At 73.2% G+C, this 56,479-nt stretch carries 53 protein-coding genes (1 of these 53 cut by a window edge); 26 read left to right on the forward strand and 27 right to left on the reverse strand.

Going from position 1 to position 56,479, the window contains the following annotated elements; translation table 11 throughout:
- Nucleotides 1-896, forward strand: an 896-nt coding sequence (locus tag FHU36_RS42170) for a macrolide family glycosyltransferase (RefSeq protein WP_281394639.1), incomplete at its 5' end; no start/stop codon positions are given.
- 33 nt (nucleotides 897-929) lie between these two features.
- Here FHU36_RS42170 and FHU36_RS42175 read toward each other — a convergent pair.
- On the reverse strand, nucleotides 930-1,508 hold the full coding sequence (locus FHU36_RS42175) for a TetR/AcrR family transcriptional regulator (protein ID WP_185089774.1): 579 nt from the start codon (nucleotides 1,506-1,508) through the stop codon (nucleotides 930-932).
- A 67-nt stretch (nucleotides 1,509-1,575) separates the two neighbouring features.
- On the opposite strand from FHU36_RS42175, the gene FHU36_RS42180 reads away from it, so the two are divergent.
- From FHU36_RS42180 to FHU36_RS42205, 6 genes are all read left to right on the forward strand, one after another.
- Nucleotides 1,576-4,692, forward strand: a complete 3,117-nt coding sequence (locus tag FHU36_RS42180) for a bifunctional cytochrome P450/NADPH--P450 reductase (protein WP_312892220.1) — start codon at nucleotides 1,576-1,578, stop codon at nucleotides 4,690-4,692.
- 129 nt (nucleotides 4,693-4,821) lie between these two features.
- Nucleotides 4,822-5,430, forward strand: a complete 609-nt coding sequence (locus FHU36_RS42185) for an ACT domain-containing protein (protein ID WP_185089776.1) — start codon at nucleotides 4,822-4,824, stop codon at nucleotides 5,428-5,430.
- 185 nt (nucleotides 5,431-5,615) lie between these two features.
- On the forward strand, nucleotides 5,616-6,134 hold the full coding sequence (locus tag FHU36_RS42190) for a MaoC family dehydratase (RefSeq protein WP_185089777.1): 519 nt from the start codon (nucleotides 5,616-5,618) through the stop codon (nucleotides 6,132-6,134).
- Between the two features lie 15 nt (nucleotides 6,135-6,149).
- Complete coding sequence (locus FHU36_RS42195; protein WP_185089778.1) at nucleotides 6,150-7,313, forward strand: acyl-CoA dehydrogenase family protein; 1,164 nt, start codon at nucleotides 6,150-6,152, stop codon at nucleotides 7,311-7,313.
- Nucleotides 7,314-7,388: 75 nt separating this feature from the next.
- Nucleotides 7,389-8,597, forward strand: a complete 1,209-nt coding sequence (locus tag FHU36_RS42200; protein WP_312892222.1) for an acyltransferase family protein — start codon at nucleotides 7,389-7,391, stop codon at nucleotides 8,595-8,597.
- Nucleotides 8,598-8,764: 167 nt separating this feature from the next.
- Nucleotides 8,765-9,982, forward strand: coding sequence for a hypothetical protein (locus tag FHU36_RS42205; protein ID WP_185089780.1), 1,218 nt, complete (start codon nucleotides 8,765-8,767; stop codon nucleotides 9,980-9,982).
- A gap of 67 nt (nucleotides 9,983-10,049) precedes the next feature.
- On the opposite strand, the gene FHU36_RS42210 is transcribed toward FHU36_RS42205, so the two are convergent.
- The 4 genes from FHU36_RS42210 to FHU36_RS42225 form a co-directional block, all read right to left on the reverse strand.
- Nucleotides 10,050-11,468 carry an MmgE/PrpD family protein gene (locus FHU36_RS42210; protein WP_312892223.1) on the reverse strand — a complete coding sequence of 473 codons (1,419 nt, stop codon included), beginning with the start codon at nucleotides 11,466-11,468 and terminating at the stop codon, nucleotides 10,050-10,052.
- Nucleotides 11,469-11,524: 56 nt separating this feature from the next.
- The gene (locus FHU36_RS42215; RefSeq protein ID WP_185089781.1) at nucleotides 11,525-12,319 is read right to left on the reverse strand and encodes a cyclase family protein; all 795 of its coding nucleotides are present in this window, start codon (nucleotides 12,317-12,319) and stop codon (nucleotides 11,525-11,527) included.
- A gap of 169 nt (nucleotides 12,320-12,488) precedes the next feature.
- Nucleotides 12,489-13,742, reverse strand: a complete 1,254-nt coding sequence (locus FHU36_RS42220; protein ID WP_185089782.1) for a serine hydrolase domain-containing protein — start codon at nucleotides 13,740-13,742, stop codon at nucleotides 12,489-12,491.
- 90 nt (nucleotides 13,743-13,832) lie between these two features.
- Entirely contained in the window at nucleotides 13,833-15,110 is a 1,278-nt protein-coding gene (locus FHU36_RS42225) for an ABC transporter ATP-binding protein (RefSeq protein ID WP_185089783.1), read from the reverse strand.
- 228 nt (nucleotides 15,111-15,338) lie between these two features.
- Here FHU36_RS42225 and FHU36_RS42230 point away from each other — a divergent pair, with 228 nt between their 5' ends.
- The 6 genes from FHU36_RS42230 to FHU36_RS42255 all read left to right on the forward strand — a co-directional run bounded on the left by FHU36_RS42230 (nucleotide 15,339) and on the right by FHU36_RS42255 (nucleotide 20,778).
- Entirely contained in the window at nucleotides 15,339-16,808 is a 1,470-nt protein-coding gene (locus FHU36_RS42230) for a glycoside hydrolase family 13 protein (RefSeq protein WP_185089784.1), read from the forward strand.
- Nucleotides 16,805-17,830: a LacI family DNA-binding transcriptional regulator gene (locus tag FHU36_RS42235; RefSeq protein ID WP_185089785.1), complete on the forward strand. Its 1,026-nt coding sequence runs from the start codon at nucleotides 16,805-16,807 to the stop codon at nucleotides 17,828-17,830. The genes FHU36_RS42230 and FHU36_RS42235 overlap by 4 nt, the downstream gene beginning before the upstream one ends.
- The gene (locus tag FHU36_RS46125) at nucleotides 17,827-18,708 is read left to right on the forward strand and encodes an adenosine kinase (protein WP_185089786.1); all 882 of its coding nucleotides are present in this window, start codon (nucleotides 17,827-17,829) and stop codon (nucleotides 18,706-18,708) included. The genes FHU36_RS42235 and FHU36_RS46125 overlap by 4 nt, the downstream gene beginning before the upstream one ends.
- A gap of 198 nt (nucleotides 18,709-18,906) precedes the next feature.
- Nucleotides 18,907-19,356 (forward strand): RlpA-like double-psi beta-barrel domain-containing protein, encoded by a 450-nt coding sequence (locus FHU36_RS42245; protein WP_185089787.1) that lies wholly within the window; start codon nucleotides 18,907-18,909, stop codon nucleotides 19,354-19,356.
- A 9-nt stretch (nucleotides 19,357-19,365) separates the two neighbouring features.
- Nucleotides 19,366-19,965, forward strand: coding sequence for a cell wall protein (locus tag FHU36_RS42250; protein ID WP_185089788.1), 600 nt, complete (start codon nucleotides 19,366-19,368; stop codon nucleotides 19,963-19,965).
- 9 nt (nucleotides 19,966-19,974) lie between these two features.
- The gene (locus FHU36_RS42255) at nucleotides 19,975-20,778 is read left to right on the forward strand and encodes a MauE/DoxX family redox-associated membrane protein (protein WP_185089789.1); all 804 of its coding nucleotides are present in this window, start codon (nucleotides 19,975-19,977) and stop codon (nucleotides 20,776-20,778) included.
- 91 nt (nucleotides 20,779-20,869) lie between these two features.
- Here FHU36_RS42255 and FHU36_RS42260 read toward each other — a convergent pair whose 3' ends face one another.
- The 8 genes from FHU36_RS42260 to zwf form a co-directional block, all read right to left on the reverse strand.
- Nucleotides 20,870-21,136 (reverse strand): DUF6510 family protein, encoded by a 267-nt coding sequence (locus FHU36_RS42260; protein ID WP_185089790.1) that lies wholly within the window; start codon nucleotides 21,134-21,136, stop codon nucleotides 20,870-20,872.
- A 1-nt stretch (nucleotide 21,137) separates the two neighbouring features.
- A complete protein-coding gene (locus FHU36_RS42265; protein ID WP_221497441.1) occupies nucleotides 21,138-21,866 on the reverse strand; it encodes a ferredoxin reductase in 729 nt (242 codons plus the stop codon).
- On the reverse strand, nucleotides 21,866-22,465 hold the full coding sequence (locus FHU36_RS42270) for a sulfite oxidase-like oxidoreductase (RefSeq protein ID WP_185089792.1): 600 nt from the start codon (nucleotides 22,463-22,465) through the stop codon (nucleotides 21,866-21,868). The genes FHU36_RS42265 and FHU36_RS42270 overlap by 1 nt, the downstream gene beginning before the upstream one ends.
- 99 nt (nucleotides 22,466-22,564) lie before the next feature.
- Entirely contained in the window at nucleotides 22,565-24,412 is a 1,848-nt protein-coding gene (locus FHU36_RS42275; RefSeq protein ID WP_185089793.1) for a serine/threonine-protein kinase, read from the reverse strand.
- Between the two features lie 208 nt (nucleotides 24,413-24,620).
- On the reverse strand, nucleotides 24,621-25,232 hold the full coding sequence (gene eda, locus FHU36_RS42280) for a bifunctional 4-hydroxy-2-oxoglutarate aldolase/2-dehydro-3-deoxy-phosphogluconate aldolase (RefSeq protein ID WP_185089794.1): 612 nt from the start codon (nucleotides 25,230-25,232) through the stop codon (nucleotides 24,621-24,623).
- Nucleotides 25,233-25,300: 68 nt separating this feature from the next.
- A complete protein-coding gene (locus FHU36_RS42285) occupies nucleotides 25,301-26,509 on the reverse strand; it encodes a glucokinase (RefSeq protein WP_312892224.1) in 1,209 nt (402 codons plus the stop codon).
- Nucleotides 26,506-28,464: a phosphogluconate dehydratase gene (edd, locus tag FHU36_RS42290; RefSeq protein ID WP_185089795.1), complete on the reverse strand. Its 1,959-nt coding sequence runs from the start codon at nucleotides 28,462-28,464 to the stop codon at nucleotides 26,506-26,508. Before edd ends, FHU36_RS42285 begins: the two co-directional genes overlap by 4 nt.
- Before the next feature lie 47 nt (nucleotides 28,465-28,511).
- Nucleotides 28,512-30,023, reverse strand: coding sequence for a glucose-6-phosphate dehydrogenase (gene zwf, locus FHU36_RS42295; RefSeq protein ID WP_281394640.1), 1,512 nt, complete (start codon nucleotides 30,021-30,023; stop codon nucleotides 28,512-28,514).
- Between the two features lie 138 nt (nucleotides 30,024-30,161).
- Here zwf and FHU36_RS42300 point away from each other — a divergent pair, with 138 nt between their 5' ends.
- Nucleotides 30,162-31,352 carry an ROK family transcriptional regulator gene (locus FHU36_RS42300; protein WP_185089797.1) on the forward strand — a complete coding sequence of 397 codons (1,191 nt, stop codon included), beginning with the start codon at nucleotides 30,162-30,164 and terminating at the stop codon, nucleotides 31,350-31,352.
- Between the two features lie 40 nt (nucleotides 31,353-31,392).
- Nucleotides 31,393-32,976, forward strand: coding sequence for an OmpA family protein (locus tag FHU36_RS42305; protein ID WP_185089798.1), 1,584 nt, complete (start codon nucleotides 31,393-31,395; stop codon nucleotides 32,974-32,976).
- 36 nt (nucleotides 32,977-33,012) lie between these two features.
- Here FHU36_RS42305 and FHU36_RS42310 read toward each other — a convergent pair whose 3' ends face one another.
- The gene (locus FHU36_RS42310) at nucleotides 33,013-33,543 is read right to left on the reverse strand and encodes a hypothetical protein (protein WP_185089799.1); all 531 of its coding nucleotides are present in this window, start codon (nucleotides 33,541-33,543) and stop codon (nucleotides 33,013-33,015) included.
- Nucleotides 33,544-33,672: 129 nt separating this feature from the next.
- On the reverse strand, nucleotides 33,673-34,386 hold the full coding sequence (locus FHU36_RS42315) for a DUF2470 domain-containing protein (RefSeq protein ID WP_185089800.1): 714 nt from the start codon (nucleotides 34,384-34,386) through the stop codon (nucleotides 33,673-33,675).
- Nucleotides 34,387-34,463: 77 nt separating this feature from the next.
- Between FHU36_RS42315 and rpsD the strand changes: the two genes are divergently transcribed.
- Nucleotides 34,464-35,078 carry a 30S ribosomal protein S4 gene (rpsD, locus tag FHU36_RS42320; RefSeq protein WP_185089977.1) on the forward strand — a complete coding sequence of 205 codons (615 nt, stop codon included), beginning with the start codon at nucleotides 34,464-34,466 and terminating at the stop codon, nucleotides 35,076-35,078.
- Between the two features lie 27 nt (nucleotides 35,079-35,105).
- On the opposite strand, the gene FHU36_RS45315 is transcribed toward rpsD, so the two are convergent.
- Complete coding sequence (locus FHU36_RS45315; protein WP_312892225.1) at nucleotides 35,106-36,122, reverse strand: ion transporter; 1,017 nt, start codon at nucleotides 36,120-36,122, stop codon at nucleotides 35,106-35,108.
- A 67-nt stretch (nucleotides 36,123-36,189) separates the two neighbouring features.
- Nucleotides 36,190-36,666 carry a nitroreductase family deazaflavin-dependent oxidoreductase gene (locus FHU36_RS42330; protein WP_221497442.1) on the reverse strand — a complete coding sequence of 159 codons (477 nt, stop codon included), beginning with the start codon at nucleotides 36,664-36,666 and terminating at the stop codon, nucleotides 36,190-36,192.
- Between the two features lie 98 nt (nucleotides 36,667-36,764).
- Between FHU36_RS42330 and FHU36_RS42335 the strand changes: the two genes are divergently transcribed.
- The gene (locus tag FHU36_RS42335; RefSeq protein WP_185089801.1) at nucleotides 36,765-37,079 is read left to right on the forward strand and encodes a DUF4190 domain-containing protein; all 315 of its coding nucleotides are present in this window, start codon (nucleotides 36,765-36,767) and stop codon (nucleotides 37,077-37,079) included.
- A 22-nt stretch (nucleotides 37,080-37,101) separates the two neighbouring features.
- On the opposite strand, the gene FHU36_RS42340 is transcribed toward FHU36_RS42335, so the two are convergent.
- On the reverse strand, nucleotides 37,102-37,761 hold the full coding sequence (locus tag FHU36_RS42340; RefSeq protein WP_185089802.1) for a TetR/AcrR family transcriptional regulator: 660 nt from the start codon (nucleotides 37,759-37,761) through the stop codon (nucleotides 37,102-37,104).
- A gap of 68 nt (nucleotides 37,762-37,829) precedes the next feature.
- Between FHU36_RS42340 and FHU36_RS42345 the strand changes: the two genes are divergently transcribed.
- A complete protein-coding gene (locus FHU36_RS42345; RefSeq protein ID WP_185089803.1) occupies nucleotides 37,830-38,570 on the forward strand; it encodes an ABC transporter ATP-binding protein in 741 nt (246 codons plus the stop codon).
- On the forward strand, nucleotides 38,567-39,310 hold the full coding sequence (locus FHU36_RS42350; RefSeq protein ID WP_312892226.1) for an ABC transporter permease: 744 nt from the start codon (nucleotides 38,567-38,569) through the stop codon (nucleotides 39,308-39,310). Before FHU36_RS42345 ends, FHU36_RS42350 begins: the two co-directional genes overlap by 4 nt.
- 49 nt (nucleotides 39,311-39,359) lie before the next feature.
- Here the strand turns inward: FHU36_RS42350 and FHU36_RS42355 are convergent, their stop codons facing one another.
- Entirely contained in the window at nucleotides 39,360-40,703 is a 1,344-nt protein-coding gene (locus tag FHU36_RS42355; RefSeq protein WP_221497461.1) for a S8 family peptidase, read from the reverse strand.
- A 192-nt stretch (nucleotides 40,704-40,895) separates the two neighbouring features.
- On the opposite strand from FHU36_RS42355, the gene FHU36_RS42360 reads away from it, so the two are divergent.
- Complete coding sequence (locus FHU36_RS42360) at nucleotides 40,896-42,956, forward strand: spermine/spermidine synthase domain-containing protein (protein WP_185089805.1); 2,061 nt, start codon at nucleotides 40,896-40,898, stop codon at nucleotides 42,954-42,956.
- 107 nt (nucleotides 42,957-43,063) lie between these two features.
- Here FHU36_RS42360 and FHU36_RS46685 read toward each other — a convergent pair whose 3' ends face one another.
- The gene (locus FHU36_RS46685; RefSeq protein WP_185089806.1) at nucleotides 43,064-44,809 is read right to left on the reverse strand and encodes an LCP family glycopolymer transferase; all 1,746 of its coding nucleotides are present in this window, start codon (nucleotides 44,807-44,809) and stop codon (nucleotides 43,064-43,066) included.
- Nucleotides 44,810-44,941: 132 nt separating this feature from the next.
- Nucleotides 44,942-46,390 (reverse strand): neutral zinc metallopeptidase, encoded by a 1,449-nt coding sequence (locus FHU36_RS46690; RefSeq protein WP_312892227.1) that lies wholly within the window; start codon nucleotides 46,388-46,390, stop codon nucleotides 44,942-44,944.
- Nucleotides 46,391-46,591: 201 nt separating this feature from the next.
- On the opposite strand from FHU36_RS46690, the gene FHU36_RS42375 reads away from it, so the two are divergent.
- Nucleotides 46,592-47,461 carry a LysR family transcriptional regulator gene (locus FHU36_RS42375; protein ID WP_185089807.1) on the forward strand — a complete coding sequence of 290 codons (870 nt, stop codon included), beginning with the start codon at nucleotides 46,592-46,594 and terminating at the stop codon, nucleotides 47,459-47,461.
- A 42-nt stretch (nucleotides 47,462-47,503) separates the two neighbouring features.
- Here FHU36_RS42375 and FHU36_RS42380 read toward each other — a convergent pair whose 3' ends face one another.
- Nucleotides 47,504-48,850 carry a sensor histidine kinase gene (locus FHU36_RS42380; protein ID WP_312892228.1) on the reverse strand — a complete coding sequence of 449 codons (1,347 nt, stop codon included), beginning with the start codon at nucleotides 48,848-48,850 and terminating at the stop codon, nucleotides 47,504-47,506.
- A 57-nt stretch (nucleotides 48,851-48,907) separates the two neighbouring features.
- Nucleotides 48,908-49,582 carry a response regulator transcription factor gene (locus FHU36_RS42385; RefSeq protein WP_185089808.1) on the reverse strand — a complete coding sequence of 225 codons (675 nt, stop codon included), beginning with the start codon at nucleotides 49,580-49,582 and terminating at the stop codon, nucleotides 48,908-48,910.
- Nucleotides 49,583-49,710: 128 nt separating this feature from the next.
- On the opposite strand from FHU36_RS42385, the gene FHU36_RS42390 reads away from it, so the two are divergent.
- From FHU36_RS42390 to FHU36_RS42405, 4 genes are all read left to right on the forward strand, one after another.
- Nucleotides 49,711-50,919, forward strand: coding sequence for a LolA family protein (locus tag FHU36_RS42390; RefSeq protein ID WP_185089809.1), 1,209 nt, complete (start codon nucleotides 49,711-49,713; stop codon nucleotides 50,917-50,919).
- Nucleotides 50,916-51,998 (forward strand): ABC transporter ATP-binding protein, encoded by a 1,083-nt coding sequence (locus FHU36_RS42395; RefSeq protein ID WP_185089810.1) that lies wholly within the window; start codon nucleotides 50,916-50,918, stop codon nucleotides 51,996-51,998. Before FHU36_RS42390 ends, FHU36_RS42395 begins: the two co-directional genes overlap by 4 nt.
- A complete protein-coding gene (locus FHU36_RS42400; protein WP_185089811.1) occupies nucleotides 51,985-52,932 on the forward strand; it encodes an ABC transporter permease in 948 nt (315 codons plus the stop codon). Before FHU36_RS42395 ends, FHU36_RS42400 begins: the two co-directional genes overlap by 14 nt.
- Before the next feature lie 209 nt (nucleotides 52,933-53,141).
- Nucleotides 53,142-53,336, forward strand: coding sequence for a CsbD family protein (locus FHU36_RS42405; protein ID WP_185089812.1), 195 nt, complete (start codon nucleotides 53,142-53,144; stop codon nucleotides 53,334-53,336).
- Nucleotides 53,337-53,392: 56 nt separating this feature from the next.
- Here FHU36_RS42405 and FHU36_RS45330 read toward each other — a convergent pair whose 3' ends face one another.
- The 3 genes from FHU36_RS45330 to FHU36_RS42420 all read right to left on the reverse strand — a co-directional run bounded on the left by FHU36_RS45330 (nucleotide 53,393) and on the right by FHU36_RS42420 (nucleotide 55,231).
- A complete protein-coding gene (locus FHU36_RS45330) occupies nucleotides 53,393-53,605 on the reverse strand; it encodes an EF-hand domain-containing protein (RefSeq protein ID WP_185089813.1) in 213 nt (70 codons plus the stop codon).
- A 181-nt stretch (nucleotides 53,606-53,786) separates the two neighbouring features.
- On the reverse strand, nucleotides 53,787-54,542 hold the full coding sequence (locus tag FHU36_RS42415) for a YcnI family protein (protein WP_185089814.1): 756 nt from the start codon (nucleotides 54,540-54,542) through the stop codon (nucleotides 53,787-53,789).
- Nucleotides 54,543-54,595: 53 nt separating this feature from the next.
- A complete protein-coding gene (locus FHU36_RS42420) occupies nucleotides 54,596-55,231 on the reverse strand; it encodes an MFS transporter (RefSeq protein WP_185089815.1) in 636 nt (211 codons plus the stop codon).
- Between the two features lie 196 nt (nucleotides 55,232-55,427).
- Between FHU36_RS42420 and FHU36_RS42425 the strand changes: the two genes are divergently transcribed.
- Nucleotides 55,428-55,907, forward strand: a complete 480-nt coding sequence (locus tag FHU36_RS42425) for a hypothetical protein (RefSeq protein ID WP_312892229.1) — start codon at nucleotides 55,428-55,430, stop codon at nucleotides 55,905-55,907.
- Between the two features lie 4 nt (nucleotides 55,908-55,911).
- Here the strand turns inward: FHU36_RS42425 and FHU36_RS42430 are convergent, their stop codons facing one another.
- Nucleotides 55,912-56,479, reverse strand: partial view of an ABC transporter ATP-binding protein gene (locus FHU36_RS42430; protein WP_185089816.1) — the 3' portion only. Its footprint extends 200 nt past the window's final position; only the last 568 of its 768 coding nucleotides appear in the window; the start codon falls outside the window, past its right edge; its stop codon occupies nucleotides 55,912-55,914.

Raw genomic sequence — 56,479 nt, forward strand, 5'->3', positions numbered from 1 at the left:
TCTACGACGACGACCCGGCCGACCTCTACCTGTACGACATCGGCGCCTACGCCGCGCGGGCGCTCGCCGAGGCGCAGGGGCGGCCGATGGTGCAACTGTCACCCACGTACGTGGCGTGGAAGGGGTACGAGGAGGAGGTGGCCGCGCACCTGTGGGCGCTGCCGGGGGCCGACGAGTTCCGGGCGGTGTTCGCCGAGTGGCTGGCCGGCTCCGGGGCGGTCACCACCGACGTCGACGCCTTCCCCGGCCGGCCGGGGAAGGCCGTGGCGGTCGTGCCGAAGGCCATGCAGCCGAACGCCGACCGGGTCGACACCGAGACGGTGACGTTCGTCGGGCCGTGTCTCGGCAGCCGGCTCGACCAGGGCGGCTGGACCCGCCCGGCCGGGGCGGACAAGGTGCTGCTGATCTCGCTCGGGTCCGCCTACACCCGGCAGCCGGAGTTCTACCGCCGCTGCCTGGCGGCCTTCGGCGACCTGCCGGGATGGCACGTGGTGCTGCAGATCGGCCGCCACACCGACCCGGCGGTGCTGGGTCCCGTCCCGGCGAACGTCGAGGTGCACACCTGGGTGCCGCAGCTCGCCATCCTGTTGCAGGCCGACGCCTTCGTCACGCACGCGGGCATGGGCGGCAGCAGCGAGGGCCTGTACGCGGGCGTCCCGATGATCGCGGTCCCGCAGGGCGTCGACCAGTTCGCCAACGCGGACCGGCTGGTCGAGCTGGGCGTCGCCCGGCGTCTCGACACGGCCGACGCCACGGCTGAGGCGCTGCGCGGGGCGCTGCTCGACCTCACGGGCGACGCCGAGGTGGCCCGCCGGTCGGCGACGCTGAGCGCGGAGGTACGGGCGGAGGGTGGATCGGCGCGGGCGGCCGACCTGATCGAGGACCTGCTGGCCTGACGGCCGGCGTGTCCGCCGCTTCTCCCCGGCGCCTCAGCCGGCGGGGGAGAAGCGGGCGGACACGCCGGCGACGATCAGGTCGATGGCCGCCTCGAACATCAGGTCCATCGCCTCCGGCGACCGGTCGCCGCCCACGTGACCGTTCTGCTGGTTGATGATCAGGCCCGTCACGAACCCGTGCAGCACGTCGGCCGTCCGCAGCAGCTCCTCCTCGGGCACCCCGGCCGCCCGCAGGATCGGCAGGAACACGTCCCACAGCCCGCCCTCCCGTGCGGCGACCAGCTCGGGATGGGTGTGCACGTACCGCCACAGTGACGGGTAGGTCGTGGCGAGCCGCCGGTAGGCGTGGCCGAGGGCGCGCAGCCGCTCCGGCCAGGGGGCGCCGTCCATGACGGGGATCTCCAGCCGCTCGCCCATGGTCAGGCATATCTGGTCGATCAGCGCCGTCTTGTTCGCCACGTGGTGGTAGAGGGACATCGGGTTCACGTCGAGGGCCGCGGCGAGCTTGCGCATGGACAGCGCCTCGACGCCGCCCTCGTTCGCCAGTCGTAGCGCTGTGGCGTAGATCTCTTCGAGGGTGAGGGGGGAACCCCTGCGCGCACCGGCAGCCATACGCCGTATGGTATCGGTAGCCATACACCGTATGGCTGCCGATGCCCGCTGACACCACGGAGTGCTCGTGAAGGAGATCCCCGCCCCGCAGGGCCTGCCCCTCCTCGGCAACACGCTGCAGATCCCCGCCCACTCGCCCGCGGCCCATTTCACCGAGCTCGCCGACCGCTACGAGGAGGGCCTGTTCCGGCTGGACATCGTTGGCCGGAAGGTGACGTTCGTCTACGACCCGGACATGGTCGCGGAGGCGTGCGACGAGACGCGGTTCAAGAAGCGGATCCAGCCGCCGCTGACGATCGTGCGCGACTTCGCCGGGGACGGGCTGTTCACCGCCGACATCGACACCCCTGTGTGGGGGCACGCGCACCGCATCCTCATGCCGGCGTTCAGCCAGCGGTCGATGAGGGCGTACTACCCGCAGATGCTGGAGGTGGCCGAGCAACTCGTCGCCTCCTGGGCCGCCCGGCAGGGGCAGGACCTCCCCGTGTCCGACGACATGACGCGGCTGACGCTCGACACGATCTCCCTCACCGGGTTCGGCTACCGGTTCGAGTCCTTCGACAAGCCCGAGCTGCACCCCTTCCTGCAGGCCATGGGCGGTGCGCTCACCGAGGCGATGCTGCGCAACCAGCGGCTCCCCGTGGTCACCAGACTCCGGCGCAGGCAGGAGGAGATCTACCGGCGCGACATCGCCACCATGCGCGAGCTGGTCGACGACGTGATCCGGCGCCGCCGGGCCGAAGGCGGCGGCGCCGGCGACCTGCTCGGCCTGATGCTGGAGGCGTCCGACCCGCTGAGCGGTGAGCGGCTGTCCGACGAGAACATCCGCGACCAGGTGCTCACCTTCCTCATCGCCGGGCACGAGACCACCAGCGGCCTGCTCTCCTTCGCCCTGTACAACCTGCTGCGCAACCCCCACACCCTCGCCCGCGCCTATGACGAGGTGGACCGGATGCTGCCGGGCGACGAGCCGCCCACCTACGAGACGATCATGAAGCTGGACGTGATCGCGCGCGTCCTGGAGGAGACGCTCCGGATCTGGTCGCCCATCCCCGCGTTCGCCGTGACCGCCGAGTCCGACACCACGATCGGCGGCGGCTACCCGCTGCGCGCGGGCGAGCCGCTGGTCGTGCTGCTGCCGTCGCTGCACCGCCACCCCAAGGCGTGGGACCGGCCCGACGAGTTCGACATCGACCGCTGGCTGCCCGAGCGCCGGGCGGACCACCACCCGGCCGCCTACAAGCCCTTCGGCAACGGCGAACGGGCCTGCATCGGCCGCCAGTTCGCGCTCACCGAGGCCCGGCTGGCGCTGGCGATGGTCCTGCGGCGCTTCGCCCTGTCGGACCCCGCGGCGTACCGGATGAAGATCAAGCAGACGCTCACGCTCAAGCCCGAGGGCTTCACGCTGCGGGTACGCGAGCGTGTCCCGCACGAGCGGTTCGCCCCGGCGGCGCAGGCCGAGACGGTGACGCCGGAGCAGGAGCAGGACATCGCCGTGACCGGGGTGGCGCTCACCGTCGCCTACGGTTCCAACCTGGGCACCTGCTCCGACATCGCCGAACGGCTGGCCGAGCGCGCCGGTCGGGCCGGGTTCGCCGCGACGTTGACCACCCTGGACGAGCTCGACCCGCCCCGCGAGGGGGTGCTGGTCGTGATCGCCTCCTCCTACAACGGCAAGGCGCCCGACAACGCCCAGCGCTTCGACGCGCTGGAGAGCCTGCCCGACCTGTCGGGGGTGCGGCTGGCCGTGCTGGGCTGTGGCAACACCCAGTGGCCCACCTACCAGGCGTTCCCGCGCCGCGCCGGTGACAAGCTCGTCGCCGCCGGGGCCGTGCCGCTGGTGGAGCGGGGCGAGGCCGACGCGGACGGCGACTTCGACGGTGACGTCTCCGCCTGGACGGCCGGGCTGTGGGCGGCGCTCGCCGCCGAGTACAGCGCCTCCGCCGAGGACGCCGGGCCCCGCTACGAGCTGGAGGTGCTCACCGAGGCCGAGGTGCGGCCCGCGGTGGTGTCCACGCGGGCGTTCCCGCTGACCGTCGTCGCCAACGAGGAGCTCACCCGTGACCCCACCGGGCTGTGGGACTTCTCGGTGGAGGCGCCGCGGCCCGGCGTCCGCTCGATCGTCGCCGAGCTGCCCGAGGGCGTCACCTACCACGCCGGCGACCACCTGGCCGTCTTCGCCAAGAACGACCCCGAGCTGGTGGAGTGGGCGCTGCGCTGCCTGCGCGTCCCGAGGGAGCAGGTGGTGCGGCTGCGCTCCCGCTCGGCCACGCACCTGCCCGTGGACCGGCCGGTCACCGCCGGACTGCTGCTCACCGAGTTCGCCGAGCTGCAGGAGGTGGCCACCCGATCCGACCTGGAGACGCTGGCCGCCCACACGTCCTGCCCGTGGACGGGCGGCCAGCTCGCGGAGCTGGCCGCCGGCTACGCCGACGAGATCCTCGCCAAGCGGGTCTCGCCTCTGGCGCTGCTCGACCGGTTCCCGGCGATCGAGCTGCCGCTGGCCGCCTTCCTGGAGATGGCCGGGCCGATCAGGCCGCGCTACTACTCGGTGTCGTCTTCGCCGCTGGCCGACCCGCGCCGGGTGCGGATCACCGTCGGCCTGGTCGAGGGACCCGCCTGGTCGGGCAGCGGCGAATATCACGGCATGTGCTCGGCCTACCTGGCCGGGCTGGCCGAGGGCGAGACGTTCTACGGCTACGTCCGCGAGCCCGCGCCGCCGTTCCGGCTGCCGGACGACCCCGCCACGCCGGTCATCCTCGTCGGGCCGGGCACCGGGTTCGCGCCGCTGCGCGGGTTCCTGGAGGAGCGGGCGCTGACCGGCGCCACCGGGCGGGCCGAGGTGTTCGCCGGATGCCGCCATCCCGAACACGACCTGCTCTACCGCGAGGAGTTGGAGGCGTGGGGCGACGCCCCCGGGGTGAGCGTGCACACCGCGTTCTCCGCCGTGCCCGGCCACCCGCACCGCTTCGTGCAGGACGCCGTCACCGCCGCCGGGGACACGGTGTGGGAGCTGCTGGAGCAGGGGGCGCACGTGTACGTGTGCGGCGACGGGCTGCGCATGGCGCCCGCCGTGCGCAAGGCGCTGCTCGCCCTGCACCGGCGGCGTACCGGCCGCGACGGGGACGCCTGGCTGGCCGAGCTGGAGGAGAGCGGCCGCTACCAGCAGGACGTGTTCGCCTGACGGTTCACTCGTGACAATCCCGGCGGATCGCTGCATGCTTGGACATATCTGCAGCATGTGTGACATGTGTATGGAACGTGCCCGAAACCTTGGAGCGGCACTGTGAGAGCCTCTGGAAGGGGGTCGGCAATGCTGCTGCGACTGAGGGTGTCGCTACCGGACCGGCCGGGCTGCCTCGGGCAGGTCGCGAGGGCGCTCGGCGCGCTGGGCGCCGACATCCTGCAGGTCACCGTGCTCGAGCGTGAAGCCGGGCGGGCCGTGGACGACTTCATCGTGTCCTGGCCCGGCGCGGTCACGACGGACGAGGTGCGGGACCGGCTCTCCGCCATGCCCGGGGTGCGGGTGGAGGGGGTCTGGCCGACCCGGGACGTGCCCGGATCGGCGCCGGACTACGACCTGCTCATGCACGTCGCGGCGGAGCCGTCGCGCGGCATCGCGACGCTGGTGGACGCCCTGCCGGGGCTGTGCGGGGCCGAGTGGTCGCTGGCGCTGGCGGAGGGCGTGGTCCGGCACGCCAGCCTGGCCGCGCCGCCGTCGTTCGACCTGCCCGAGCCGCCGTTGCGCGCGGCCACCCTGGTGACGGAGAAGCTGCGGTTGATGCTGCTGCCGGTGACGACGCACGGGCTGCACGTGGTGGTGGCCCGCGCCGACGGGCCTGTCTTCCACCGCGCGGAGCTGGACCGCGCCGCCCGCATCGTCGCCGTCGTCTCCGCGCTGCTGCCCACGTCCTCCCGGTAGCGGACGTTCGGGGCGACACACCGGCCGGGGCGGCGGCGGAAGCCTGGCCCGCGCGTCCGCGGTCAGGGCGTTGACCCGTGCGGGCGCGCCTCCTAGCGTGATCACCAGTGTGATCGGCAGAGCGTGACCGGCAGGGCGGCGCCGGACGGCGTGATCGCCAGGCCGTCGTGAGGAGGGGGTCGCCCGTGACCGTCCACGAACCCGGCATCGGCCGCTACTACGAGGACTTCGTGGTCGGCGACGTCTACCAGCACCCGCTCGGCCGCACGATCAGCGAGGCCGACAACACCTGGTTCACGTTGCTCACCATGAACACCAACCAGAACCACTTCAACGCCCACTTCGCCGCCGCCTCCCCGACCGGCAGGATCATCGTGAATTCGGGCCTGACCGTCGCCGTCGTCCTCGGCCTGTCGGTGATCGACATGAGCCAGACCGCCCTCATGAACCTCGGCTGGGAGGACATCAGGCTCACCCACCCGGTCTTCGTGGGCGACACGCTCTACGCAGAGTCCGTCGTCACGGCCATGCGCGAGTCGGCGTCGCGCCCGTACGCGGGCATCGTCACCTGCCGCACCCGCGGGCTCAACCAGGACGGCGACGAGATCATGTCGTGGCGGCGCACCGTCATGGTCTACAAACGCGACGCCCCGCACGACAAGCACCACTTCCCGCAGGCCAAGTCGGGCCCTCTCTCCCCCTGAGCGAACGGAGACCGCATGGACTTCGAGCTGACCGACGAGCAGCGGGCCTTCCGCGAGACGCTGCGCGCGTTCGTGGACAAGGAGATCGTTCCCGTCGCCACCGAGTGGGAGCACTCCGGCCGCCATCCCACCGAGATCGTCGAGAAGATGAAGCGGATGGGGCTGTTCGGCCTGTCCGTGCCCGAGGAGTACGGCGGGCTGGCGGCCGACATGGTGTCGTTCGCGCTGGTCTTCGAGGAGATCGCGCGCGGCTGGATGGGCGTGGCGGGCACGATCGGCTCCCATTCCATCGCCTGCTCCATGATCACCCGCCACGGCACCGACGAGCAGAAGCGGCTGCACCTGCCCGACCTGGCCACGGGCGCCCGCCGTACCGGGATCGCGCTCACCGAGCCCGGCGCCGGCACCGACCTGCAGGGCATCGCCACCCGCGCGGTCCGCGACGGCGACCACTACGTCGTCACCGGCACCAAGACGTGGATCACCAACGCCCGCCACGCCGACCCGCTCCCCGTCCTGGTCAAGACCTCCATCACCGAACCCGCCCACAAGGGCATGTCGGTGCTGCTCGTCGACCCCTCGTCGGCGGGCTTCGCCGTCAGCCGCGACCTGCCCAAGCTCGGCTACAAGGGCACCGAGACGTGCGAGGTCGTGCTGGACGAGGTGCGGGTCCCGGTCGCGGCGCTGCTCGGCGGGGTCGAAGGACGCGGCATGCAGCAGGTGCTCGGCGGGCTGGAGCTGGGCCGCATCAACATCGCCGCCCGTGCCGTCGGCGTCGCCCAGGCCGCCTACGACGCCGCGCTCGGCTACGCGCGCGAGCGCACCGCCTTCGGGCAGCCCATCGCCGACTTCCAGGCCGTCCAGCTCAAGCTCGCCGACCTGGCCACCGAGATCCAGGCGGCGCGGCTGCTCACCTACTGGGCCGCCTCCCGCGCCGACGGCGGCGCCCGGGTGGACATGGAGGCGGGCATGGCCAAGTACTTCGCCTCGGAGGTGGCGCTGAAGGCGTCGCTGGAGTCGATGCGGATCCACGGCGGTTACGGGTACTCGCAGGAGTACGTGGTCGAGCGGCTCTACCGGGACGCGCCGCTGATGGCGATCGGCGAGGGCACCAACGACGTGCAGCGCCTGGTCATCGCCCGCGCGCTCGTCTCCGGCAAGGGCCGCGTCGGCTGGTGACCGCGGCAGGGCGGCCACCACGCGCCTCTGCGTAGCCGTCGCATCACTTGAGTGGATATGGGTAGGTTGGGGCGGGTGTCACCAGCCGCCGCCGCCCAGCCGCCGCCGAAGCCCACACCCCCCGGCCACCCCACCCTCCCACCCACGGCCGCCGCCGAGAGGCTGGCGTGGCTGGACGCGTTGCGGGGGATCGGGGCCATGGCGGTGGTGGCCGAGCATCTGCTGCCGTGGTTCCTGCCGTCGCTGCGGCCGTTCTGGTTCAGCCTCGGTGTCTACGGGATCATGGTGTTCTTCCTGGTCAGCGGCTACATCATCCCGGCGTCGCTGGAACGGCACGGGGACGTGCGCAGGTTCTGGATCGGCCGGGCCTTCCGGCTCTACCCGCTCTACCTGGGGGTCACCGCCCTGGTGGTGGGGCTGGCGTGGTGGGTCCCGGTGCGGGGCGAGGTGCCGCGCGACGGGTCGGCGGTGGCGGCCCACGCGACGATGCTGCTCGACGTGGTGAGCGTGGGGGGCGTCGCCGACACCATGTGGACGCTGTCGTACGAGATGGTCTTCTACCTCCTGGTGACCGCGTTGTTCGTCGCCGGGGTGCACCGGCGCAGCGGGCTGCTGGCCGTGCTGTTCGCCGCCGGCTCGGTCGTCGTCGGGGTGGCCGTGGCCGGGGCCGTCGTCTCGGGCGGCTGGGTGGCGTACGCCTCGGCCGCGGTGTTCGCCGCCGGGCTGGCCTGCGTCGTCTCGGGCAGGTTCCGGGCGGCCGGGGCGTGCGCGCTGGGCCTGATGGGCGTGACGCTGCTGGTGCTGGGCAGCCGGGTGCCGTGGATGGGCGTCACCGTGCTGGGCGTGATGTTCGCGGGCACCGCCGTCCACCGCTGGGAACGCGGCCGCGGCACGCTCTGGCCGGTGGCCGCCGCCGCCGCGCTGGTCGCCGTCGCGCCCGTCCGGGCGGTCATGTCGGGCTGGTGGTGGGCCGAGCCGGACGTGTGGATCACCACGCTCGTGCTGGCGGCGGTCACCTTCGCCGGCGCCATGGCGCTGCGCGGGCGGCGCCTGCCGCGGCTGCTGACCTGGCTCGGACTGATCAGCTACTCGCTCTACCTGGTGCACCATCCGCTGCTGAAGTACTTCTACGAGGTCACCGGGGACCTGCGCCGCTCACCGCTGCCGCTGCAGCTCGCCATGTCGGTCGCGGCCCTGGCCGTGGTGCTGGGGGTGAGCGCGCTGGCGTACCGGTTCGTCGAACGTCCCATGCAGGCGCTCGGCCGCCGCCTCGCCCGCGCCTGAGCCACCCGGAGACCCGCCCGACAAGCCCGTAGCAGGATCGTCTCGACCGCGACCAGGTGTCTTCCCGTCACCGCCGTCAACTTACTGCCAGCCATATGCAACAACATCTGCAGCGCATATGGCCAGAGGTCTTGAAGACGGGGTCGGGCATGGCTGTAGTCGAGGGCGTGCGAGAGAGAGGCGGACAGGCCGTGCCCGGGATGCTGGTGCTGATCGGGTCGGGCGAGACCAGCCCGACCATGGTGGAGGTCCACCGCGCGGTGGCCGGGCGGCTGCGGCCGGGGGCGCGCGCGGTGCTGCTCGACACCCCGTACGCCTTCCAGGAGAACGCCGCCGACATCTCCGCCCGCGCCCGTCGCTACTTCGAGCGCAGCGTGGGACTGCGGGTCGAGGTGTCCGGCGACGTGGCCGGGGCCGGCTGGGTGTTCGCGGGGCCGGGCAGCCCCACGTACGCGCTTGACCGGTGGGCCGGCGGGCCGGTGGGCCGCGACCTGCGGGCCCGCGTCCGCGGCCGGCAGGGCGTGACCGTGCTGGCCTCGGCGGCGGCGTGCACGGCCGGCCTGGCCACGGTGCCCGTGTACGAGATCTACAAGGTGGGCGCCGAGCCGCACTGGCGCCCCGGGCTCGGCCTGCTGGAGCCGCTCGGCCTGCGCGCCGTCGTCATCCCGCACTTCGACAACGCCGAGGGCGGCACCCACGACACCCGCTTCTGCTACCTGGGGGAGCGGCGGCTGGCCCGCATGGAACGCGACCTGCCGCCGGGTGCCGCCGTCCTCGGCATCGACGAGCACACCGCCGTGCTCGTCGACCTGGACGCCGAGACCGTGGAGGTGGCGGGCCGCGGCGGGCTGACCGTGCGGCTGCCCGGCTCGGCGGCCGTCCTGCCGGCGGGCACCCGCACCGGCCTGGCCGACCTGCGCCGCCTCGCCGAAGGGACCGGCGGCGCCGTCCGCCCGGCCGCCGCGCCGCCCCCTGCCCTGCCCTCTGCCCTGCCTGCCCGGGCCACGCTGGAGGAGACGGTCCGCTCGTGCGAACGCCGCTTCTCGACGGCTCTGGCCGGCCCGGAGCCCGACCCGGCCGCCGCCGCCCGCGCCGTGCTCGACCTCGAAGCCGAGCTCGTCCACTGGGCCGCCGACACCGAGGAGGACACCGGCGGCGTGGACGAGGCCCGCGACCTGATGCGGCTGCTGGTCGCCCGCCTGGGCGAGGTGGCGCCCGCCGCCGGCCTGCGCCGCCTCGTGGTCCCCCTGCTGGCGCTGCGCGAGGATGTGCGCGGCAAGGGAGGCTACGAGACGGCGGACGCGCTCAGGCAGGCCATGGCCGAGGGCGGCGTGCTCGTCGAGGACACCCCCGACGGCCCTCGCTGGAGCATCCCGCCACGCTGAGGCGGCCCCGGCAGGCGTATGCGGTCACGCCGTCCCCGCGCGACCTCGGCGCGACCTCGGCGCGACCTCAACGCGGCCGGGCGACCGTCAGGCGGAGCAGCGCCGCCGGAGAAGGCGACACCGGCAGCTCGCGGGCCGCCGCCAGTAGCGCCTCGACCTGGTCCGCCGGCAGCGCCCGGCCCGCGTTCGCGCGGAACTTGACCGCCAGCTCCTCCCGTGTCAGCGGCCGTTCCGGGCCGCCCCGGGAGGAGTCCACCCGGTGCTCCAGCAGGGCGCCGCCGCGCAGCCGTACCCGCAGCACGGCGGCGAACGCGCGCGGGAAGATCTCCGACGCCCGCTCGTCCGCCACGCACCGCACCCGCGCCGCCAGCGCCAGCCGGTCGGGCGTCAGGGCGGCGAAGTCGTCCGCCGCGAGGCCGAGCCCCCCGCCGCCGAGCAGCGCCGCCGCCACGGTGTAGGGGCCGGAGAACTTCGCGTGGTACGGCGTGCGCGGCCGTACCTTCTCCTCCCGGGGCTCGGCGATCGTGCGCAGCACCGGAGCGGCCACGCCCAGCTCCACCTCCTCCACCTCGTCCACCTCGGCGGGCCGCAGCCCGTCCGCGCGCAGGGCCAGGGCGCAGTCGATGCCGGGGTGGGTGAAGTGGTTCGTCGGGTACGGCTTGTAGACGGTGCGCAGCAGCTCCCACCTGCGGCCCAGCGCGAACAGCATCGCCGACTCGTCGTAGCGGCCGTCCAGCCAGGCCCCGAAGAAGCCGAACCTGCCCTCCAGCACCGTCGGCGGCCCCGTCACCCCCTCCAGCGCCAGCACGGCCGCCGACACCCCGCAGTGGGCGGCCCAGCCGCAGTGCGCCCGTTTGATCGTCCCGCCCGTGCGGTTGGCCTCCAGCAGCCCCGCCCCCATGCTGGCCGCCACCCCGGTGGCGTGCGCGATGCCGTCCTCCGCCAGCCCGAACAGCAGCCCGGCCGCGACGGCCGCGCCCAGCGTGCCGCAGATGGAGGTGGCGTGCTGGCCCCGCTCGAAGAACAGCGAGTTGCGCGCCTCGGGCAGGTAGGAGGCCATGCCCAGCCGGTTGCACACCTCGATGCCCGCCGCGACCGCCGCCACCAGCGCGGCGCCGTCCGCGCCCGTGGCCTCGGCGGCGGCCAGCGCGGCCGGCACCACGGGGGCGCTCGGGTGCAGCACGGACGGCAGGTGGGTGTCGTCGTAGTCGAGGGCGTGCGCCAGCGTGCCGTTGACCAGCGCGGCGGACGGCGCCGGCAGCCGGTCGCCGCTGCCCACGGCGGTGGCCTCCCCGGTGCCGCCCCAGCGGCGCACGGCCCGCAGCACGGCGGGCGCGGCGTCGCCGTCCGGGTCGGCGTGGGCGGCCAGGCAGTTGCCCAGCACGTCCGTCACCCGCCCGGCCACGTCCGCGCGCACCCGCTCGGGAACGCCCTGGTCGCGGCAGCGGACGGCGAACTCGGCGAGCCGCTGCACGTGCGTGGTCACGGTGCCTCCTGGGTGCTGCTGGGGGGTTGGATCACGGAGGGACGAGGGGACGGGGGTCAGGCGAGCAGGGCGAGCGGCCGGACGGGGGCGCCGGTGGCGCCGGCGATCGGCAACGGGTTCAGCACGAGCGCGAACTCCCGCACCCCCGTGTCCAGCAGGTCAGCCAGCCGCATGGTCTCCACGATGTTGATCCCCGCCTCCACCAGCATGATGCGGTGCACCGGCAGCGTGGCGTGTCCCCGGCCGGGGCGGACGTGCTCGAAGGCGACGGTCTCGCCGCCCACCACGCGCGGCCGCCGCTCGGCCAGCCACCGGGCCGCGCCGATGCCCGGCCCCGGAGCGCCGCCGCGCAGGCCGGTGAAGTCCTCCGCCGACTGCCACAGCCGCGACCAGCCGGTGCCCACCAGCACGGCGTCGCCCTCGCGGATCTCCACGTCCCGGGCGGCCCTGGCCAGGTCGCCGGCGGTCACCTCGTAGCCCGGCGGCAACGTGTCCACGCCGTGCGCCGATGCCACGTCGAGCAGCACGCAACGGCCGACGTACGGCTCGAAGGCGTCGATGCCGAGCGCGCTGAACCCCTCGTGCGACATCACCTCGGCGGCGGGCCGGCCGCCGTGCAGCAGGCCGTCCTGCGACACGTGCGCGAGCGCGTCCACGTGCGTGCCCACGTGGCCGCCGGTGACGATGACCTCGTTGGCGGCCGAGCCGCCGTCGGGCCTGACGAGGTCACCGTGCCGGCGTTCGAGCGTCATCCGGAACGGCGGGTGGTTGGGGGACTGCGGCATGCCCCTGCGCATCGGCTGCGCGAGATCGAGCACCCGCGCGCCTTCCAGCGCCTTCCACAGCGACATCTCGAACGGCTCCAGACGGTCGGGGAAGAATCTTGCTCCCGACAGTACACATCCGTCCCCAGAACGCCATGAGTCCGGATTTTTCCGGCGGAACGGGAGCCGGATCGCCCCGCATCGCCGGGCCGCCCAGGCGGCCCGGCGATTCCCGTCGTCCGGGTGCGCGGGGTGCTCAGAAGTAGCGGGAGCTGAGGTCGGTGGTGGGCCAGGTGGTCACCTTGCCGATCTCGTCGTTGATCCGCGGGCTCAGCACGTCGAAGTCCAGGCTGCCGCCCTCCTCGCGGCGGTTGAACAGCGCGGCGTAGGTGAAGCCGTTCTGCAGCCGGGCGAGGTAGGTGTACGTCCCGGGCAGCGACCCGGCGTGCCAGGTGTTCAGGTGTCCCGGCACCTGGCGCACGTACCAGCCGGCTCCGTACCACGAGCCGTCGGCGTTCGTCCCGATCTCGGGCTTGGCGAACATCCGGCCGATCGAGGTGGCGTTCAGCACCGGGCCCGGGGCGTCGAAGACCTTCGCGAACCTGACCAGGTCGACCGCCGAGGCGAGCCAGCCGCCGCCGGGGCCGCGGTTCTCCATGCTGAAGCCGCCGTAGGGCGTGGGCACCACGGTGCCGGACGCGTCGGTGACGGTCTTGGCGGTGTACGCCGAATCGTAGATCACCTCACCGGCCGCCGCCTGGGAACGCGGCGTGCGGCCCAGCCGCATCCTGGTGATGCCCACGGGGGCCAGCAGCTTCTGCTTGACGTACGACTCGTAGCTCATCCCCGACACCTTCTCGACGATCCGGCCGAGCAGCAGGTAGCCGTAGTTGCTGTAGGCGAAGCGGGAGCCGGGGTCGAAGTCGAGCGGGCGGTTGCCCGCGTACCTGATGATGTCGTCCTGGTCGATCGGCAGGGGGACGTCCAGCGCGGCGGCGATCGTGTGGTCCAGGTACAGGTAGTCCTTGGAGATGTCCCGGTCCCAGCCGCCGGTGTGCTGCAGCAGCCGCCACACCGTCACCTTGGCCAGCCGGGGGTCGGTCGCGGTCGACAGGCCGAGGAGCGGGGCGACCGGTGCCGACAGGCTGAGCCTGCCGTCCTGGGCCAGGCGGATGACGGCCGCCGCGGTGATGTGCTTGCTCAGGCTGGCCAGGCGGAACAGCGACGTGGGGGACACCGCGGGGACGGCCCGCGCGTCGGTGGCGTAACGGTAGCCGCGGGCCAGCACGAGCCGGCCGTTCTTCGAGATGGCGAGCTGCGCGCAGGAGATGCCGCGCTCGGCCACGTAGGTCTTCATGACCCGGTCGAACCCGGCGAGGGCGGCGGGGGCCACTCCCGAGGTCTCCACCGTCGCGGCGGAGCTCGCCCGCGCGAACGCGGTGTCCAACGCGACGGCCGGCACGATCGCCGCGCCCGCCTGGAACAGCCTTCGCCTGCTGAGCATCGTCATGGGGGATCCTTGTCGTTCACTGGGGACAGCTTCTTCACGCGTGCCCTTTGTAAAGGATCAAGGCGTATTCCGCACCCTGACGCAGAGTGATCAGCGGCGTGGGGTGTCGATGCGGGAGCCGTCCGGCCGGAAGAGCATCAGGCGGGACACGTCCACCCCCACCTTGGCGGCGTCGTTGGCCCGCCACACCGGCCGGCCGCCCAGACGGACGATCAGGTCGGCGCGGCGGTGGGTCCCGCTGCCGGGATGCTGGCCCACCTGCTCCTGCTCCTCCCGCTCCTCGCGGTTGCCGAACAGGCGGCGCACCATGCCGCCGAGCCGGCCCGGCCCCTCGGGGCCGTGGGCGGCCACGCGCCGGTCCGGGGGCTCGGGCACGGGCACGGCGGGCACGCCGCACTCGATGTAGGCGAGCCACTCGTGCCCGTGGTACTCCAGCGCCCGCACCCGCCCGAAGAACGCCGGCCCGTCGTACGACTCGGGCACCGGAGCCAGCCCGTCGGGTCGCACGCCGACCAGCACCTGGCCGCCGACGTACTGGGAGATCGCGTACGCCCTGGGATCGCTCCACGGGATGATCAGCCGGTGCGGCCCGAAGTCGAGCAGCACGTACTGGTTCTGCGGCGTGTGCACCGTGGCGGCCAGCAGGTTGAGCTGCTGGGAGTTGAGGAACGCGGCCACGAACGCCGTCGCCGGGTCGTTGTAGATCTGGGCCGGGGTGCCGACGTCCTGCAGCACCCCGCGGTTGAGTATGGCGATGCGGTCGGCCAGCGTGAGCGCCTCGACCTGGTCGTGCGTGACGTAGATCGTGGTGACGCCGAGCGACCTGACCAGGGCGGAGATCTCCATGCGCAGCTCGGTCCGCATGCCCGCGTCGAGGTTGGACAGCGGCTCGTCCATGAGGAACAGCTTGGGCTGGCGGACGATCGCCCGGCCCATCGCGACCCGCTGCCGCTGGCCGCCGGACAGGGTGCCGGGGCGGCGTTCGAGCGTCTCCTCGATGTGCAGGACCTTGGACAGTTCGGTGACCCGCTCGCGCATCTTCGTCGGGTCGGCCTTGGCGATCTCCAGGGGGAATGCCATGTTGCCGCGGACCGTGCGGTGCGGGTAGAGAGCGCCGTTCTGGAACACCATGGCCACGTCGCGGTCGCGCGGCGCCAGGTGGTTGGCCAGCTCGCCGTCCAGCCACAGGTCGCCCCGGGTGATCTCCTCCAGGCCGGCGATCATGCGCAACAGCGTCGACTTGCCACAACCGGAGGGGCCCAGCAGCACCAGGAACTCGCCGTTTTCGGCCTTCAGGCTCATCCGGTCCACCGCCAGGTGGCCGCCTGGGTAAACCTTGGTCACTTTGTCGAGAACGACGGAGCTCATGGGCTCACACCTTGCGCGCGTGTCACCTGTGACGGGGCTGATTGGAGAGGTAGTACATCGCGCTTTAACAGTTGATGTCCACCCTTGACATGAAAGATCTAATTCGGTCGTGTTTTCGGCCCACATTTGGGACGGCAGAGGTCGAAGCATGACAAAACGAGACCTGGAAGGACTTGCGTAAAGTTGCGGTAATCGCTTTCATGGTGACGACTTCTTGGGGGTGCCCTGATGACCGCATGGTGGCGCGATGCCGTGATCTACCAGGTGTACGTGCGCAGCTTCGCCGACGGTGACGCCGACGGCGTCGGCGACCTGATCGGCGTGCGCGACCGCCTGCCGTACCTGGCCGGCCTGGGTGTGGACGCCATCTGGCTGACGCCGTTCTACCCGTCGCCGATGAAGGACTTCGGCTACGACGTGGCCGACTACCGCGACGTGGACCCCCTGTTCGGCACCCTCGCCGACGCCAAGGCGCTGATCGACGAGGCGCACGGCCACGGCCTGCGGGTGATCGTGGACGTCGTGCCCAACCACACCTCCTCGGAGCACCCGTGGTTCCAGGAGGCGCTGCGCGGCGAGCACCGCGACCGCTACATCTTCCGCGACGAGCCGAACGACTGGGAGTCGATCTTCGGCGGCCCGGCCTGGACACAGGTCGAGGACGGGCAGTGGTACCTGCACCTGTTCGACCCCTCCCAGCCCGACCTCAACTGGGACAACCCCGAGGTGCGCGCGGAGTTCGAGTCGGTCCTGCGCTTCTGGCTCGACCTCGGCGTCGACGGCTTCCGGGTGGACGTGGCGCACGGCATGGTCAAGCCGGCCGGCCTGCCCGACGTCGGCCGCCCCGGCCACTCCCGGCTGATCGGCGCCGAGCCCGTGCCGTTCTTCGACAACGACGGCGTGCACGAGATCCACCGCGCCTGGCGCCGCGTCCTCGACTCCTACCCCGGCGACCGCATCGGCGTGGCCGAGGCGTGGGCGCCCACCTCCGAGCGGCTGGCCCGCTACGTCCGGCCGGACGAGCTGCACCAGGCGTTCAACTTCCACTTCCTCTTCGCGCCCTGGGACGCCGCCGCGCTGCGCCGGGTGATCGACGAGTCGCTGGCCACCGCCGGCTCCGTCGGCGCGCCGAGCACCTGGGTGCTGTCGAACCACGACGTCAAGCGGCACGTCACCCGCTACGGCAGCCTGGCCAGGGGACGCGCCGCCGCGCTGCTCACGCTGGCCCTGCCCGGCTCCGCCTACGTCTACCAGGGCGAGGAACTGGGCCTGCCCGAGGTGCTGGACCTGCCCGACCACGTGCTGTGCGACCCGCAGCGGCTGCGCGACCCCGACAGCGGGCGCGACGGCTGCCGGGTGCCCATCCCGTGGACGCGCGAGTCCGGCTGGAGCGACCCGTGGCTGCCGATCCCCGACGACTGGGCCGAGCTCAGCGTGGCGGCCCAGCAGGAGGACCCCGGCTCGACGCTGGAGCTGTACCGGCGGGCGCTGCGGCTGCGGCCCGCGCTGCGGGGCGACCTCGTCTGGCACGACTCGCCCGAGGGCACGCTGGTCTTCTCCCGCGGCGACGTCGTGTGCGCGGTCAACCTCACCGGGGAGCCCGCCGACCTCCGGGTGGACGGCGAGCTGCTGATCGCCTCCGACGAGCCCGGAGCGCCCGATTCGGCCGCCTGGTGGAAAGTAAAGTGGCTGCCATGAACGGTCACGCGCGGCTTTCCGACATCGCCTCCCAGGCAGGCGTGAGCGAGGCGACGGTCAGCCGGGTGCTCAACGGCAAGCCGGGCGTCTCGGCCGCGACCCGGCAGGCCGTGATGGCCGCGCTCGACCTCATGGGCTACGAACGTCCGCCGCGCCTGCGCCAGCGCAGCAACGGGCTGGTCGGTCTGGTCACGCCCGAGCTCGACAACCCCATCTTCCCCGCGTTCGCGCAGGCCATCGAGAAGGCGCTCACCCAGCACGGCTTCACGCCGGTGCTGTGCACCCAGCTGCCCGGCGGCGCGCCCGAGGACGAGTTCACCGAGCTGCTCGTGGACCGCGGGGTGAGCGGCATCGTGTTCGTGTCCGGCCTGCACGCCGACACCACCGCCCGGATGGACCGCTACACCCGCCTCACCGACCGGGGACTGCCGATCGTCCTGGTCGACGGCTACAACCAGCACATCGAGGCGCCGTTCATCTCCGTCGACGACCGGCTCGCCGCCCGGCTGGCCGTGCAGCACCTCGTCGACCTCGGGCACGAACGGATCGGGCTGGCCCTCGGGCCGCGCAGGTTCGTCCCGGTGATCCGCAAGATCGAAGGGTACAGGCAGGCCATGGCCCAGCTCCTCGGCGCGACCGACGTGGACGACCTCATCGCCAGCTCGCTGTTCTCCGTGGAGGGCGGGCAGGCCGCCGCCGCGCAGCTCCTGGCGCGCGGCTGCACCGGGCTGGTGTGCGCCAGCGACCTGATGGCGCTGGGCGCCATCCGGGCCTGCCGTGACCGGGGCCTGTCGGTTCCGGGGGAGGTGTCGGTGGTCGGGTTCGACGACTCGCCGCTGATCGCGTTCACCGACCCGCCGCTGACGACCGTGCGCAAGCCGATCGGCGCGATGGCGTCGGCGGCCGTGCAGACGCTGCTCGAAGAGGTCAACGGCGCGCCCGCCAAGCACGTCGAGCTGGTCTTCCAGCCGGAGCTCGTGGTGCGCGGCTCGACCGGCTCCGGCCCCCTGGTCAACCGGTGAACCCCGAGCCCGGCGTCACGCACGACGTGCTCGTCCTCGGCGGGGCCGGGGTCGACACGACCGTCTACGTGCCCGAGCTGCCGCTGCCGTACGCCGACACCTACGCCGTGCCGCCCGTCATCGACCGCATCGGCAACACCGGCGCCGGCGTGGCGCTCGGCTGTGCCGCGCTCGGCCTGTCCGTCGCGTTCGCCGACCTCATCGGCGACGACCCGCAGGGCGCGCTGATCCGGCAGGCGATGCGCGGCGTCGACTGCGCGTGGGGGCGCGCCGAAGCGGGCACCCGGCGCAGCGTCCTGCTCGTCGGCCCCGACGGCCGGCGCACGTCGCTGTTCGACCCCAAGGTCACGCCGGGGGAGCGGCTGGCGCCCGAGCTCTACACGGGCGTGCGGGCGCGCCACGCGCACGTCTCGATCACCGACTTCGGCCGCCACACCTACGACGACCTCGCCGGTGTGCCCGTCTCCACCGACCTGCACGACTGGAACGGCCGCGACGACTACCACAAGGACTTCGCCTACCGGTCCGACCTCGTCTTCCTGTCCGCCGCCGCCCTCGCGGAGCCCGAGGCGACGATGCGCGACATCGTGGAGCGCGGGCGCGCCGAGACGGTGGTCTGCACGCGCGGCGCCGACGGCTGCCTCGTCCTGACCCGGGGCGGGACCGCGCGCGCCTTCCCCGCCGCGCCGCTGCCCGGCCCGGTGGCCGACAGCAACGGCGCCGGCGACGCGTTCGTCTCCGGCTTCCTGTACGGCAGGCTGCGCGGCCTGCCGCCGGAGCAGTGCGTACGGCTCGGCGCCAGGGCCGGAGCCCACGCCTGCACGGTGCCCGGCACCCACGAGTCGCCGATCACCGCATCCGCCCTCCTGGCCCCCTGACCGCGCGGGCCGCCCGCACCCGGCGGCGGCCCGCCCGGGACGCGCCTCGCCCCGCCTCTCCCACGACCCCGCCACACTCGGCGACGGCAGGGCATTGACGAAAAATTCTTACATGTTATCAATGGATCAGTCGGAAACCTTCAGCGGCGCCGCACCATCCATCGGGGGATCAGCCAGAGCCCACCAAGGAGGACGCGCATGGCCCGTACCCCGTCCACCGACCCGCCCGTCGATCTCTTAGCCCCCGTCCGGGGAGAAGTCTCCTGGTTCTGCTGCGGCACCGCCTGGGGCCCGTGCAGCAGCACCGGCAAGGGCGCCTGCGGCACCTGCAACTCCGGGAGCCTGCAGCACGCCTGGCCCAACACCTCCGACGCCTGCTGGGCCATCACCCGGCCCGACGCCTGCGGCGTTTCGCTGTCCCGCCGGACCTGTGGCTACCAGCACCGCACCACATCGCTGTGCGGCGGGGGCGCCGTCGTCACCGCCATCGCCGACTGCGGCCCGCAGACGGACCTGTTCTGCGGCGAGCGCAGCTGCTGCGGCTCCACCTGCGCGAGCAACCGGCTCATCGACCTCACCCCGGCCGCCTACAGCCGGATCGCGAGTCTGTCCACCGGCCTGCGGCCGTGCGAGATCTCGACCGTCTAGGAGCAGCCGATGACCAGCAGGAGAGACCTGCTCAAGTCCGCCCTGCTCGGGACCGGCGCCGGCGTCGTCGCCGCGACCGCGCTGGGCTCGCTGGGCCCCGAGGCCGCCTTCGCCGCCGGACCCGCGCCGGGCGTCGAGCCCGGCACCCCCGACCCCGACTTCGCCGAGGGCCGCATCCGGTCCGTCAAGGACGACACGCTGCTCGTCCTCGGCTCGAACATGGTCTTCCACACCATCCGCGTCGTGGGCGGCACGAGCCTGTGGAAGCTCGGCCCGGTCGGCTTCGACCAGGCCAAACCCGGTGACGGCCTGTACGCCAGGGGCGTCCGGATGCCCGACGGGATGCTCGCCGCCGAGTCCGTCTGGCTCAACATCGTCAACATCAAGGGCCACGTCAAGAACATCACCCGCGAGAAGGTCCACCTCGACCACAAGGGTCAGGACATCCTCTGCCACGTCGTGGCCGGCACGTCGGTGGCGATCCACGCGGGCGGCCCGTCCTCCGGCGACCTGTCCGTGCTGCGCGTCGGCCAGCACGTGCAGGTCCTCGGCGCCTGGCGGCCGGACACCAACGAGGTCGACATCGCCACCGTCTTCTCCCCCCACTAGGAGCGCCGCATGCACGGGATCGCCGCGCCGCAGCCGTACGTGATCGCCCTCTTCCTCGTCTGGGCCGCGCTGGCGAAACTGCTCAGCCGGCGGGCGCGCGAGCGGGCCGGGCAGACCGCCCTCGCCCGGCTCACCGGCCCGGCGCGTGCGGTCCCCGCGCTCATGCTCGTCGGGGCTGCGGAGCTCGCCGTGGCGGCGGCGCTGCTGCTGCAGCCCACCCGGCCCGTGGCGGGGGCGGCGGCGGCCGTCGCGCTGTCCACGGGGTTCCTGGCCTACCTCGGCTACGCGCACCGGGTGGCTCCCACCTCGTCGTGCGGGTGCCTCGGCGGCCACGGTCGCCCGGTGGACCGCCGCGCCTTCGCCCGCGCGGGCCTGCTGCTCGCCGCCTCCGTCGCGGCGCTGTGGGCGGGGCCCCACCCGCTGACGCCGCCGCTCGCCGCCCTGGGCGCGGCGGAGGTCGTGGCACTGCTCGCCCTGTCGGCCGAGCTGGACCGCCACTGGCTGACGCCGCTGCGCCGCCTGCTCGTCCGGCTGCGCCGGCCGCTCGCCGCGCCGCCGCCGCGCGACGTCCCGCTGGAGGTGTCGCTGCGCCTGCTGTACCGCAGCCCCGCGTACTGCTCGGCCGCCGCGCACCTCACCTCCGACGTGCGGGAGGTGTGGGACGACGACGGCGTCAGGTTCGTCGTGTACGCGGCCCGGGACCGCACGGCCGTCTTCGGCGTCCCCCTCGCGGGCACGGACCCGTCGGCCGTCCGCGTGGCGCTGGTCGACCAGGCGGGGGATGCGGCATCGCCCGCTGTGCCGCACCGGTGAGAAGGTCTCGACCGACGTGACGCACGCGGAGCCGGTCAGTCGGGCAGGGACACGCGGAGCTGGTCAGTCGGGCAGGGACACGCGGAGCTGGTCAGTCGGGCAGGGACACGCGCAGCGAGACGGTGCCGCGCAGGTCCAGCCAGGCCGTGCCGGGTCCCCGCACCAGGCGCAGGACGACCTCGTCGCAGCCGGGGCAGCGGGCCACCAGCCCGGGCTCGGGGCCGTACACGTGCAGCCCGGCGATCGGCCCGGCCAGGCCGCAGTTCGCGCACCGGCCGGTGGCGGCGGTGACGTCCGTGGCGAAGATCTCGGACAGCGGGCCGGCCAGCGCGTTGCCGTCGAGGTGGTCAGCGGTCATGTCAGCCTCCGGTCGGGCCGAAGCGTTCGGTCCTGATGCGTTGGGGAGCGTGCCCGAGTGCGAGGAGCAGGTCGGCGGCGGCCTCGACGAACCCCGTCGGCCCGCACACGTAACACTCGGGCTCGAAGCCGGCGGGCCAGCCGCCCTCGGCCAGGTCGTCCAGCATGATCCGGGCGGCCGGGCGGCGCCAGCCCTCGGGCGGGGTGCGCGTGTAGACGTAGGTGACGTCCAGCCCGGGGTCCGGGCGGCGCAGCTCCTCGGCGTAGTAGCGGCCGCCGAAGTCGCGCAGCGAGTAGATCAGGCGGAACGGCACGCGGCTGGCCGCCCGCCGCCGGGCCCGGATCATGGACATCAGCGGCACGATGCCCGACCCGCCCGCCACGAGCAGCACCGGCGCGGTGCCCTCCGCCCGCCAGACGAACCAGCCGCCCACCGGCCCGCGGACCTCCACCTCGTCCCCGACCTCCATGACCTCGGTCAGGTACGGCGAGACCTCCCCGTCGGGCACCTGCTCCACGGTCAGCTCGACCGAGTCGCCGTCGGCGGGAGCGGCCAGGGAGTAGCTGCGCTGGGCGGTGTAGCCGTCCTCGGCCGTGACCCGGAGGTCCAGGTGCTGGCCCGCCACGTGGCCGGGCCAGCCGGGCACCTCCAGGCGCAGCGTGCGGGCGGTGCCGGTCTCCCGGCGGACCTCGGCCAGCCGGGCGGGCCGCCAGGTCGGGCGACGCGCCATCAGTCGTCCTCGTAGCGCTGCTCGCGCCACGGGTCGCCGTAGTTGTGGTAGCCGGCGGTCTCCCAGAAGCCCGGCCAGTCGTCGTCCAGCAGCCGGATGCCGCGCACCCACTTGGCCGACTTCCAGAAGTACAGGTGGGGCACCAGCAGCCTGGCCGGGCCGCCGTGCACCGGGGCCAGCTCCTCGCCGTCGAAGCGGTAGGCGATCCACGCCTTGCCGTCGAGCAGGTCGTCGAGCGGCATGTTGGTGGTGTAGCCGCCGTAGGAGTGGACGAGCGCGTAGTCGGCGGTCGTCTCCACGTCCTCGAACAGGACGTCGAGCGAGACGCCCTCCCACGTGGTGTCGAGCTTGGTCCACCGGGTGACGCAGTGGATGTCGACCGTCTGCCTCTGCCGCGGCAGCGCCATCAGCTCCCGCCAGGACCAGCGGTGCGTCTGCCCGGACTCGGTGTCGATGGCGAACTCCCACCGGTCCGGCGGGACCACCGGCGTCGGCCCGGCCGACAGCACGGGGAAGTCCTCGACCAGATACTGTCCGGGCGGGAGCCGCTCACCGCCCTCCCTGCGGCGGCCGCTGAAGCCGCGAGAGACGATGGCCATGATGCCTCCTGAGTGCGCGGATCTGGCCATTCCATCACGCCCCGCTCCGACGACCCACGCCGGATGCCCGGCGGGCCGCGTGATCCCCGGCAGCGTGGTTCAGCCGAACGTGACGCGCACGCCGTTGCTCAGGCCCGAGTCGTGCAACTCCACCCCGGCGGGACTGGCGTCCCTGGGCAGCTCGAAGACCACCGTGCCGGTGAAGGAGCCGCCCGGGCCGACCCGGACCGGCGTGATCTCCGAGCCCTCCTTGTCGAGCAGCCGGACGCCGCCGTGCAGCCGGTCGTCCTCGTCGAACAGCTTCTGCTGGCCCGGGTAGAGCACCCGGGCCTCCTGGCCGATGTTGTCGACCTGCACCGTGACCCGGCAGGTGCGCTGCTCGGCCGACTTTGCGGGCTTGGGGCACTTCGTGGCCGTCACCGCGAACTTCAGGCGGCCGTCCTGCACCGTGGTGTCGGCGCCCACGGCGGGCGTCCGTGAGACCCACGCGATCACGGCCAGCACCAGCACGAGGAGCACCACGGCGATCACCACGGCCGTCACGCAGCCCGTGAGGACGCTCCGGCGCGGCTTCTGCGGCGCGTACATGCCCGTCGGCGGCAGCGGCCCCTGACCCGTGTGCTGTCCCGTGGGCCGGGGCAGCGGCCCCTGACCCGTCTGGTGGAGCGGCGGCGGCCCGGGAGGCCGTGACGGCGGGACCGGCCCGGTGCGCTCGGACGGCGGCACCTGGGCCGCGAGATGGGCCGGGGGCACGGGGCCGGTGCGCTCGGCGTGCGGCACCTGCGCCGGGTGCACCGGCGGGACCGGCCCGGTGCGCTCCGGCGGCGGCACCTGGCCCGCCTGGGCCGCGAGATGGGCCGGGGGCACGGGGCCGGTGCGCTCGGGATGCGGCACCTGGGCCGCCGGATGCGCGGGCGGCGGCTGCGGGGCGCGCACCGTGCGGGACGACGCCTGCGGAGGGGACGGGGGAGGGGCCTGCCGTCCACGGGAGTCATGCGGCACCGGAGCGCCCTGCGGGCCGCGCGGACCCCGCGGGAACTCCGCCAGCGGCGGGAACTCCGTGGGGTTCCACGCGTTGGTGAGGTGACGGGTCGCGGCGAGCTGCGCGGCCGGCTCGTCGGCCGCCCCCACCAGCTCCAGCAGCAACTGCCGCGCGGCGGGGCGGCGCGCGGGGTCGGGGTGGATCGCCGCGGCGACCAGCCGGTCCAGCGGCGCCGGCAGCCCCCGCAGGTCGGGCGGCGCGGTGCGGGCGCGGGCCGCCATCACGTACGCGTCACCCTCGCCGAACGGATGCCCACCCAGCCCGGCGTAGGCGATCAGCGACCCCCAGGCGAACACGTCGCCGGCCGGGCTCGTCCGCCCCTCGAACACCTGCTCCGGAGCGATCCAGCCGGGCGTGCCCATGACCATGCCGGCGTTCGTGTGGCGGGACTCGACGTGCGTCGAACGGGCCAGCCCGAAGTCGATCACGCGCGGCCCAGCCAGGGTCAGCATCACGTTGGCCGGTTTGAGATCGCGGTGCACCAGGCCCGCCGCGTGGATCGCGGTCAGCGCCGCCGCCACGCCCACCGCGGCCGAGTGCAGCACGGACGACGGCAGCGCACCGTGCTGGATCAGGTGGTCCTCGAGCGAGATGCCGTCGATGTACTCGGTGACGAGGTAGAGCACCCCGTCGTGCTCGCCGTGGTCCAGCACCCGGGCCGTGCAGAACGAGGCGACCTTGCGGGCGTTGGACACCTCCTCGTGGAAACGCGCCCGGTAGACCGGGTCGGCGGCGTAGCCGCGGCGGATCGCCTTGAGTGCCACCTGCGCCCCGTCGGCGCCCCTGGCCAGGTAGACGGTGCCCATGCCGCCCGAGCCCAGGCGGCTGACCAGCTCATAGGGGCCGATCGCCGGCGGGTCCTCGGGCGTCAGCGGGGTGCCCGCGGAGCGGCCTTGCTGCCCCAACGTCGCTGTCCTCTCGCCGTCGTCGTCCCGCCGCCGCGAACCGACCGATCCTGCGCCCGGCATGCCCTTTTCCCCCCAGACTCTAACGGAGGAAGGGCCCACCCGGTGGCGACCTGACGCGCTCGCCGGGTCGTGGCGTCCGCAGGGCGACGCGCGCCCCACGCACGAGCCGCCGGACGAGCGTGCCAGCCGCGGCGGCGGGTGCGGGTCAGCGGAGGGCGGCGGCCTCGGCGGCGAGCTTCTCCACGCGCCCCCAGTCGCCGGCGGCGAGCGCGTCGGCCGGGGTGAGCCAGGTGCCGCCCACGCAGCCCACGTTCGGCAGGGCGAGATAGTCGGCGGCCGTGGCCGGCCTGATGCCGCCCGTCGGGCAGAACCGCACGTCCGGCAGCGGACCCGCCAGCGCCTTCAGGTACGGCACGCCGCCCGCCGCCTCCGCCGGGAAGAACTTCAGCTCCTTCAGCCCCCGCTCGGCCAGCGCCATCACCTCGGAGGCGGTCGCCGCCCCGGCCAGGAACGGCACGCCGCTCGCGGCCATGGCGTCCGCCAGCGACGGCGTGGCGCCCGGGCTCACCAGGAACTTCGCCCCGGCGGACACCGAGGCCGCCACGTCGCCGGCCGTGCGGACGGTCCCGGCGCCGATCACGGCGTCGGGCACCTCGGCGGCGATTCGCCCGATCGCCTCCAGCGCGGGCTCGGTCCGCAGCGTCACCTCGATGACCGGCAGGCCACCGGCGACGAGCGCCCGCGCCATCGGCACGGCGGTCTCCACGTCGTCGATCACCACGACGGGGATCACGGGGGCGAGGTCGAGCAGGCTCATGGTGTTCTCCTCATCGGGGCCGCCGGGGGACACGGGCATCGGCCCCCGGTACGGCTGTCGTGCGCCCGTCAGGGCGTCGCGGTCGTCGTGGTCAGGCCGCCGGACGCGGCCCCGGCGGCCGGTGCGTCGGACGCCGCAGCCGGTGCGGCAGCCGACGTCCCGGTGGACGTGGTGGTGGACGTGGTGGTGGACACGGCGGTCGACACGGTGGTCGACATGGTGGTGGATTGCCCGGCGGACTGCCGGGCGAGCCAGGCTGCGGCGCCGGTCAGGGCGGGCTGCGGTGCCACGATCAGCATCGTCGCGATGGCATCCAGGTATCCAGACATGTCGGGGTTCGCGGTGAATCTGGCACGGAAGTCACCCGCGCACACGCGTTCCACGATACGGGGCAGGACGCCACCGCCCAGGTAAACCCCGCCACGGGCGCCCAGGGTGAGGGCCACGTTCGCGGCGAAGCTGCCCAGCATCCCGCAGAACACCTCGATCGTCTCGGCGCACAGCGGGTCGTCCTGTCGCGCCACGATGTCGGAGGCGGCCAGCTCGGGGGCGGTCACACCGTTCACCTCGGCCAGCGCCCGGTGCAGCCGTACGAGACCGGGCCCCGACAGGACCCGCTCGGCCACCACCTGATCGGCCTCGCCGTGGACGGGCGCGACAGCAGGCGTACGAGCAGGCGTGACGGCGGGGGAGCCGGGGCGCCCGGAGCGGCGGGCCTGGGCGCGCAGGACGCGCAGGACCTCCAGCTCCCGGTCGTCCTGCACCGGCACGCTCACGTGCCCGCCCTCGCTCGCGATCGGGAGCCAGCCGCTCCCCACCGGTACCAGCCCGGCCACGCCGAGCCCGGTGCCGGGCCCCAGCACGGCCTTGACCCCCGGCCCCGGGACGGGACCGGCCCCGGGACCGTCGGGGCCGCCGATCGGTACCAGGTCGTCGCCGTCCAGGTGAGGCAGCGACAGGGCCAGCGCCTCGAAGTCGTTGAGCAGCGTCGCGTTCGGCACGCCGAGGTCGCGGGCGGAGCCCGCCCACGGCAGGTTCGTCAGGGTGTACCGGTCGCCTTCGACGGGCCCGGCCACCGCCAGGCACGCCGCTCCCGGCCGCCCGCCGTCCGCGTGCTCGGCCAGGTAGGCGGCCACGGCGTCGGGAAGGGTGCGGTGCTCGGCGCCCGCCAGGACCGCCACCTGCGACGGCCGCGCGCCGGGGCCGGTGACCAGCCCGAAGCGCGCGTTCGTCCCGCCGATGTCGGCGACCAGCCACGGGTACGGCAGAGCGCTCACCGGCCGCCGATCCTCGCCCGTTCGGTGGCCCCCGCGTGGGCGCCGACCCGGTTCGTCTCCAGATGCGAGGCGCCCGCCTCGGCCGGGAAGCCGAGACCGGGGCCGTGGTGCGGCGACTCGGCGCCGCTGACGCCGAAGATGCCCGCGCCCTGCTCGGCGTGCCCCGCCATCCGGCGGAACGTCGCGAACAGCTCGCGGCCCGTGCCGACCCACTGGGCGTCGCTCAGCGGCCGGCCGGCCGGCGTGCGGCGGGCCAGTTCCTCGGCCGGCACCAGCAGCTCCAGCGTCCCGGCCGCCGAGTCGAGCCGGACCACGTCGCCGTCGCGCACCAGCGCGATCGGCCCGCCGTCGGCCGCCTCGGGCGACAGGTGGATGGCCGCCGGCACCTTGCCGGACGCGCCGGACATGCGGCCGTCGGTGACGATCGCCACCCGCTGCCCCCGGTCGAGCAGGACGGCCAGCGGCGGGGTCAGCTTGTGCAGCTCGGGCATGCCGTTGGCGCTCGGCCCCTGGTAGCGGATGACCGCGACGAAGTCCTGTCCGTCCAGCTCGCCCGCCTCGAACGCGCTCAGCAGGTCGAGCTGGTCGTCGAACACCTTGGCCGGGGCCTCGATCACCAGGTGCTCGGGCTTGACGGCCGACACCTTGCTCACGGCGCGGCCGAGGTTGCCCTCGACCATGTGGATGCCGCCGTCGGCCGCGAACGGCTCGGACACCGGCCGCAGCACGTCCAGATCCTGGCTGCCTCCGCTGACCTGCTCCCACACCAGGGTGCCGTCGCGCAGCTCCGGCGCCGACCGGTAGTGGTCGAGGCCGCGTCCGGCCACCGTGAGCACGTCGGCGTGCAGCAGCCCGGCGTCGATGAGGTCGCCGATGAGCACCTGCATGCCGCCGGCGTCGCGGAAGTGGTTCACGTCCGCCTGGCCGTTGGGGTAGATGCGGGTCAGCGACGGCACCGCCTTCGACAGGCACGCCAGGTCGTCCCAGGTGAGCACGATGCCCGCCGCGGCGGCCATGGCCACCAGGTGCAGGGTGTGGTTGGTGGAGCCGCCGGTCGCCAGCAGCGCGACGCAGGCGTTCACGATCGCCTTCTCGTCGACCAGCTCGCCGACCGGGGTGTACTCGGAGCCGTGCGCGGTGATCTCCACGGCCCGGCGGCCCGCGGCCTCGGTCAGCGCCTGGCGCAGCTCGGTGTGCGGGTTGACGAACGTCGAGCCGGGCAGGTGCAGGCCCATGACCTCCATCAGCGCCTGGTTGGAGTTGGCGGTGCCGTAGAAGGTGCAGGTGCCGGGGGAGTGGTAGGACTTGGCCTCGGCGTCGAGCAGCTCGTCGCGGCCCACCTTGCCCTCGGCGAACAGCTGCCGGGTTCGGGCCTTGACCTTGTTCGGCAGCCCGGAGGTCATCGGCCCGGCCGGCACGAACACCGCGGGCAGGTGCCCGAAGTGCAGCGCGCCGATCAGCAGGCCGGGCACGATCTTGTCGCAGACGCCGAGCAGCAGCGTCGCGTCGAACATGTCGTGCGACAGCGCGATGGCCGTGGACATGGCGATCACGTCGCGGCTGTAGAGCGACAGCTCCATGCCGGCGCGGCCCTGGGTGATGCCGTCGCACATGGCGGGCACGCCGCCCGCCACCTGCGCGACGCCGCCGGCCGCGCGCACCGCCGCCTTCAGCACCGGCGGGTACGTCTCGTACGGCTGGTGGGCGGAGAGCATGTCGTTGTAGCTGGTCACGATCGCCACGCCCGGCTTGGCCGTGCCGCGCAGCAGGGGCTTGTCGGCGGCGGGCGCGGCGGCGAAGCCGTGGGCCAGGTTCGCGCAGCCCAGGTGGGCGCGGGCGGGCCCCTTGGCGCGGGCCGCCTCGCCGTCGCGGCGGATCCGCTCCAGATAGACGGTACGGCTGGCGCGGCTGCGTTCGACGATCCGGTCCGTGATCTCCTGGATGACGGGGTTCAAGGACGCTCCTTCGTAGGGCTGACGGCTGCCGGGGGCGGTGGGCGGGGTCACGACTCCTCCTCGTGCCAGGAGCGGCCGCTGCGGCCGAGCAGTTCGCGGGCTCCCTCGGGGCCGGCCGTGCCCGCGGGGTAGGGCTCGGGCAGCTCGGTGGAGGTCTCCCAGGCGGCCAGGATCGGGTCGATCCACCGCCAGGCGGCCTCGACCTCGTCACGGCGCATGAACAACGTCGGGTTGCCCGCCAGCACATCGGTGAGCAGCCGCTCGTACGCCTCGGGGACCCGTGCGGTGAACGTCTTGCCGAAGCTCAGGCTCAGCGGCACCGGCTTGAGCGTGACCTCGCCCGCGCCGGGCTCCTTGGCCATGATGTGCAGCTCGATGCCATCCTCCGGCTGCAGCCGCAGCACCAGCCGGTTGGGCATCCCGCCCGGGAAGATGGAGTGCGGCACGTCCTTGAACTGCACCACGATCTCCGACACGCGCCGCGGCATGCGCTTGCCGGTGCGCAGGTAGAACGGCACCCCTGCCCAGCGCCAGTTGCGGATCTCGGCGCGGATCGCGGTGAACGTCTCCACCCGGCACGACTCCTCGGTCGGCGGGGTGGAGCCGGGCTCGTCGAGGTAGCCGGGCATGCCGTCACCCTCGACGTACTGGCCGCGCACGGTGAACCGGTCGACCTCGCCGCCCGTGATGGGGCGCAGCGACTGCAGCACCTTGACCTTCTCGTCGCGGATGGCCTCGCGGTCGTTGCGCGCCGGAGGCTCCATCGCGGTCAGGCAGAGCAGCTGGAGCAGGTGGTTCTGCACCATGTCGCGTAGCGCGCCCGCGTGGTCGTAGTAGCCGCGCCGGCCGGGCGTGCCGACGGTCTCGGCGGCGGTGATCTGCACGTGGTCGATCCAGAGGGAGTTCCAAATCGGTTCCAGGAAGGCGTTGGCGAAGCGGAGGACGAGCAGGTTCTGCACCGTCTCCTTGCCCAGGTAGTGGTCGATGCGGAAGATCTGCTGCTCGTCGAAGATCGCGCCGACCTCGTCGTTGATGTGCTGAGCCGACGCCAGGTCGTGGCCGAGGGGTTTCTCCAGCACCACCCGCGAGCGGGGCGTGACCAGACCGGCCGCCGCCACCTCGCGGCAGAACGTGCCGAACGTCCGCGGCGGGCTCGCGAGGTAGAAGACGCGGTCGCGGTCCTCGTGCCCCGCCAGCAGCGCCGCCAGCGCGTCCCACCCGGAACCGCCGGGACCGGCCGTGTCGTCGGCGTTCTGGACGCCGACGTCGACGGTCACGTGGTGGAGCCGGTTCACGAAGCGCCGCCAGCCGGCCGGGTCGCCGGCGGGCACCTGGTCGCGTACCTCGGCGTCCACCTTGCCGCGGAAGTCCTCGTCGTCCAGCCCGCCGCGGGACAGGGCGATGATGCGGGTCTCCGGGGAGAGCCGGCCGTCCCTGTCGCTGTGGTAAAGCGCCGGGAGCAGCTTGCGCATGGACAGGTCTCCGGTGCCGCCGAACACCACCAGATCGGCCGTGTACGCGGCGGACGTCGGGAGCGCGGACGTCGAGAGGGAGGACAAGGCGGAACTCCGATGATCTGTAAGAGGGACAGAACGGACACTAGTCAGAGTTTGGGTCGTGCACAAGCGGAGTTTTGGCATTCGAGATGAAAAAGTCCGGAGTTTTCATTACCTAACCTCCTGTGGTTCACTAAGCCGATGGCCCGACGTACCGCCGCGACGCTCGCCTCGAGTGGCGAGGTGCTCCGCCTCATCCGCACGGGCGAGGCCGTGACACGGGCGGACCTCGGCCGGGTGACCGGCCTGTCCCGCCCCGCGGTGCAGGCGCGCGTCGGTGAGCTGCTCGAGCGCGGCCTCGTCGTGGAGCGCGCCGACGCCCCCTCCACCGGCGGGCGGCCCCCGGTCCGGCTGGAGTTCAACGCCGCGGGCGGCGTGGTGCTGGTGGCCGCGCTCGGGGCGACCCGCACCCGGGTCGCCGTCTGCGACCTCGCGGCCCGCGAGCTGGCCGGCCGGGAGTTCGCCATGGACGTCGAGCAGGGGCCCGACGTGGTGCTGCCGCTGCTCATGGACACCTGGGACGAGCTGCTCGGCGACCGTCCCCGTACGATGATCAAAGGTGTGGGCATGGGTGTGCCCGCGACCGTGGAGTTCGCCGAAGGCCGCACCGAGAGCGCCCGGGTGATGGCGTCGTGGACCGGCGTGGTGATCCCGCCGATCATCCGCGGGCGCTTCCCGGTGCCCGTGCTCGTCGACAACGACGTGAACGTGCTGGCCATCGGCGAGCACCGGGGCGTCTACCCCGAGCTGGCCGACCTGATGTTCGTCAAGGTGTCCACCAGGATCGGCGCGGGCGTCATCGCGGGCGGCGAGATCCTGCGCGGCGCCATGGGGGCGGCCGGCGAGATCGGCCACATCCCGGTCCGCGACGGTCTCGGCGTGCTGTGCCGCTGCGGCAACGTCGACTGCGTCGACTCCGTCGCCAGCGGCACCGCGCTGCTGCGCCAGCTTCGCGAGGCCGGCAAGGACGTCAAGACCATCGGCGACGTGACCGCGCTGGTGCGCGCGGGCGACGCGCGGACGATGGCCACCGTGCGCGAGGCGGGCCGCCGGATCGGCGAGGTGCTGGCCGGTGCGGTCAACATCCTCAACCCGTCGGTGGTGGTGCTCGGCGGCGACATGGCCGAGACGTTCGGGCCGCTGGTGTCGAGCATCCGCGAGGTCGTCTACCGCCGCTCGACCGCGCTCGCCACCCGCCGGCTGCGCATCGAGCCGAGCAGGCTGGGCGCGGGGGCGGGCATCAGCGGCTGTGCGGTGATGGTCCTCGACCACGTCCTGTCGCCCGACGCCGTGGATGACAGCCTGACCAGACGCGCTGCTTCCGCGTCATAGCGCCCGAAAAGGGTGTTTATGGTGTGGCAGGATATGCCGGATGTGGCATAAGACCCTGACTGCTACCTCCGTGGCGCTCGCTCTCGCCGTGACCGGCTGCGGCGTCGTGCCCCTGCCGAGCGCGGCGGACCCGGCGACGCGGCCCCCGTCCGCCGCCCCCACCCCCACCCCGTCCGGGCCGGCCACGACCGCACCCCCGTCGAGCGCCCCGCCGGCCACCCCGGCCGCCGACTCCGGGCCCGCGCTGGCGGTCACCCACAGCACCGAGACGCCCACGTACAAGATCGAGGTCGTCGGCCTCAACCGGGTCGAGGGCGCCCACCTGCTCGTCCGGCTCCGCCTGTCCAACACCGGCGAGAAGGACCTGCCGTGGTCCGCCGACCTGCAGGACAACTTCGCCAGGAACGGCGCCTTCGTCTGGGCGTCCGGCATCGGGGTGCTCGACGCGCAGGCCCGGCGCTGGCTGATGCCGTACCAGCGAGGTGAGGAGTGCCTGTGCACCCACCAGGACCGCGACGGCCTGAAGTACTTCATCGAGCCCGGCGCGTCCATCGGCGTGTACGCCGTCGTGCCGGCCCCGTCGGGTAACCCGGCCACCGCCACGGTCGTCACCCCGGCCGCCCCGCCCCTCGTGAACGTGCCCATCAGCGACGACCCGCCGGCCATGGAGATGCCCGACCTGTCCGGCGTCACCCCGGTCCGCCACCTGGTCGCGACGCCGTCCGAGGCGCTCGACAAGTCGGAGGAGACCGCCGACGACGGCAGGCAACTGCAGGTCAGCCTCTCCTCCGACGTGCTCTTCGCGGTGGACAAGGCCAACCTGACGGGCAGGGCGCGCACGGTCCTGGCGCGCACCGCCAAGCTCGTGGACGCCTCCTCCGGCACGACCGTCGAGATCGCCGGGCACGCCGACTCCACGGGCACCGACGCCATCAACGACCCGCTGTCCCGCCGCCGAGCCGAGGCGGTGCGCAAGGCGCTCGCCGGGCTCGTCAGCCGCGACGGGCTCCGCTTCACGGCCCAGGGGTACGGCTCGCGCCGCCCCCTCTACAGCAACGACGAGGAGGAGGGCCGCCGCCGCAACCGGAGGGTCACGGTCACCTTCGCCAAGCCGCGTCAGGCGGCCCCGCCGCCCACCGCCGCCGCCTCCCCCTCGACCTCCCCCGGTGAGGCGACGGCCGCCGCGCCGGGCCCGACGGTGAGCGCCCGGTCGGAGGGGCAGCCGTTCACGGCCGAGATCACCGGGCTGCGCCGGCTGCCCGGCGGCCTGGGCGTCCTCACCTACCGCCTCACCAACCGGGGCGAGCGCGAGGCCTGGCACCACCGGCTCAACTGGTCCAGCGAGTGGATGTCGTACCGCTACCAGGCGGCCAGCAACGTCCGCCTCACCGACCAGGCCGAACGCCGCCAGTACCTGCCGGGCCGCATCGAGGTGGCGGGGGACGACGGCCCGGTCACGTACTGCGCGTGCACCGAGATGGCGGGCGTCCGGCTGTCCACCGGCAAGTTCGCACCGGGCGAGGCGCGGGAGTTCTGGAGCCTGTTCGGGCTGCCGGCCACCGCCTCCCGGCTCACCGTGAAGATCAGCGACTTCCCGGCCACCGAGGTCGCGGTGACCGGGTGAGCCCCCGGCTCCCGGCGTGAACCCGCTCGACGGCGGCTAGCCCTGCCGGGCCTGCGCCTCCTGGGGCTTGACCGTGCCGGGCCCGCCGTCGCGCGGGTCCGGCTGCTTCGTCCGGCCGGGTGGGATGTGGCCGGACGGAGGGCCGCCCTTCGACGTGGAACCGGGGGCCACGGCGGTGGCCTGCGGAGGAGGGCTGGCGGGGCGGGTGGTCCGCACCGGCGTGCCGGGGGCCACCGGCTCCGGTGACGTCGTGGCGAGCGTGCGGCGGGTGCGTTCCGGCGTCGGGCGGGGGCGCGTCCGGGAGGGCGCCGCGGTGAGGGTGGGGGGATCGGCGGAGTGCACGGGCGGGACGGTGTGCACCCGGCCGGACGAGGGGAGACGGTCGGAGCCGCCCGTGGCGGCCACGGTGACCGGCCGCACCGGCCCGCGGCCCGGCAGGTCGGCCGGCGACAGTCGTATCCCGGCGAGGTCACCGCCGCCCAGGACCACCGCCGTGGTCAGCAGGGCCGTGCCGGTCAGCACGCCGGCGAGCATCAGGACACGTCTGCGCCGCTCGGTGTCGCTCACAGCCGCCGATGATAGTGACCCGCCGCCACTGGTCGGACTATTCACCACTAATCGTGATCAAGACGATGACGTCTGAATTATCCGCTCGTCAGGGGACTCGTCACCCGGCCGGTGGATTCCGGAGGTGCCTCAGCAGGTGCACAGGAGGCCGCGCAGCGCGGTCTCCAGACACTGCCCCGTGTGCGCCGGAACCGGCCACGGGAAGCGGATCAGCGACCCGTCCACGTGCACCGTCGCCCCGAACCGGTCGAGCTCCCACAGCCAAACCTCGCCCGCGCCGTCGCGCGATCCCTCGCCGAGGCGCCGGGACACCCCGCCGGCGAGCTGGGCCCGGTGCGCCTCGTTGACGTGGGCCAGCACCCGTTCGGCCGTCTCGGCCAGCGGGTCGGGGTTCGCGTCGAGGTAGTCGTCGGCGTCGAGGATCCCCGACTCCTGGCCGGTCAGGTAGGCCACCTGGGCCACGTCGAGCCGCAGCAACCGGGGCGCGCCGGGCTCGCCGTACCTCTCCAGCGCCTCGAACAGCGCCTCGTCCGGGCTGGCCGCAGCCACCGCGACCGCCGCCGCGCGCGCCTCGGCGGCGGGTACGGGCTGCGCCCATCCCTGCACCTCGATCAGCCCGCGGGGGTGCTCCACCTCGCCGAGCCGTCGCGTGGCGGTGAGATGCACCGCCACGACCGCCTCGTCGTCCAGCGCGTGCAGCCGCTCGCCGGGTCGCACCAGCAGCACCGGACGGCCCCGCCCGTCCACGCCGCCCCGGGCGGGTGACGGCACGCCGTCGAGGGTCATGCGGGCGACGGCCGCGGACGCGGCGAGCGTACGGACGCGTTCGGGGATCGGCAGCACGGGGGCTCCTTGAGATCGCACAAGACTGTAGGTTAGCCTTACCTAAGTAAGGATTACCTAATCATATTGAGGTGAACGTGCGCTACACCGGTCCGAAGGTGCGCCTGTCGCGCCGCGCGGGCGTGCCGCTGACCAGGAAGGCCGTGCGCTACTTCGAGCAGCGCCCCTACCCGCCCGGCGAGCACGGTCGCAAGACCAACCGCCGCAACACCGGCGACTACGGGCTGCGCCTGCTGGAGAAGCAGAAGCTGCGCTGGTACTACGACGTGTCGGAGCGGCAGCTGCGCCGCTACTGGGACCTCGCGGTACGCAGGCCCGGCGCGTCCGGCGCCGAACTGGTCTCGCTGCTGGAGACCCGCCTGGCCTCGCTGGTGCTGCGCGCCGGCCTGGCCCCGTCGATCTACGCGGCCCGGCAGTACGTGACCCACGGGCACATCGCCGTGGACGGCCGCAAGGTGGACATCCCCAGCTACCTCGTCAAGCCCGGCCAGGTGGTCACGGTGCGCGAGCGGTCGCGCCGGATGCAGCCGTTCGTGGCCGCCGCCGAGGGCGTGCACGCCGACGAGCGGATCGCGCCGTACCTGACGGTCGACCACGCCGACCTGCGCTTCACGCTGACCGCCTGGCCGGAACGCGAGCAGGTCGTGGTCCCCGTGGACGAGCAGCTCGTCGTGGAGTTCTACTCCCGCTGATCCGTGCCGGGGTCGGAGCGGGTGGGCCTACTTCCGGTGCGCGGGCTCGGCGGGCGCGAGCTGGCGGCGCAGCGCGGCGACCTCCTCGCGCAGCGCGGCCAGCTCCTCCAGGACCCGCGCCTCCGCGCTGCCCCCGGGAGTTGCCGCGAACTCCGGCCCGCCCGCCGCCGCCACCGGCCCGGCGCCTATCGAGCCGGAAGGGGTGGAGCCGGAAGGGGCCGAGCCGTAAGGGGCGGAGCCGGAAGGGGCCGAGCCGGAGGGCGGCGGGCTCGAAGCGGCCGGGACCGGCGGGGCCGGGTCCGACGTGGTGGGATGTGCCAGGGCCGTTCCGGCCAGTGCGAGGTCCACCATGGCCCGCTGGCGCTCCGCCGCCGACTCCTCCTCCATGGCGCTCACCACGACCGCCATGAAGAGGTTCAGCACGATGAAGGTGCTGACCAGGATGAAGGCGGTGAAGAAGACCCAGGCGGACGGGTGGCGGGTCATCACCTCGCGGGCGATGTTGCCCCAGTCGTCGCCCGTCATCGTCTGGAACAGGGTGAACAGCGACACCGGCAGGCTGCCGAACCGCTGCGGCGCCGTCTGGCCGTACAGCTTCGTCGCCATCACGGCGGCCACGTACAGCACCAGCGACAGCAGCAGCACGATCGAGCTCATCCCCGGCATCGCGCGCAGCAGGGCCGAGACCACCCGGCGCAGGCTGGGCACCACCGACAGCAGGCGCAGCGCGCGCAGGACGCGCAGCGACCGCAGCACCGACAGCCCGCCCGTGGCGGGCAGCAGCGCGACGCCCACGATCAGCGTGTCGAAGAGGTTCCACGGGTCGCGCGCGAACCGCCATCGCTCGACGTACACCTTGGCGGCCAGCTCGGCGACGAAGATGTAAAGCGCCGCGTGGTCGACCAGGGTGAGCAGGTCGCCGTGCCGCTCCACGACGGACGGCACGGTCTCGAGACCGAGGGTGGCGGCGTTGACCAGGATCACCGCGACGATGAACTGCTGGAAACGCTTGCCGAAGACGATGACGCGGATGCGTTCGCGCACGGGTGGGGGCTCCTAGGGACGTGCTGCCTGCCCCACCATGATGACGTAAGTGATCACCACCTGACGATCACGTGGGGGGAGTCAGGCGGAAGACCCGCAGCTCGCGCCCCGACTTTTCGGTGTAGCGGTCGTAGAGCGGCCAGTTGGCCAGCAGCCTCGGCCACGCCTCGGCGCGAGCCTCGCCGGTCAGCAGCGTGGCCACGACGGGGATCTCCCGGCCCCGGTGGGTGACCGTGGCCTCGGGGTTCTTCAGCAGGTTGGCGCTCCAGGCCGGGTGGGTCGGCCCGCCGAAGTTGCTGCCCACGACGAGGAACGCGCCGTCGTCCTCGGGCAGGCACGCCAGCGGCGAGCGGCGGGGCAGCCCGGTTTTGGCGCCGGTGGTCGTCAGGACCAGCGAGGGGATGACCCGGTCGCTGCTGATCAACCGCCCGCCCGTGAGCCGGTGCAGGGCACGGTCGAACTGCGGGACGAACCGGGGCCCGGCCTTCATGAACCACTCGGTCGAGGCCAGCCACTGGGCGAAAGGCTTGAGAACGGCCATCATGCCGCGAGTGTAGCAAGCGCTCGTTCAACTGCCACGCCCCTGTGCGCTGTGGTATAAAACGGCCGTAGCGAGTCGATGGACGAGGGGCCGAGGCGCAGATGTCATATCCGAACTACGGTCCATCCCCGTACGGACCGCCTCTGACGCACCCCAACGGCACCACGATCCTCATCCTGGGCATCCTGAGCCTCGTCGTGTGCTCGCTCATCGGGCCGTTCGCCTGGGTGATGGGCAACCGGGCGCTGCGCGAGATCGACAGCAGCGGCTACATGTACGAAAACCGCGGCCACGTGCAGGCCGGCCGGATCTGCGGCATCGTCGGCACCTGCCTGATGCTGGCCGTGATCGGCCTCTACGCGTTCTTCGCCCTGATCTTCGGCGGGGTCGCCATCCTCGACGGGCTCGACGGCTGACCGTCGCTGGTCGCGAACACGGTCACGCGCCCGCGGAGGACGGGGCCGGTGGCCGTAGGCCGTAGTCGCCGATCCCCGACTCCAGCCGGTCGAAGGCCGCCCGCGCCTGCTCGCGCAGGGCGGCCATGGCCTCCAGCCTGCTCTCGCCCGCCATCGTGCGGCGCAGCAGGTGGCGGGCCACGAGGCGCGTCAGATCGAGGATCTGCGCGGCCACCAGCTCCGGGGCCAGGTCGTCGGGGTCGGCGCCGGTGTCCTCGGCGATGGTCGCGGCCAGCCTCATCGTGGTCAGGTGCTCGATCTCGCGGGCCCGCGCCCGCAGCGACGGGCTGTCCATCACCAGCCGGCCGAACGTGTCGGCGCCCTCGTTGAGCCCGTAGCGCCAGTCGGACTCGTCCATCGCCCTGAAGTAGTCGCGGCGGAAGGCCGCCACCACGCTCTCGCCGTGGGCCCGCTCGCGCACCACCCGGTCGTAGGACTCCTGGAGCTCCTGCTGCCGGTCGAGGAACAGGTCCTCCTTGGTGCCGAAGTAGTTGAAGACCGTGTTGACCGACACGTCCGCCGCGCGGGCCACCTCGGCCACCGTGACGTTGTCGAAGCCCTTGACCATGAACAGCCCCATCGCCATGTCGGCGATGCGCCGGCGCGTCTCCCGCTTCTTCCGCTCCCGCAGCCCCTCCTCCATGCCCCCATGCTACCCAGTTTGCAGTGGCTCCAAAATTGTGGCTACTCTAATTTTGGAGGCGATGAAAAATGATCGAGACGCGAGGTCTCAGCAAGACGTTCAAGGGCGGCGCCGAGGCCGTCCGGGGCGTGGACATCACTGTGGAGCGGGGTGAGATCGCCGGCTTCCTCGGGCCGAACGGCGCGGGCAAGACCACGACCATGCGCATGCTCACCACGCTCCTGCGGCCCACGGCGGGCACCGCCACCGTGGCGGGACACGACCTGCTGGCCGACCCCCGAGGCGTACGGCGGCACATCGGCTACGTCTCGCAGGGCGGCGGCGTGAACCTGACCGTCCCCCTCGACGGCGAGCTCGAACTGCACGCCATGCTGCACGGCCTGACCCGCGCCGAGGCGCGCCGGCGCATCACCGAGGTACTGGACCGGCTCGACCTGGGGGACCTGAGGCACCTGCCGGGCGGTGCGCTGTCCGGCGGCCAGCGGCGCCGGTTCGACATCGCCTTCGGCCTGCTGCACCGGCCCGGCCTGCTCTTCCTCGACGAGCCCACGACCGGGCTCGACCCGCAGAGCCGCGCGCACCTGTGGGACCACATCCGCGCCCTGCGCGACGAGCACGGGATGACCATCTTCCTGACGACCCACTACCTGGACGAGGCCGACGCCCTCTGCGACCGCCTCCTGATCATCGACCACGGCCGGATCGTGGCCCAGGGCAGCCCGGCCGAGTTGAAGGCCGGCGGCCGCACCCTCGACGACGTGTTCCTCGACATCACCGGCAGGTCGCTGCGCGAGGGGGTGGCCGCGTGACCGCGCTCGCCGCCGCGTCGCGCGACACGTGGCTGCTGTTCCGCCACGGGTTCGCCGTCACGATGCAGCAGAAGGTCGGCGTCGTCTTCGGCGCCGTCCAGCCGCTGCTCTTCCTCGTGCTGTTCGGGCCGATCTTCGCCACGATCGGCACCTGGGAGACGCTGGTGCCCGGTCTGATCGTGCAGCTCGGGCTGATGAGCACGGGACTGGCCGGGTTCGGCATCGTCATGGAGAGCAGGTTCGGGGTGCTGGAGCGGATGCGGGTCACCCCGGCGAGCCGGCTCGCGCTGCTGCTCGGCCGGGTGCTCAACAACGTGGTCACGCTGGCCGTGCAGACCGCGCTGCTGCTCGTCGCGGGCTTCGCCTTCGGGCTGCGGGTGCCGCTCGCCGGGCTGCTGGCGGCGTTCGTGCTCGTCCTGCTGCTGGGGGCGGGGCTGGCCGCGCTGTCGTACGCGGCGGCGCTGACGCTGAACGAGCACCTGTTCGCGCCGGTGATGACGACCGTGGTCGTGCCGCTCACGCTGCTGTCGGGGGCGTTCCTGCCGATGTCGATGGCGCCGGGCTGGCTGAACGCGATCTCCTACGTCAGCCCGTTCAGGTACGTGCTGGAGGCGCTGCGCGAGCTGTTCGCCGGCCACTACGCGAGCACCACCGTCCACGTCGGGGCGGTGGTGACGGTGGCCTTCGCCGGGCTGGGCGTGGCGGTCGGGACCCGGGTCTTCCACCGGGAGAACGCCTAGGACGGTCGAGCCGCGCGCCGGGGCGGAACCCCGGCGCGCGGCCGTGCGGTCAGCTCTCGGCGCGGCGCCGCAGGGCGGCGAGGACGCCGGTCGGGTCCACGACGCCGTATCCGTGGTCGTAGTCGAAGCCCAGTGCGCCGCGGTCGTCGGCGCTGCGGCGCAGCAGCGTGCGGAGCTGGGCCGGCGACAGCCGGGTGCACGGCCACCGCGTGCGCACCGCGGCCACCAGCCCGGCCAGGACGGGTGTCGCCGCCGAGGTGCCCGAGTCGGGCTCCGCGACGCCGAACGCGTGGGAGCCCGAGAAGTGCGTGTAGGCGCACAGGTCGGGCTTGCGGTCGCTCAACCGGCCGGGCCCCTGCGAGGAGTAGCCGACGCGATGGCCGCGGACGTCGACGCCGCCCACCGACAGCGCCTGCGGGTGGGAGTTGGCGCCCACGATCGGCCGGTCGGGGAACGCGCACCGCCCGTCGCGGCACTGCGTGCCGCAGTTGCCGGCGGCGAACAGCACGTCGGCGCCCGCCCGCTCCAGCGCCGCCACCATCACGTTGAACGGGTGCGCGGGACCGTCGGAGTAGTTGCCCGGATGCCCGACCGGGAAGTCCCACTCCGGCGAGAACGACCCCCACGAGTTGCTGACCACCAGCGCCCGGGAGGCGGCGGGCTGGTCCTGCAGCACCGTGCGCAGATGCGCGAACGCCGCCACCGCGTCGGACAGCAGGCCGTCGATCGCCGACCCGCCGGGCCGCCTCGACAGCAGCACCGGGATGTCGATCACCGAGGCGCGCGGCGCGCCGATGAGCGCGTCGAACGCGCACATCGTGCCGTGGTCCACCTCGAACTCGCCCGGCCGGCCCCGCACTCCGGCGGGCACCCAGCTCCGCCGGGCGTCGAGCGTGAAGTCGCGCCCGAGGCGCCGGGCGGTGTGGGCGGCGTTGACCCCGGTGTCGAGCACGGCCAGCGCGACCCCGCTCCCGTCGAGGCCCTCGGCCCGCAGCTCCGGCCCGCCGATCAGCCGCTCCACGTCGTGCCAGTCGCCCACCGGCGGGTCGCCGCCGCAGGTGAGGCTGGACTCGATCACCGGGTCGGCGAACACGCCCGCGACGTCGGGGCGCAGCGCCAGCAGCATCGCCACCCGGGTGGCCGTTTCGTCGTCGGGGAGTGTGCCGCGCACCAGCACCGAGGCGTCCTCGGCGGCCATCGAGAAGTCGAGCGGCCCGCGCAGCGAGAGCGGGTCGCCGCCGGCCGCCGGGAGCGGGCGGGGGAGCGCCACGGGCGTGAAGCCGGCGTCCAGTTCGACGCCGGGCAGCCCGTCGGCGACGTCGGCCGTGCTCGCCGTGCGCTCGGGGTCGGCCACGGCGGCGACCAGGTCGGGGGACGGGCGGAGCTGGATCATGACCCGCACGGGAATCACCACCGGGGAGCTGGGGGAAGGAACGTTCCAACGTTCCTCCAACCCGGGCCCCGCGTCCAGCGGTGTGTAAAGGATGAGCAGGCCGAAAGCACCACCATGCAGGACACGCGGTTGATGATTTCTTCGGCCCGGCGACCTTCCGTGATCCTCTCGCGTTCACTACGGTGAGGCGTCATGACGCTTCAGGCGCGAAAGCCGGTCTCCGAGGGCGCGGACCACTGGCTGGCGGTCCGGCCGAGGCTCGTCCTCGCCAGCGGGTTCATGCTCTTCCTGGAGCTGGCCCTGATCCGCTGGACCGGGTCCAACATCGTGCACCTGAGCTACTTCACCAACTTCGTGCTGCTCGGCTCGTTCCTCGGCATCGGGCTCGGCTTCCTTCGCGTCGGCAGGTCGAAGAGCCGGCCCTACTACTCGCCGGTCGTGCTGTTCGGCCTGGTGATCGTGGTGCTGACGTTCCCCGTCACCGTCGACCGCGACACCGAGGGCGTCCTCTACTGGACGAGCCTGCACACCGCGGGGCCGCCCGCGTGGCTCATCCTGCCGGTCGTCTTCTGCGCCGCCGCGGTGGTGCTCATGGGCCCTGCCGAACTGGTCGGCAGGTGCTTTCCGGAGCTGCCCCGCCTGGAGGCCTACCGCTACGACCTGATCGGCAGCCTCGCCGGGATCGCCGCCTTCACGGCGCTGTCGTTCCTCAGCGCGCCGCCCGTCTACTGGGGGATCATCGCGGCCGCCGCCTACGGGGTGCTGCTGGCGCCGGGACGCTCGGCGCCGCGTTCGGCGGGACGGCTGGTGCCGTACCTGGGGCTCGTCACCGTGCCGTCCCTCGCGGTGGTGGCGCTGCTGCTCGCCGAGTCGCTGACCGCCGGGGCGCTCTGGTCGCCGTACTACAAGGTCACCTACAGCCAGGGCCGGGTGCTGGACGTGCCGGTGACCGACATCGCCGTCAACGGCATCCCGCACCAGCAGGCCGTGCCCGCCGCCGCCCGGCTGCAGTGGGAACGCCAGTACGGCCTGCCGTACGAGCGGGCCGTCGCGGCGCCCAAGGACGTGCTCATCGTCGGCGCGGGCAGCGGCACGGACGTCGCCATCGCGCTGTCCAGGGGCGCGAGCCGGGTCGACGCCGTCGAGATCGACCCCAAGCTGCGCGAGCTGGGCGGCTCCACGCACCCCGACCGCCCCTACGCCGACCCGCGCGTCACCACGCACATCACCGACGGCCGCGCCTTCCTCGAACGCACCTCGGCCCGCTACGACCTGATCCTCTTCGCGCTGCCCGACTCGCTCACCCTCGTGTCGGGGGCCAGCTCGCTGCGCCTGGAGAGCTACCTGTTCACCGAGGAGGCCATGCGGGCCGCCCGCGACCGGCTCAAGCCCGGCGGCGCGTTCGCCATGTACAACTACTACCGCGAGAGCTGGCTCGTCGACCGGCTCGCCTCGACCGTGCAGGCCGCCTTCGGGCACCGGCCGTGCGTCGACGTGGTCAGCACCGCCGGCCAGCAGGCCGTCATCACCGCCGGCGCGACCCCCGCCGCGCAGCGGTGCGGCCCGGCGTGGGCCGGCGCCACGGCCGCCACCCCGCCGCCCGCCGGCGACGACCGGCCGTTCCTCTACCTCAAGGACCGGACGATCCCGCCGATCTACCTCATCACGCTCGGTCTCATCCTCGCCGTCAGCCTGCTGGCCGTGCGCGTCGTCGCCGGCCCCTACCGGCGGATGCGCCCCTATGCCGACCTGTTCCTGCTCGGGGTGGCGTTCCTGCTGCTGGAGACCAAGAGCGTCACCGGGTTCGCGCTGCTGTTCGGCACCACATGGGTGGTCAACGCGATCGTGTTCGCCGGCGTGCTGGTGGCGGTGCTCGCCGCCGTCGAGGTGACCCGCCGCTTCCGCACCCCGCCGCTGCCGGTCATGTACGGCGTGCTGCTCGCCGGCCTGTTGCTGGCCTGGCTGGTGCCCAACGCGTGGCTGCTGTCGCTGCCCCTGCCGTTGCGCGCGGTGGCGGCGGTGACGGTGGCGTTCCTGCCGATCTTCGCCGCGAACGTGGTCTTCGCCAAGCGCTTCGCGGACACGGCCGACGGCACCACCGCGTTCGGCGCCAACCTGCTGGGGGCGATGGTGGGCGGGTGCCTGGAGTACCTGGCGCTGGTGATCGGCTACCAGGGTCTGCTGATCGTGGCGGCCGTCGTCTACCTGGGCGCGTTCGCGCTGCTGCCCCGCTCGACGGCGCCGGCGGCCTGACGGCCTGGCGGCGCTGGCGGCCTGGCGGCCTGGCGGCCTGGCGGCGCTGGCGGCCTGGCGGACGAAACCCCCTGGTCGCGGGAGACCAGGGGGTTTCGTCCGTCAGGTCAGAAGCCGCAGAGCTCCTCCAGCGACTGGGCCGACTTCTGGTTGTTGCGGGTGGGCGTCTGCGTCGGCTTGGCGGCGGCCGACGTGCTGGGGGCGGTCGAGGCCGTCGGAGAGGCGGCGGCCGCGGCGGCCCGGCGGGGCGGCCTGGTCGAGTCGGCGATCGCCTTCGCCGCCGCGCGCCGGATCTTCACCCAGTCCGGCGAGCCGGGCCAGAACTCCGGCGGGACGAACTGCATGCTGGTGATCTTGGCTTTCTTCACCTTGAGCGCCAGCCCGACCAGCGGCTCCACGAGCTGCTGGGGGATGTTCGTCTGGGCCAGCCGCTTGGTGGCCGAGGCGATCTTGGAGAAGTTCAGCAGGATCTTGTCCGGGGTGGCCTGCTTGGCGAAGGCGCCGATGACGCAGCGCTGGCGGCCCATCCGGGAGAAGTCGTCACTGCCCACCCGGGACCGGCCGTACCACAGGGCCTGCTCGCCCGACAGCATCCGGGTCCCCGCCTTGATGGTGCCCGCGGTGCCGTACAGGCCGCCCCACCTGACGTCCTGCTCGACCCGGATGCGCAGGCCGCCGATGGCGTCCACCAGGTCGGCGAAGCCGTACATGTTCATCAGGGCGTAGTAGTCGATCTTGATGCCGAGCGTGTGGCCGATGGCGTCCATCAGCGCCCGCGCGCCCTTGTTCTTGCCGCCCATGATCTGCGGGTGGTCGTTGGCGTACTGCCACACCTCGTTGAGCAGGCCGCCCTGGCCCAGTTCGGCCATGTAGCCGTTGGGGAACTGCTTGTGCAGCGGCGAGGAGGGGGGAAAGCGCACGTGCTGCAGGTTGCGCGGCAGGCTGAACAGCACGGTGTTGCCCGTCTCGATGTCCACGCTGGCCACGTTCATGCTGTCGGTGCGCACGCCGGTGCGGTTGCCGGCCGCGTCACCGCCGAGCAGCAGGAAGTTGACCCGCTTCCTGCCGTTCCACGGGTCCTCCTCCTTGATCGGCGCGACGCCCGGTTCCGTGCTGACGCTCGGGAAGATGGTCCGGAACGTGTCGCGCACGGTCAGCACCGCGTTGGCCCCGAGGGCGAACGGCGACATCACCGCCACGCAGAGCACGCCGACCAGGATGCCGGAGACGATCTGCCCCTGCTGGTCGAGCCGGCTCGGGTTGAGCGCCACGTACGAGGTGACCAGCAGCGCGAACCAGCACAGCGCGCCCACCGACAGCAGCACGACCATCGTCACCATCATGCCGTTGCCCGCGAAGGCGCCGAGGTTCTCGTCGTTGCGCGTCAGCCCGAAGGCGAGCGCGGCGATCAGCAGGACGGCGTACACGCCGAGCAGCGCCAGCCCGGTACGGCGGTGCCCGGCGCGCAGGTGAGCGGCGCCGGGCACGATGGCGGACAGGGCGGTCCAGCCCAGGACGGAGCCCGCGTTGAGCGGCTTGGCGAAGCGGGGCGCGCCGGCGGGCGCGCGGCCGGGCGCCCGGCCCGGTCCCTTGCCCTCCGCTCTGCCCGGGGGCTTCTGGCGCCCCGCGCCGCCGGGCGACGTCCCGGCCGCGCCCGCCGAGGGGGAGGTGTCCGCCGGGCGGGCCTTGCCCGGGTCGGCTGACGGGACCCTGCCCGCGTCGGCGGACGCCGGCCCGCCGGAGGCCGCGGAGCCGCGGGCGCCGGAGCCAGGCTCACCGCCCGACGTCGGGCGGGGGCGGCGGGCAGGGCGCCGTTTTCTGCCCCCGGTGTCTACCCCATCGCGCTTGCTCACGCCGGCTCCTTCACACGCCTACCTGGCAAAACACAGTTTTGCCCCCCGTTGGGCACAAGATTGCCAGGATTCTAGCTGCCATAAGGGGACATCAGAGACATGTGCCCAAGCTGAGATGAACAGCAGAAGACCTTATGACGTCGAGGAGGAGGGCGCCAGCCAGGTGTTGCACTGGTAGGCCTGACTCCGCTCCCAGCCCTGCCGGAACCACCGGAAGTTGTTCGCCGGAGACCCGTGGTCGCGCGGATATCCGGGATGGTCGCCCACCTGCCCGTAGAAGGCGAACAGGCGGGCCCGGTTGCCGGTCGCGACCGGATAGCTCGCCGCGACCGAGCGCATCCACATGCCACCGAAGCAGGTGGCCTGGAGCTCCAACCTTCGGCTGAGCGCCAGCTTGCCGCTGCTGCTGGTGGAGTCGAGCGTCTGGCGCCACCAGGAGTCCATCAGCCCCGTGATGTTCTGCACGTGGTGTCCGTACTCGTGGGCCATCATGCTGATGATCGCGCCGTGCCAGGAGACGATCTGCCCGTAGCCGCGCTGGTTGCCGTTGCCCCTGGCCATCGCCGAGGTGGAGGCGTAGATGGTGTTGTTGCGCGGGCAGTAGTAGGGCACGATGCTGCCGCGCGACGGGTAGTCGCCGCACGCGCCCCGGCCCCGGCCCGCCGCGATGGCGTAGCCCGGCGGGCTGAAGGCGATGCCCTGCCTGCGCAGGATCGGCCCCCATGCCTGGTCCATGCACCTGCCCGTCTTCAGGATCAGCGACTTGAGCTGGGCGTGGTTGAAGATGCTGGCGTTGCCGGCCCGGCAGGTCAGCCGGGGCAGGGCGCCCGCCCGGTACATGGTGTTGTTCTTCAGGCTCGTGTTGAGCGTGACCTTGGCGGGCGGGTCCACGGTGGTGTCGCGGGTGCGGGTGGGCGTGGGCCGCCGCGTGGGCTTCTCGGACCGGCTCTCCGTCCGGTTCGGGGTGGTCTTGCGCTCGTACGGGGTGTAGGTGGGGAGCGCCACCGGCGTGCCGACCTCGCTGCGCGACGAGCTCTTGAACACCGCCGAGCCCACCACGACCAGCACGAGCAGCCCGGCCATCGCCCCGAACACCAGGCCGATCACCCCGGCCGCCCCCATGCCGGACTTCCTGCGCGGCTGCGGCCAGCCGTGGCCCTGCGGCGGCATGGGCGGCCGGGGCGGCGGCATGGGAGGCGGCGGGGGTGGCGGCTGCTGCCCGTACGGGCCGCCGTGCCGTTGCTGCTGGTGGTGCGGCTGCTGCTGGGCCGGGCCGGGCTGCGGCTGGTACGGGGCGCCGGGCGGCTGCTGGGGCGGCCCGTACGGCGGCTGAGGATAGGGCTGCTGGGGGTAGGGCTGCTGAGGGTACGGCTGTTGGGGTGCCCCGGGCGGCGGTTGCTGCGCGGGGGCGTACGGCGGCTGCTGGGCCGGCGGGCCGTAGGCGGGCCCCGGCCACGGCTGTGCGGGCGGCGGTCCGGGCGGGCCCTGCCCGTGCCCGGGAGGCGGCCACGGCAGCGAAGCGGGCCGCTGCGGCTGCCCGTGGCCCGGGGGCGGCGGGGGATGCTGCCCGTTGCCTGTCACCGTGACGCCCCCTCAGCTCGATTGTCCGTATCACGTGACTCCTCCCGTCACGCGTCGGACCTTTGCCAGATTTTGGGCAGAAGCTTACTGATTTCTCACCCGTCACGGATGTGACAGTGCTCGGTTACAGTCCGAAATCATTCGAGGTGATCTCCGCTATGTTCCGGACCGGGCGGCGGGCCGTGTCCTAGCTTCTTTGCCATGAACCTCCAGCAGCTCCGCTACGTGGTCGCGACTGCGGAGCACCGCACCATGACCGACGCGGCCAGGTCGCTCTACATCGCGCAGCCTGCGCTTTCGCGCGCGATCCGGGACCTGGAACGAGAGCTCGGCATGACCCTCTTCGCCCGTTCGGGCCGCGGCGTGGTGGTCACCGCGCAGGGCCGCCGGGTCGTCAAGCTGGCACGGGAGGCGCTCGACGCCGTCCACGAGATCGAGGGCCTCGCCAGCCATACCGCGTCCCCCGACGCGGAGCTCCGCATCGCCGCCACGCCCAGCCTCGAACCCGGCCTCGCGGGGCGGCTCCTGCCCGCCTACACCGCCGACCATCCCGGGGTGCGCATCCACATCGTGCGCTGCGACGGCCGTGACGCCGTGGTCAGCGCCATCCGGGACCACCGCGCGGACCTCGGGCTGACCGACCTGCCGGTGCCCGCCGACCTCATCACCCATCCCCTCGAACGCCAGGAGATCGTGCTGATCTCCCCGCCCGGCCTCAAGCTGCCCAACCCCGTGCCGATGGGCAGACTCGACGGCATGCGCCTGGCCCTGCCCGCCCGCGGCAGCGTCCGGCGGCGCGAGCTCGACGCCATGTTCGGCAAGTACGCCGTCAAACCGGTGGTGGTGCTCGAGACCGACGAGCGCAACGGCTGGCTCAGCGCCGTGCGCAGCGGCCAGGCCTCGCTGCTGTGGTACCGGGGGATGGCCGAGCAGGCGAGCCGGGCCGGTCTGGTGGTCCGCTCCCTCGACCCGGCCGTGCGCCGCGTCATCGCCATCGTGCACGCGCGCCGCCGGCTGCCGCTCATCGCGCAGGACTTCCTGTCCACCGCCGAACGGGGCACCGCCGCCTGACCCGGCGTACGGGCCTGGTGTGCGGGCCTGGCGTCCCGTCCTTCAGCCGGCCACCGGCAGCCGCACCACCACGCGCAACCCCGGCGACGCGTCCTCCAGATGCACCGCGCCGCCATGGGCCCGCACCGTCTCCCGCACGATGGCCAGGCCCAGCCCGGCCCCGCCCTCGTCCCGGCTGCGGCCCGAGTCGAGCCGGGTGAACCTGTTGAAGACCCGCTCCCGGTCCTGCTCCGGGATGCCCGGCCCGTCGTCGGTCACCGTCAGCACCCCGTCGGCGGTGAGCGACACCTCCACCTCGGAGGAGGTGTGCCGGACGGCGTTGTCCACCAGGTTGGTCAGCACCCGGCTCAGGTCCAGCGCGTCACCCCGGACCACCACGGGCTCGCACGCCGCCAGCCGCGCCTCGCCGTACCGGTCGAGCGTCTGGCGCACCACCTGGTCGAGGTCGACCGGCTCGCGCCGGGCGGGCACGCCGCCGCGCTCGTCGAGGCGGGCCAGCGCGAGCAGGTCCTCCGCCAGCCGCGACAGCCGCATCGCGTCCTCCAGGACGCCCTCGGCCGTCTCGCGCCAGTCCTGGCCCTCGGGATGGCCGAGTGCCACCTCCAGCTGCAGCCGGATGCTGGCGAGCGGGCTGCGCAGCTCGTGCGCGGCGTCGGAGACGAGCGCGCGCTGGCGCTGCTCGGCCTCCTCCAGCCTGACCAGCATGTCGTTGAGCGTGACGGCCAGCGAGTGCACCTCGTCGCGCGACTCGGGCACCGGCAGCCGGCGCGACCTGGCCGTGTGCGTGATCTCGGCCGCGCCCTTGCGCAGCGCGGTGATCGGGCGCAGCGTGCGGCCGATGATGAACCGGCTGGCCACCGCCAGCAGGACGAGCAGCAGCGGCGTGCCCACGAGCAGCACCTTGCGCGCCGTGGCCAGGCTCTTGCGGATCTCGCCGACGGAACGGGCGGCGACCACGGTCTGCCCGCGGTCGGCGCTGAGCACCACGGCCCGCAGCGTGCCCGGGATCGCGTACGGCCGGCCGTCCAGATAGACCGCGCGGCCCTCGCGCAGCGCCCACGCCCTGGTGCGGGCGTCCAGCAGCGGCACCAGCCGGTCGGTCCCGTAGGTGACGTGCGTGATGCGGCCCGAGGCGTCCAGCACCTGCACGACCGTGCCGTCGTGGGTGGTGATGGGGCTGGTCAGCGTGCCGCCGTCGGCGTGCACGCGGACCGTCTGCGCCTGCTGGCGCAGCGCGTCGTCGACCGTGTCCACCAGCGTCCGGTCGAGCACGTTGAGCAGCACGGCCCCCGACAGCGCCAGGGCGGCGGCGAGCACAGCCGCCGCGACCACGGTCAGCCGGAAGCGCAGGCTGCGCCGCCGCCACCAGACGTGCGGAGACTCAACCACAGTGATCAGCCATCCTGATCAGCCATCCTGATCAGCCATCTCGATCAGCCATCCCGGTCAGCCGCCGTCGCCCGCGAGCCGGTAGCCCGCGCCGCGCACGGTCTGCAGCGCGTTCCGGCCGAACGGAGCGTCGATCTTGCGCCGCAGGTAGCCGACGTACACCTCGACGACGTTCGGGTCGGTGTCGAAGGTGTCCCACACGTGCTCCAGGATCTCCGCCTTGGACACCACCTCGTCGCGCCGGCGCAGCAGGTACTCCAGCAGCGCGAACTCGCGCGGCGTCAGCTCGACGGCGCTGTCGCCGCGCTGCACCTTGCGCCGCGCCGGGTCGAGCGACAGGTCGCCGGCCGTCAGCACGGCCGGTCGCCGCCCCGCGTCGCGCCGCAGCAGCGCCCGCAGCCTGGCCACCAGCACCACGTACGAGAACGGCTTGGTGAGGTAGTCATCGGCGCCCAGGTCGAGACCGTCGGCCATGTCGTACTCGCCGTCCTTGGCCGACAGCATGAGGATCGGCACCCAGTTGTCCTCGGCGCGCAACTGCTTGCACACGTTGTAGCCCGACAGCCTGGGCAGCATGATGTCGAGCACCACGACGTCGTAGTCGCCCTGCCTGGCCCGGTGCAGGCCCTGCTCACCGTCGTGGGCGAGATCGACGGCGAACCCCTCCGCCTGCAGCCCGCGCTGCAGCGCGGCGGCCATGCGCCGCTCGTCCTCGACGACCAGAACTCTCATGCCGTGAATCCTCCCGTGCCGGCCCTGAGACGACGCTGAGAAGGCTGAGAGGCGTCTCAGTCAGTCTCAGGGTCGCCTAAGGATGCATCACGCAGGCTCTGTGTATCGACATACCGTTAAGGAGTGAGATGCGTAGAGGCACGTTCGTGAGGTGGGGAGTCCCGGTCGCGGCGGCGGCCGTGATCGCGGCCGCGGTCGGCGCGGGCCCCGTGATCGCCGCGGTGAGCGGCGATCCGGTGCTCCCCGAGCGTTCGGCGCAGCAGCTGCTCGCCGACGCCGTGGCCGCCGCCGGGAAGAAGAGCCCGCCGCCCATGTCGGGCACCGTCCAGCAGACCGCGTCGCTCGGCCTGCCCGCCCTGCCGCAGACCGGCGCGGGCTCGCCGCTGGCGCTGCTGGCGGGCTCGCACGAGGTCAAGGTCTGGTACGGCGCGAACGACAAGCTCCGGGTGGCCATGCCGACCCAGATGAACGAGACCAACCTGATCGTCAACGGCGGCCAGGCCTGGTACTGGGACAGCGCCGGCAACACCGCCACCAAGTTCGCCTGGAAGGGCGGCGCGGACCGCTCACCCGACCCGGCCGCCTCCGTGCCGACCCCTTCCCCCAGAGATCTGACGCCGCAGGCGGCGGCCGAGAAGCTGCTGGCCCAGGCCGGTGAGCACACCGCGATCCGGGTCATCAACACCGCCGAGGTGGCGGGCCGCCCGGTCTACCAGCTCGTGCTCGCGCCCAAGGACGAGGGTTCGCTGGTGCAGGAGGTGCGCCTGGCCCTCGACGGCGAGACGTACGTCCCACTGCAGGTGCAGGTGTTCGCCAAGGGGTCGGCCGAGCCGGCCTTCCAGGTGGGCTTCACCCAGGTGACGTTCACCCCGCCCGCGGAGGAGAACTTCACCTTCACCCCGCCCGCCGGCGCCAAGGTCGAGGAGCGCGCCATCGGGCCCGACGACCTGGCCGGCGAGGAGAAGCACGCCGCCGAGGCCGACAAGGCCGCCCGCGGGCTGAAGGTCGTCGGCGACGGCTGGACGCGGGTGGCCGTGGTCAAGGCGTCGGCGGCCGACCTCGCGGGCGGCACTCCGTCGGACTCCCGCCAGGACGGGCAGCAGGACGGGCGGCAGGACGGGCGGCAGGACGGGCGGCAGGCACACGGCGGTGACGGCGCCGACGGTCAGGCCGTCGTCGCAGACCTGCTCAAGTCGGCCACCCAGGTGAGCGGCCCGTGGGGCTCGGGCAGGCTGATCAGCACCAAGCTGGTCACCGCCCTGCTGACCGACGACGGGCGGCTGCTCGTCGGAGCGGTCACGCCGGAGGAGATCACCAAGGCGGCGGGCGTCAGGTGACGATCGTCACGCACGAAGCGGGGGCGCCCTCCGGGGCGGCCCCGTCCTCCGGGCGGCCGGCCGCCGAGCCCGCGATCGTCACGCGCGGGCTGACCAAGCGGTTCCGCGGCGGGCAGGTCGCCGTCGACGCGCTCGACCTGAGCGTGCCCCGCGGGTCGGTCTTCGGCTTCCTCGGGCCCAACGGCTCGGGCAAGACCACGACGATCCGCATGCTGCTCGGCCTGGTGGCGCCCACCTCGGGCGAGCACGCCCTGCTCGGGCTGCCGCTGGCGGAGGCGCTGCCCCGGGTCGGCGCGCTGGTCGAGGGGCCGGCGTTCTACCCGTACCTGTCGGGCGAGGCCAACCTGCGCCGGTTCGACGCGGCCGATCCCACCGCGCCGGCCGCCACCGTCCGCCGCCGCGTGGGTGAGGCGCTCGACCGGGTGGGACTGACCGCCGCCGCGGGCAAGCGCTACCGCAACTACTCGCTCGGCATGCGCCAGCGGCTGGCGATCGCCGCCGCGCTGCTCGGGCCGCGCGAGCTGCTCATCCTCGACGAGCCGACCAACGGCCTCGACCCGCAGGGCACCCGCGAGGTGCGCACCCTGGTCAAGGAGATCGCCGCCGAGGGCACCACGGTCTTCGTCTCCTCCCACCTGCTGGCCGAGGTGGAGCAGATGTGTACGCACGCGGCGATCATGCGGGCCGGCCGGCTGGTCACGCAGGGCACGATCGCCTCGCTGAGCGGCGGCCAGGCCGTCCGCGTCCGGATCGAGACGCCCGACGCGGCGGCCGCGGTCGCGGTGCTCACCGCGCTCGGCCTGCCGGACGTCCGCACAGTCGGCCCGGCCGGCCCGGCCGGCCCCGTCGCCCCGGACGTCCGCACAGCCGGCCCGGCCGAGGAGACCGGCACCGAGGTCACGCGGCCGGGCGGGCGGGGGACGGAGGTCACCGCCGAGCTGGGCGGGCACGCGCCCGAGCGCATCAACGCCGCCCTCGTCGGGGAGGGGGTCCCCGTGCGGGGCTTCACGGTCGTCCGGCCGAGCCTCGAGGACGTGTTCGTGGGACTGACGGGAGAGGGATTCGATGTCGACGGCTGAGACGCGCACCCGGCGCACACCGGGGCTCGTCCCCGTGAGCGAGACCCTGCGCACCGCCGAACAGCGCCCGCCCGAGCGGCCTGCCACGCCCGCGCCGGTCCCTCCGGCGCGGGCGCCGTGGGCGTTCTGGCGGCTGCTCGCCTCGGAGCTCGGGCTGACCTTCCGGCGGCCGCGCAACCTGGTGATGCTGGCGGTCCTGGCCAGCGTGCCGATCCTGCTCGGCGTCACACTGCGCCTCGTGTCCGCCGGCGACGAGGACGGGATGGGCGGGATCATCGCCGCCGCCGCGGGCAACAGCCTCATGCTGACGTTCGCGTCGCTGTCGTTCCTGGTCACGTTGCTGATGCCGGTCGCGGTGAGCGTGGTGGCGGGCGACTCGATCGCGGGGGAGGCGGGGGCGGGGACGCTGCGCTACCTGCTCGCCGCGCCGGCGGGCCGCACCAGGCTGCTGGCGGTCAAGTACCTCAACGCCGTCGTGTACGGCCTCGCGGTGACCGCGGTCGTCGCGCTGGCCGCGCTGGTGACCGGGCTGGCGCTCTTCCCGGTCGGGCCGGTGACGCTGCTGTCCGGCACGACGGTGCCGGTCGCCGACGGGCTGCTGCGCATCCTCATCAGCGTCGGGTACGTCGGCGCCGGGATGGCCGCGCTGGCGGCGGTGGCGCTGGCGTTCTCGACGTTCACGGAGGTGTCGATCGGCGCGATCGCGGGCACCGTGGTCGTCGTGGTCGTCTCGCAGGTGCTGCGGGCCATCCCGCAGCTCGACGGCCTGGCCGACTACCTGCTGCCGACGTGGTGGAACGGCTTCGACGGGGTGTTGCGCAGCCCCGTCGACACGGCCGCCCTGGGGGAGGGGCTGCTGGTGTTCGGCGCGTACACGGTGCTGTTCGGGTCGATCGCCTGGGCCCGCTTCACCGGCAAGGACATCACGTCGTAGAGCTCGCCGTGCGCGTCCCCGCAGGGGCCGGAGAGCCGACCCCCGCGCGGCTCCCCGGCCCGCGCCCGCATATGCGACATAACGGACGCACAGCTCCACATGCCCAAGAAACGCCCAGCTACGAGTGCTGTGGGGAGCCTCACAGGCGTTTCCCGTCCCGTTCCCCGGATAGGGGAGGGGTCTCCGCAGCCGAGGAGAAAGGCGGGCACATGGGAACCGAGGACAAGTTCTCCAACAAGGCCGAAGAACTCAAGGGCCGTGCGAAGGAGAACATCGGAGAGGTCACCGGTGACGAGGAACTGCGGGCCGAGGGCCGCGCCGACCAGACCGAGAGCACTCTCAAGCAGGCCGGCGAGAAGGTCAAGGACGCCGGCAAGAAGGTCAAGGACGCTTTCAAGAAGTGACTCAGACCCGGTTCACGGCGGAGGCCTCGACGAGGTGGCCTCCGCCGTGAACCGTGCTACGGCATGATGCGGACGAACTCCTCCAGCGAGAACCGTCCGTCGCCGTCGGCGTCCGCGCTGTCCTCCAGGGCGCCGAGCGCCCCGGCGGGCAGCTCCGGGAAGTGCGCCCGGAACTCCGCCTCGGTGACGAACCCGTCGCCGTCACCGTCGATCGACGCGAACTCCTTCTTGAGCCGCGCCAGCCGCTCGTCCGCTGTCTCCGCCGACACCTCGCCCGCCTTTCCTCGCGTACGTGGACAAAATAGCGGGCTTCCCGGCGTACGGGACGACCAGCCCGGTCCGGCGAACCTGCCGGGCCGGATCAGGCGGCCGTCTTCGCGCGGCGTATTCAGGTGTCTTCGGGCGGTGTCGTCAGACGGTGTCGTCAGGCAGCCTCGTCAGGGGGCGTCTTCAGGAGGGGCGGCGGCGCAGCGCGAGCACGGCCACGACGACGCCGATGACGCCCACCGCCAGGCCGGCGCCGCCCAGCAGCCGCGCGGTCCCGTCGGCCGGCGCCGAGGACGCGCCGGCGACCGGGGCCACTTCGGGCGCTCCCGTGGCGCCGCCCGAAGAGGCGGCAGGAGAGGCGGGCGCGGCGGTGGCGTCGCCGGCGGCCGGGGTGAGCCTGAGCACCGGGGCCGGCCGTTCGGGTTCGCCGCCGTCGGCCTTGGGCGCCTCGGACCAGTCCACGACCTCGCCCTTGGAGTACGTCTGCTTGGTCGGGAACACGAGCTGGTCCACGCCCTCGGGCAGGCGCCCCATGGACACCTCGAACTCCTGGAACTCGCCCTTGCCGATCGAGCCGCCCGACCAGACGACCTTGGAGACGGCCTCGGTCAGCTCGCCGTACTCGGTCTTGACCGGCGTGGGCAGCTTGGCCTCGGTGACCTTGACGCTCCACCCCGGCACCGGCTTGACCGACACGAAGGCCAGCGGGTGGTCCGTGGGGAAGGACACCTCGACCTTGACGGTGGAGGCGTCGTCGCGTTCGTTCGGGACGCGGAAGGCGACCTTGGTGAAGCCGCCCTGCTCGGCGGTGCCCGGGTTGACGGTGACGTGGGCGAGCGCGGGCAGGGCGAGCCCGGCGGCGACGGCGGTGGCGGCGGCGAGGACCGTGACGGCGCGGCGCGCGGCGCGCCCGGTGCGGGCATGACGGATGAAGGGCATGACGAGATCTCCACGTGAGGATGGAACGTACGGGGGAAAGGGGTGCCGGCTGGTCAGGCCGGATGTGGAGGACCTCGCCGGGCGGCGGAGTGGAGCAGGGCCGGCGCCACGGGGACCGGCCGGGTACGCACGACGGGCGCCACCCGCACCTGCATGAGGGAGGGCGGGCGCAGCGGGGTGAGGCGGCGCTCGAGACGGTGGTGGAGGTGGCTGCCGAGGCGGCGCAGCAGCGCCCAGAGCGCGGCCTCACCGCGCGCCAGCCACCAGCCGGTGACGAGCGTGGCGGCCAGGTGGGCGAGCAGCATGCCGGCCTGACTGCCCAGCCCGCCCGCCGCGTGGCCGGGCAGCACGACCGGACCGGAGGCTCCGGGCAGCACGGCCAGGCCGGTGCCGGGCAGCGTGGCCGTTCCGGTGGTGTGCGGGGCCACGTAGGCGCTGCCGTCGGCGCTGCCGAACAGCTCGTGCAGGCCGGCCTGCGCCGCCACCAGCACACCGTTGATCGTCGCGCTCCCGCGTTCGCGGCCGGACAGCGCCAGGGTCGCCGCGAACACTGCGGCCAGGCCGAGCGCCACCTGCCCGGGGGAGGGGAGCGACCCGCCGCCGGTCGCGTGCGCGAGCGTCGCCAGAGTCACGCAGACGGCGGCGAAGGCGGCCGTCCGCGCGAGCCTGAGGGGGAGGCGGGCACGCATGCGGGCCCATGGTCTCACGGACCGCCCCCGCCTTCCACGGCGACTTCCGAGCCCGGGGGCAGCGGACGAGCTCGTCTCGGGGTTGGAACGTTCTTCCGTGACGGGCACAGGACCCGGCCGCTGCGAAGGGTTGATCAATTCCTGGTCGTTTCGCACCGAATGTCGCTAGGGTTCGTCCCGACCGCGTCGACATGAGGTGAGAACGTTGCGGCATCTAGGTGGGCTCCTCCTCGGGCTGGTGGTGACGGCGGCCGTGCTGGTGGGCGCCGGATGGGCCGTCCAGCAGGCCATGACCAACACGCAGGCCCCGGCCGGGCAGTCGCTGTGGATCGCGCTCGGCGCGATGGCGGTCGTGGGCCTCGTCACCGGCCTGGTGACGGCCGGCCGCGTCTCGCCGCTGGCGACGTTCGTGCCGTCGATGGCACTGCTGGCCTGGACGGTCGTGTACGCGCTCGACATGAACCGCGCGCTGTCCTTCGTCCCCGCCGAGCCGTCGATGCACCAGATCGTCAGGGACGCCGGAGCCGGCGCCAAGACGCTGCTGACCTCCGGTGTCTACGCCCTGCTCGGGGTGGCCCTGTTCATCCCCGTCCTCATGCCGTCGCGCTGGGCGCGCCGCGACGACGACTACGAGGACGAGGACTTCGAGGAGAGCCGACAGGGCGGCTACTACTGAACGGCTACCGCTGGGGAGCCCGCTCCGGCGGAGCCCCGCCCGTGTAGAGCCGGGTGACCACGTCCTCGATCGTCTCCTCGCCGGGGGCGGTCGCCATCAACTCCTCCAGGGTGCCGTCGAAGGCCAGTCGCCCGTGGTCGATGAGCATGACCCGGCGGCACAGCCGCTCGATGTCGCCCAGGTCGTGCGTGGTCAGCAGCACGGTGGTGCCCTGTTCGGCGTTGAGCCGCCGCAGGAAGTCGCGGATGCCCGCCTTGCTCACCACGTCCAGCCCGATCGTCGGCTCGTCCAGCACCAGCACGTCGGGCGCGTGCAGCAGCGCGGCGGCCAGGTCGCCGCGCATCCGCTGGCCCAGGCTGAGCTGGCGCACCGGCGTCCGGGCGAACGCGCCCAGGTCGAGGGTCTCGGTCAGCTCGGCCAGCCGTTCCTGGTAGATCTTGCGATCTACTTTGTAAAGGAGTCGGATCAGCTCGAAGCTGTCGCGCAGCGGCAGGTCCCACCACAGCGTGGTCCGCTGGCCGAACACCACGCCGACCCGCCGGGCCAGCGCCGTGCGCCGCCGCGAGGGGTCG

Source organism: Nonomuraea muscovyensis, assembly GCF_014207745.1.
In the GTDB taxonomy this organism is placed as follows: domain Bacteria; phylum Actinomycetota; class Actinomycetes; order Streptosporangiales; family Streptosporangiaceae; genus Nonomuraea; species Nonomuraea muscovyensis.

Bases quoted from the DNA above. Each gene is read 5' to 3' on its own strand.
- FHU36_RS42340 (WP_185089802.1), bottom strand. From the start codon at position 37,761: ATGGAGGAGGGGCTGCGGGAGCGGAAGAAGCGGGAGACGCGCCGGCGC.
- FHU36_RS42255 (WP_185089789.1), top strand. From the start codon at position 19,975: ATGCACGGGATCGCCGCGCCGCAGCCGTACGTGATCGCCCTCTTCCTC.
- FHU36_RS42360 (WP_185089805.1), top strand. From the start codon at position 40,896: ATGACGCTTCAGGCGCGAAAGCCGGTCTCCGAGGGCGCGGACCACTGG.
- FHU36_RS42390 (WP_185089809.1), top strand. From the start codon at position 49,711: ATGCGTAGAGGCACGTTCGTGAGGTGGGGAGTCCCGGTCGCGGCGGCG.
- FHU36_RS42260 (WP_185089790.1), bottom strand. From the start codon at position 21,136: ATGACCGCTGACCACCTCGACGGCAACGCGCTGGCCGGCCCGCTGTCC.
- FHU36_RS42330 (WP_221497442.1), bottom strand. From the start codon at position 36,666: ATGATGGCCGTTCTCAAGCCTTTCGCCCAGTGGCTGGCCTCGACCGAG.
- FHU36_RS42270 (WP_185089792.1), bottom strand. From the start codon at position 22,465: ATGGCCATCGTCTCTCGCGGCTTCAGCGGCCGCCGCAGGGAGGGCGGT.
- FHU36_RS42300 (WP_185089797.1), top strand. From the start codon at position 30,162: ATGGCCCGACGTACCGCCGCGACGCTCGCCTCGAGTGGCGAGGTGCTC.
- FHU36_RS42415 (WP_185089814.1), bottom strand. From the start codon at position 54,542: ATGCCCTTCATCCGTCATGCCCGCACCGGGCGCGCCGCGCGCCGCGCC.
- FHU36_RS42405 (WP_185089812.1), top strand. From the start codon at position 53,142: ATGGGAACCGAGGACAAGTTCTCCAACAAGGCCGAAGAACTCAAGGGC.
- FHU36_RS42345 (WP_185089803.1), top strand. From the start codon at position 37,830: ATGATCGAGACGCGAGGTCTCAGCAAGACGTTCAAGGGCGGCGCCGAG.
- FHU36_RS42305 (WP_185089798.1), top strand. From the start codon at position 31,393: ATGTGGCATAAGACCCTGACTGCTACCTCCGTGGCGCTCGCTCTCGCC.
- FHU36_RS42265 (WP_221497441.1), bottom strand. From the start codon at position 21,866: ATGGCGCGTCGCCCGACCTGGCGGCCCGCCCGGCTGGCCGAGGTCCGC.
- FHU36_RS42225 (WP_185089783.1), bottom strand. From the start codon at position 15,110: ATGAGCTCCGTCGTTCTCGACAAAGTGACCAAGGTTTACCCAGGCGGC.
- eda (WP_185089794.1), bottom strand. From the start codon at position 25,232: ATGAGCCTGCTCGACCTCGCCCCCGTGATCCCCGTCGTGGTGATCGAC.
- FHU36_RS42335 (WP_185089801.1), top strand. From the start codon at position 36,765: ATGTCATATCCGAACTACGGTCCATCCCCGTACGGACCGCCTCTGACG.
- FHU36_RS42245 (WP_185089787.1), top strand. From the start codon at position 18,907: ATGGCCCGTACCCCGTCCACCGACCCGCCCGTCGATCTCTTAGCCCCC.
- FHU36_RS42355 (WP_221497461.1), bottom strand. From the start codon at position 40,703: ATGATCCAGCTCCGCCCGTCCCCCGACCTGGTCGCCGCCGTGGCCGAC.
- FHU36_RS42195 (WP_185089778.1), top strand. From the start codon at position 6,150: ATGGACTTCGAGCTGACCGACGAGCAGCGGGCCTTCCGCGAGACGCTG.
- FHU36_RS42250 (WP_185089788.1), top strand. From the start codon at position 19,366: ATGACCAGCAGGAGAGACCTGCTCAAGTCCGCCCTGCTCGGGACCGGC.
- FHU36_RS42175 (WP_185089774.1), bottom strand. From the start codon at position 1,508: ATGGCTGCCGGTGCGCGCAGGGGTTCCCCCCTCACCCTCGAAGAGATC.
- FHU36_RS42420 (WP_185089815.1), bottom strand. From the start codon at position 55,231: ATGCGTGCCCGCCTCCCCCTCAGGCTCGCGCGGACGGCCGCCTTCGCC.
- FHU36_RS42230 (WP_185089784.1), top strand. From the start codon at position 15,339: ATGACCGCATGGTGGCGCGATGCCGTGATCTACCAGGTGTACGTGCGC.
- FHU36_RS42375 (WP_185089807.1), top strand. From the start codon at position 46,592: ATGAACCTCCAGCAGCTCCGCTACGTGGTCGCGACTGCGGAGCACCGC.
- FHU36_RS42185 (WP_185089776.1), top strand. From the start codon at position 4,822: ATGCTGCTGCGACTGAGGGTGTCGCTACCGGACCGGCCGGGCTGCCTC.
- FHU36_RS42220 (WP_185089782.1), bottom strand. From the start codon at position 13,742: ATGACGATGCTCAGCAGGCGAAGGCTGTTCCAGGCGGGCGCGGCGATC.
- FHU36_RS42215 (WP_185089781.1), bottom strand. From the start codon at position 12,319: ATGTCGCTGTGGAAGGCGCTGGAAGGCGCGCGGGTGCTCGATCTCGCG.
- FHU36_RS42235 (WP_185089785.1), top strand. From the start codon at position 16,805: ATGAACGGTCACGCGCGGCTTTCCGACATCGCCTCCCAGGCAGGCGTG.
- FHU36_RS42400 (WP_185089811.1), top strand. From the start codon at position 51,985: ATGTCGACGGCTGAGACGCGCACCCGGCGCACACCGGGGCTCGTCCCC.
- FHU36_RS42385 (WP_185089808.1), bottom strand. From the start codon at position 49,582: ATGAGAGTTCTGGTCGTCGAGGACGAGCGGCGCATGGCCGCCGCGCTG.